Raw genomic sequence first — 57,671 nt, 5'->3', positions numbered from 1 at the left:
TTGTACGCATAAAGCGAAAAGCGTCAAAACAATAAAAAAAGGTTATTTAAAAGAAAATATTAGTCTGGTGGAATTATCTAACCCTGCTCACTATAAACGCTATTATTATCGCTGTCGAAATTTCGAAACAGGTTCAAATTCGTTGTTATACGCTTATTTTCCATTATCTCGAGAAAGCCGAATGAAAGAAAATTTTGGCATTTATTTCCAGCTTGATGGTGGTAAGGCGGAACCTTTTGATCATATTGAAAATCGCACTCTTAATGCTCGTGGTAGTCGATTTGAGGTGGTTTACCGCTCATATAATCCCATTCAGGGCAGTTATATTGATTTGATTGCTCGTCAAAATAGTTCTGTGTATTACAAAAATCACCAAGGGAAACGCACGCGTTGGTTGGAATGTCGTGAAGCATAATGACAGCATTACCTTGTGATAATAAAAAACCTTTTCCAATCAGGCATACTTCGGTATCATACAGCATATTTTTCTTCTCAATTTATAAATAGGTAAAACGTGAATATTCAACAACTTTTATCAGATAAAATTCAACAGGCAATGGTAGCAGCAGGCGCAGAGCAAGGTGTCGAAGCTGCTGTTCGTCAATCAGGTAAACCACAATTTGGTGATTATCAAGCTAACGGCATTATGGGCGCGGCGAAAAAATTAGGCTTAAACCCTCGTGAATTCGCGCAGAAAGTGCTAGATAAAGTGGATTTGCATGGCGTAGCGGAAAAATTAGAAATTGCCGGTCCCGGCTTTATTAATATTTTCTTAGACAAAAATTGGTTGGCACAAAATGCAAATCAGCAATTAAGTGCGGTCAATTTAGGCATTAAAACTGAAAAACCACAAACTATTGTGGTCGATTATTCCTCCCCAAATGTAGCGAAAGAAATGCATGTAGGACATTTACGTTCAACCATTATTGGTGATGCGGTTGTTCGCACGTTGGAATTTTTGGGTAACAAAGTTATCCGTGCTAATCACGTGGGGGATTGGGGTACGCAATTTGGCATGCTCATTGCTTATTTGGAAAAAATGGAAAATGAAAATGCCACTGCAATGGAATTAAGCGATTTGGAAGCATTCTATCGTGCAGCAAAAGAACATTATGATTCAGATGAAATTTTTGCGGAAAAAGCCCGTAATTATGTGGTGAGACTACAAAGTGGCGATGAATATTGCCGTACGATGTGGAAAAAGTTGGTGGATATTACTATGCACCATAACCAAGAAAACTATAACCGTTTAAATGTCACCCTCACTGAAAACGATGTGATGGGTGAAAGTTTGTACAATCCTATGTTGCCTGAAATCGTTGCTGATTTAAAAGCCAAAGAATTAGCCGTTGAAGATGACGGCGCACTCGTTGTGTTCTTGGATGAATTTAAAAATAAAGACGGTGATCCAATGGGCGTAATCGTTCAGAAAAAAGATGGTGGTTTCCTTTATACCACCACAGATATTGCTGCGGCAAAATACCGTTATGAAACATTAAAAGCGGATCGCGTGCTCGTTTTTTCTGATAGCCGTCAATCACAGCATATGCAACAAGCCTGGTTGATTACGCGTAAAGCAGGCTATGTACCAGATAGTTTCTCTCTTGAACATCCATTCTTTGGTATGATGTTAGGTAAAGATGGCAAACCGTTTAAAACGCGTTCTGGCGGCACGGTAAAATTAAAAGATCTCTTAGATGAAGCGGTAGAGCGTGCGGACAAATTAATTGCTGAACGTAGCACTGAACTCAGCGCGGATGAAAAATCAGCTGTGGTAGAAGCCGTAGCAATTGGTTCAGTAAAATATTCTGATTTAAGTAAAAACCGCACCACAGATTACGTGTTCGATTGGGATAATATGTTAACCTTTGAAGGTAACACTGCACCTTATATGCAATACGCTTACACACGTATTCGTTCAATCTTCGCTCGCGCCGGCATTAATGCGGATCAATTAACAGGCGATATTCTTTTGGCTGAAGACAAAGAACGTGCTCTTGCAATCAAATTATTACAATTTGAAGAGGCATTAAACGGTGTAGCAAAAGAAGGGATGCCACATATTCTGTGCCAATATCTCTATGAACTTGCAGGTGCATTCTCTGGTTTCTATGAAGCCTGCCCAATATTGAATGCGGAAGAAAATATCAAAAATAGCCGTTTAAAATTAGCCTATTTAACCGCAAAAACCTTAAAACAAGGTTTAGATTTGCTTGGTATTAAAACGGTTGAAAAAATGTAATCAATCCCCTTGAGTGACGGCTCAAGGGATTTTTTTTGGAGCTCAATTATGAAAAAATCCCTACTCGCGATACTAATTTCCTCTATTGTTTTGCTTACAGCTTGTGATGACAAAGAAAATCAGGCTAAATGGCAACAAGCAGAACAAAAGATTTCACAATTACAAACGGAATTAAAAAACACTCAAGATGAACTGGCAAAAGTGCGGTCAGAAATTCCGGTGATTTTTGCCAAAGCCGTGACGCTATTTGACAAAACCGAAGAATTTCAAAATCCCAACAAAGAAGATGAATATATAACAGAAAGCGTGTCATCTATGCAGATCACTGCGGTAGAAACTAACGAACCTTGGCTTAATGATTTGCTTTATAATCAAATGCTTGATAGTGATTTTAGTCTTGATGATAAAACTAAAGAACAAGAAATTAAGCAAATTCAAGACCCTAAGGCTCGCTTGCAAGCGCGTTTGGCTTATTTATATGACGAAGCTCGAAAATCCTCACAAGCCTTTGAAACCCGAACGAATGTCTTTCGTGAAACCCTTCGTTATGTTGGACAGCGTCAAAATATCTTAACATTTACACAAGATCTGTATACGGATGGCGGTGGCGCACATCCTTTAAGCTGGCGAAACTATATCAACATCGATATGACTAAAAAAGAAAATATTAGCTTAGAAATGGCATTTGGTCATGAGAATTTAAGTAAACTCAATGAGTTATTATGGCAAGAATATGCTGCTTATAATGCGGAAGTGAATGATAACACCGATGAAAATGCCTTTTTTGTAAAAAAAGCAGACTTTGAAATCACTAAGAATTTCTATTTCCACAGCGATGGCATAACCTTTGTGTATCCACCTTATCTAATTGGCCCTTACGCTGCAGGAGAAATTCAGCTTTCTCTTTCTTGGGATAGCATTCGTGATTTATTAAAACCAGAATACCGTTGGTAATGCTAGTTGGTGAGTCTGTCGAACTATCAACTAACGTTTCGACAGGCTCTATACTGCCATATATGACTTCTTCAACACTGCCCATATCGATTATTTTTGCTCCTCATAACGATGTAACAAAAGCTCAAATATGAAGTTTTTAAAGTAGGTATAGGGGATAAAATAACAAAGCATAGTGATTTATCTTCAACCATAGAGCAACATTCCAATGTAGGGAAAAAATTTAATCCTAGTGTATCTAATGTGGATAACGTAACTTGGTACGACGTTGCCGTAATTGCAAACGGGAATTTAGCCTGACTTCCGACACACCGTTTGCCCCCTTGAAATTTGTTTTTACTCCCCCATTTTCTGTTTCACAATGATGTTGCAATGTGCTTTTTTGAAAATTTCAAAAATTTTTTTAAAAAGGCCCTTGAAAAAGAAATTGCAATCCACATTTTATAATCACGTAAGACGAGACGATAACAATCTCGTCAAAAGTAAAACAGATTTCTAACTAGGAGAAAACATATTATGGGTAAAATTATTGGTATTGACTTAGGTACAACAAACTCTTGTGTTGCTGTAATGGACGGTGACAAACCGCGCGTAATTGAAAACGCTGAAGGTGATCGTACTACTCCGTCAATTATCGCTTATACAAACGATAACGAGACATTAGTTGGTCAACCTGCGAAACGCCAAGCGGTAACAAACCCGAAAAATACATTATTTGCAATCAAACGTTTAATCGGTCGTCGTTTTGAAGACAGCGAAGTACAACGTGATGTGAACATTATGCCATTCAGCATTGTGAAAGCTGACAACGGCGATGCTTGGGTAGATGTAAAAGGCGATAAATTAGCTCCGCCACAAATCTCTGCTGAAGTATTGAAAAAAATGAAAAAAACCGCAGAAGATTTCTTGGGCGAACCGGTTACTGAAGCAGTAATTACTGTTCCGGCATACTTTAACGATGCACAACGTCAAGCGACGAAAGATGCGGGCCGTATCGCTGGTCTTGATGTTAAACGTATTATCAACGAACCAACAGCCGCGGCGTTGGCTTATGGTTTAGACAAAGGTAAAGGCAACCAAACTATTGCGGTTTACGACTTAGGTGGTGGTACATTTGACTTGTCAATCATTGAGATTGATGAAGTAGGTGGTGAAAAAACTTTCGAAGTATTAGCAACTAACGGTGATACACACTTAGGGGGTGAAGACTTTGATAACCGCGTCATTAACTACTTAGTTGATGAGTTCAAAAAAGAGCAAGGCGTAGATTTACGTAATGACCCACTTGCAATGCAACGTTTAAAAGAAGCAGGCGAAAAAGCGAAAATTGAACTTTCTTCTGCACAACAAACAGATGTGAACTTACCATACATCACTGCAGACGCAACAGGCCCTAAACATTTGAACATCAAATTAACTCGCGCGAAATTAGAAGCGTTAGTTGAAGATTTAGTCGCACGTTCAATGGAACCTGTGAAAGTAGCGTTAAATGACGCTGGCTTAAGCGTAGGTCAAATTGATGATGTGATCTTGGTGGGTGGTCAAACCCGTATGCCATTAGTTCAACAAAAAGTGGCTGAATTCTTTGGCAAAGAGCCACGTAAAGACGTGAACCCTGACGAAGCGGTTGCTGTAGGTGCGGCGGTACAAGGTGGTGTGTTATCAGGCAACGTAACTGACGTGTTATTATTAGACGTGACACCATTATCATTAGGTATCGAAACCATGGGTGGCGTGATGACCACTTTAATTGAGAAAAACACGACTATTCCAACGAAAAAATCGCAAGTGTTCTCAACAGCGGAAGATAACCAAAGTGCGGTAACTATTCACGTACTTCAAGGTGAACGTAAACAAGCGAGTGCAAATAAATCTTTAGGCCAATTTAACTTAGAAGGTATTAATCCGGCACCACGCGGCATGCCACAAATTGAAGTGACTTTCGATATTGACGCAGATGGTATTATCCACGTTTCAGCGAAAGATAAAGGCACAGGTAAAGAACAACAAATTACCATCAAAGCTTCTTCTGGCTTAAGCGATGAAGAAATTCAACAAATGGTTCGTGATGCAGAAGCAAATGCAGAAGCAGACCGTAAATTTGAAGAGTTAGTGCAAGCACGTAACCAAGCGGATCATTTGGTTCACTCTACTCGTAAACAATTAAGCGAAGTGGGTGATAAATTATCTGCTGACGACAAAGCACCAATCGAAAAAGCGGTTAGTGAACTTGAAGAAGCGGCGAAAGGTGAAGACAAAGCGGCGATTGATGCAAAAGTACAAGCATTAATCCAAGTGTCTGAAAAACTTATCCAAGCCGGTCAAGCGCAAGCACAAGCGGATGCGACTGCTCAACCGCAAGGTGGCAAAGGCAACGATGATGTGGTTGATGCTGAATTTGAAGAAGTGAAAGATAAATAATCTTTATCTGAACACTGAACCCAAGGGCGTAGCAATACGCCCTTTTGGTGTATATCTAAGAGAATAATTTAATGGCAAAAAGAGATTACTACGAAGTTCTAGGTATTCAAAAAGGGGCGGATGAAAAAGAAATCAAACGTGCCTATAAACGCCTAGCAATGAAATATCACCCCGACAGAACCAAAGGGGATAAAGAAAGCGAAGAAAAATTCAAAGAAATCAACGAAGCCTATGAAATCTTAAGCGACAAAGAGAAAAAAGCCGCTTACGATCAATATGGTCATGCAGCCTTTGAACAAGGCGGTTTTGGCGGTGCCGGTGGCGGATTTGGTGGCTTTGGCGGTTTCGGTGGATTTGAAGATATTTTCAGCGAAATGTTCGGCGGTGGCTCTAGCCGTCAACGTGTTGTCCGCGGTGAAGATTTACGCTATGACATCGAAATCACGTTAGAAGAAGCGGTTCGTGGCGTCACCAAAGATATTCAAATTGCGACCCTTGCTCATTGTGATGAATGTAATGGTACTGGTGCAGAAAAAGGCTCAAAAGTCGAAACCTGTCCAACCTGTCATGGTCATGGCCGCGTACGCCGTCAGCAAGGCTTCTTTATGACGGAGCAAATGTGTCCAACTTGTCATGGCACAGGCAAAAAAATTGAAAAACCTTGTAAAAAATGTCACGGTGACGGACGCGTTCATAAAAACGAAAGCCTTTCTGTTAAAATCCCCGCTGGCGTGGATACAGGTAACCAATTACGTTTAGCCGGAAAAGGAGCCGCCGGTGAAAATGGCGCACCTGCCGGAGATTTATATGTGGTTATTCACGTTCGTGAACACCATATTTTTGAACGTGACGGCAGCAATTTATATTGCGAAGTCCCAGTTAGCTTCACGATGGCGGCATTAGGTGGTGAAATTGAAGTCCCTACCCTTGATGGTCGTGCCAAACTCAAAATTCCTGAAGGCACACAAACAGGTAAAATGTTCCGTATGCGTGGTAAAGGGATTACCGCAATGCGTTCGGGCTATGCCGGTGATTTAATTTGTAAAATCATTATTGAAACACCGGTTTCACTCAATGAAGAACAAAAAGAACTACTACGCAAGCTAGAAACTAGCCTTGAAGGACAAGAAAAACAACGTCCAAAATCATCGAGTTTCTTTGATGGAGTGAAGAAATTTTTTGATAATTTAGGGAAATAATCTCTCGAAAAGAGCATAAAGTGCGGTCATTTTTAATGATAATGCCAATAATTGAGAAAAGGGTGTTTACTCTGCATTTAATTTTGTTATAGCTCCCTTTCTCATTTCGCAGTGCTACAATAGTTTTAGTCGGTTGGGCGAATACTTTTGCGTTGTAGCTCCCTTTCTCATTTCGCAGTGCTACAATCAACAGCGCAACATATACCACACCAAGCACGTTGTAGCTCCCTTTCTCATTTCGCAGTGCTACAATTTACGCGCCTTTGGATCGCCTACTATACACGTTGTAGCTCCCTTTCTCATTTCGCAGTGCTACAATCTAGCCAAAAGGGGGGTCGGTTTTGGAATAGTTGTAGCTCCCTTTCTCATTTCGCAGTGCTACAATTTGTTACCATTGCAACCGCATTGATAGAAAGTTGTAGCTCCCTTTCTCATTTCGCAGTGCTACAATGATCGGCTTTAATTTGTCTATTCTTCCGCTGTTGTAGCTCCCTTTCTCATTTCGCAGTGCTACAATAAGTGCCATCTCGGGGATAGCGGTTGATGAGTTGTAGCTCCCTTTCTCATTTCGCAGTGCTACAATAAGCGCGCGCGCGAATGCATCCAGATATTAGTTGTAGCTCCCTTTCTCATTTCGCAGTGCTACAATTTACGCGCCTTTGGATCGCCTACTATACACGTTGTAGCTCCCTTTCTCATTTCGCAGTGCTACAATAAAGTTATTTCAATTAGTCGGGAATTTCGAGTTGTAGCTCCCTTTCTCATTTCGCAGTGCTACAATAAATAAGGAAATTCTATTACCTACTTTTCGGTTGTAGCTCCCTTTCTCATTTCGCAGTGCTACAATATACTTTCCTTGAATTCATTAAAGCTCGTTGTTGTAGCTCCCTTTCTCATTTCGCAGTGCTACAATATAAGGCGTTGTTTGTTTAAAAGCTCGTATGTTGTAGCTCCCTTTCTCATTTCGCAGTGCTACAATCGGCGTTTTAACGTTACCATTCATTGAACCGTTGTAGCTCCCTTTCTCATTTCGCAGTGCTACAATATGTTCGCCTAGCAAATCTTTACGGCGTTTGTTGTAGCTCCCTTTCTCATTTCGCAGTGCTACAATCCCGATGCACCAAGGCCTTATTCAATAAGGCTTTAGTGCATTTTTGTTTGTAAAAAAATCAATAAAATATTCTCTGTACGCTAGCTATTTGATGAAATTTTTTTAGAAAAAGTGCGGTGAAAATTATTCATAATTTGTGCAAAAATGATTTTTTGCCGTAAATTTAGAAAAAATACTGTCTGCAAAATAAGCAATCAAACAGTCTTTTTGATTAAAAAAACAGCACTTGAACTGTTGCGTGATTTTTAGTATTTCAGTGTTTTTTTATTAAAAAAGTAGCATTTGGTTTGCATTCACTTTTTTCTCTTGAACTTTCAACTCACCTAACAAAATCTGCATACTGGCAAACTGTTTTTCGGTAACTTCTAAACAACGAATTGAGCCTTCTTCAGGCAGATGTTCACAAAGCCTTTTATGGTGCTTATCTAACGCATCTCGTCCTCGAACAATGCGGGCATACACTGAAAGCTGTAACATTTGATAGCCATCTTTTAATAAAAATTGGCGAAACTGATTGGCGACTTTGCGTTTCGCCGCCGTGGTGACAGGTAAGTCAAAAAAGACGATCATTCGCATAAATTTTGCCTCACTCATAACGATGTTCCTCAAGCGGTAAGATTTCGGGAAGTTTTAACAACTCCGCATTTTTACTCATTAACGCATTTTGAAAGGATGCAACAGCTCGATCTATGGTAGCCAATACGCTAAAAGTCTGTTGATTAATGCTCATTTGATAGTGCAATAAGCGAATAAGCTGTTGTTTAGTTGCTGGGGTTAAGCCGTTATCAAGCTTATTTTCTTGCCACAGTTGCCACACCATTAAATCGACCAAAGGGCGAAATGGTTCAATAAAATCATCCGCGAGATTAAAGGGATTTTGTTCATTATGATGAAACAATCCTAACGCTGGTAGCCAACCATATTGTACTAATGCTCTTGCCACTGCGGATCGTAATATCGTGTAAGCATAGTTCAGATGTGCATTAATGTGATTTTCTTGCCAACGGCGAAAATCCTTCCCAAATGCCGTTTGAAAATAGAGTTGTGCTGCTTGTGCCTCTATATTTTCTTTATCGCCCGATTTCACTTGTGTCGCCATTGCATACAATCTTTTCGCCTCTTTAGGGTGATGGGATTGGGTAAGCACAAAGGCTTGGTTGCGGATTTTTTGTTGCACAATCTTTTGCCAAAGTTGCTTTTTCTGTGGTTGGCTTGCTTCAAGTTGTAATTTAAGTGTTTTTAATTGGCGATGATATTGAGCGAACGGTAGCCATTGCCCACAAGGTAAAAATTGCTCATCACAACTCAATAGTGTGATACCTTGTTGAGCAAAGGCTGAAAGTAGCGGAATTGTGATTACCGTTTCCCGACTTTCCACCACGACAATAGCAATATCTTCAAGGGGAACGGTAAATTCCTGCTCTTCTTGTTGGATTAACATCTGTTTACGTTTTAAGGATAATTTTCCCCCATTACTGATTAAAATACTTCGCCAGCTCATAGCATCTCCTTGAATTGAAAAAATCCCTGCTTTCATTAAAAACAGGGATTTAAAATTAACGAACAGGTGGACGTTTTTTCATTGGACGACAAGGTCGGATATTTTTACCGAGTTCATCGACTTGGTATTTTTCAATAGATAATGCTAACTTCACACCTATTCCCAAATAAATACCGTTAGGTGCTTTGGAATTATCTAAATCGTGTTCTTTTATATTAATCGCACCAGTCAACCTATTAAATCCGTTGTAGTAACCAAAAAATTGAGCTTTTTTAGTTACCACCTTTATTAAATCATTTGGATAAAGTGCAAACTGGAAGATTGCATTTTCATCCATTTCCTCCCATTTATCTTCTGGTGTATATGCAACCACAGCCCTATTCGGCAAAATTCCTTTTGCTACTTGCCAAGTGTAAATCGGAACAAGGAAATATTTTCCGCCTTTAATAAAGACATCTACTCGCACCATTGAGGCATTATCGGCAACGCCATTATTTTGGCGAACTAACACACCGGATTTTTGAACCTGTTCTACACGCACTGCTTTCACTTGTTGCCCACCTTTTTTATAAAAGGGTTCAGCGAAGGCTTTTGCCGGATCATTATTAAATTTTTCTAAACGTGCTTTTAAAGCCTCATAAAGTGCTTTTTCACGTTCTCGATTAACCATATTTTCCAGATCTTTTAATTTCAGTTGAGTGAGTGGCACTCGAGAAACACTTAATCCTTCGGCTAAACGTTTGGCGGATTTGATGGTTTCCATATGCCCTTGCCCCGTCATTTTGCGTGTTGGGGCGCGTGAAACAAAGAGCGGTTGAATAAATTCGTGATTTGCTTGCGGTCGATCCGGCAAGGCGATAACGACATCTTCTGCTGGGGTTTCACTAAACACGCGAATTTCCACTTCTTGACGGAAGAATTTCCAAGGTTCAGGGAAATGGAATTTAATAATTTCCCCTGTTTCTTGATCAATTTTTTCCCCCGTAAACACATTCATCTCTTTATAACGCACATAATCGGTAATTTTCTTTTGTAATGCACGAGTAGAACAAGCGACAACTACTGCATCAACGGCGTGATGGCGGTCATTATCTTCACGCACTTTTTGAATTCCCCAACTTCTGCGAAGTAAGGCAGTAATTTGACCGTTTGAGGCAAATACTCGTTTTTTTCCCTGCCCAACTAATTGCATATTGTCTTCAATAAAATTGCACAGAAAACGTGCCACATAGCGAGTATCATTTAAGTTACGCTCTCTAAACCCTTCTTCATCAAGGTATTTCGTTAAAATCCGTTGTTTTTTGCTATAAGGGAAACGGCTACCATTAACTAAGGCTTGAAAGAGTTTCCAACGCTCTGAGTTTTCTTTGCCATTTAACCACTCGTAAGGCGTATGATTACCTTTGTTCTGATTTTCATTGGCAAGCACTAACACTTTATTATTAAAACTGTCGTCCCAAGTACGAGAGAATGGCAATGCGTGATCGATTTCTACATAGCCTTTTTCAAGCAAACGGTTTAAATCTAACTCTTTGCCTGAATATAAGCATTTGCCGTGCTGTTGTTCATAAAGACGCATTTTAAGAATATCTTTCGCTTTTGGCTCGCCCACAAAATGAGGGAAAAATTCTTTAAATTTTTCAACCGCTCTTTGTCGCTCATTGCGATTTTCTTCCTGACGTTTAGTAATATCTCGGCGTTCGCTATAGGATTTACCGACTTCTCGCCCGGTTTCAATATGAATACGAGCAGGCGAACCATATAAACGAACCACACCGTTAATCACTTTTCTGGCTTGAGATAAGGTTCGTAACACCACAGGATTACGAATGTCTTCCACAGGAATTTTTGGCAAGAAACGTAGCTCAAGTTGTTCTTTTTTACCATAGTGATCGCCATAAACCTGTTTACACGCCTCATCGTAACGCAAACCATGTTCCATAAGCGGTAGGATTTTGGCTAAACTTTGCAAAGAAAGTTGAATAAATTTATCAAAATTAAGATTTTCTAATAGGGCATTTAATACCGCAGGTGATAACTCGCCATTCAGATATTGGCTAATATCCTCATCGGTTTTATAAATCGAAAAAGCCGTACCGATTTTATCTAACAATTCTGGTTTGGTTTTTAATCCCTCCCATTCGGTTTTCAAGCTATTACTTTCTAAGGCTTTACGAATGGCATGCCAAGCCTTCATTTCCATTAAGGTTGCACTTTCTGCATTATCTTTACCGTAACGAACCCCTTTAAAAATCGCTAAATCTGATAATTCCAACAATTTCCGTGCTTGAGCATAAGTGAATTTTGCTTTCTCAAAAGGTTGATTTATCAATAATTGGCGTTCTTCCGCCGTTAGCCCACGATCTGCACCATTTTCTAAAATGCGTAAGTTATTGAGCTTAGTCAGCCACACAAAATATTCCGCACTATAACTGTTTTTCGGGGCTTTATATTCGGTGGGTTCGAAGGTGCATTTCCCTAACATTTTTAAAATAGCCTCGCCGGATAATGCAGGTTTTTGCCACATTAACAATTCTGCGATGGCTTGCTCAAGAGATTGAGATGTATAAGGATTGTTGAATTCACGTTGTTTTTGGAATAGTAAACGAAGTTCTGCCAGTAAGTCGTTACGATCAAAGGTGTGGCTGTAAGCCCCACGTTGATTGCGGATATGCCCTTCTTCCTGTTGGAACTTTTTAATCGCAATTTCAGCCGGAGTAGAAAATGCCTGAGCTTGCAATAATTGACGGTTTTCACTAACCCCTTTTAACAATGCACCCAGTTCTTTATTGTCAGTTTTACTTTCATTTTTACGTTGTGATAAATAGCCACGATGTTTTAACAAATGTAATAATACCGCCGCCCATTCTTTACGATCTAATAAGTGATTCAATCCCTTAACACGCAATTCCCAAGGGTTATTCGGCAATGGCTTAACATCATCTACTTGCAAAATCCCTTCTTGTTTTAATAAACGCTTAGCTTTAAGTAAACGAACGGCTCTACGTCTGACCAACCGTCTGCTACTTCTTGCCAAACGGCGAGCAAGGGCAAGAGAATCCCCTGTTTTCGGCACTTCTGCTCGTTCAAAGGTTCTTACGCCAACATCAATTAAACGAATCGGGAGTTCATCTTGATCAATTTCAACCACTGCCCAACCCACAGAAGCGATACCTAAATCTAAACCGAGAATGTAATTGAGCTCTTTCATTTGAATATCCTTTTTAACGAAAATAACAGACCTTATTATTTTTACCACAAATCGATCAAAAGATTGACAATTTTTATTCAAATTTGTAGAATTGTTCACATATTGTTGCACTGCGAAATGAGAAACGTTGCTACAATAAGGCTTTTCTGAAAAGAATTGACCGCAATGCTCTGCCCCTTGTAATTTCGGTTACAAGGGGCATCATTTTTTGTATTATTTTCGCTATAGCTCGGTACAAATTACTTTCAAGTGAGTGATTATAGTGATGAAATTGATATAAGCATTGCGGTTTTACCTGATTTTGATGGTTATAACCGTGAGGGCGATGAATGCATGGTTTTCGATTTTTGGGCATTAGCAGATAATTTAAATAAGGATATAAGCTATTACCCCATTACTTGTGAATGTGGGATGCCTGATGATGCAGCTATTGATGCACCGCTTAATCAAAAAGTATCCGATAAGGAAATTATTTGGGATATTCCCATTAAGGATTATCGCTGGACCATCGTTCCACAATACAAAGAATTAGATGGCACATTGCGTATTATTTTTGATAAGCAAGACTTTGAGCAAACCGTTTTGCGAATGAACAACGAGCTACGTTCACTTCTTAAAAATGGCATTGAAATTACAACTATCAAGCCCGAACAGTTTATTGATCTTTATGGCGGTGCATTCTCCTTGGAAATAGCTATAACCAATCAACCACACATTACTTACGCACAAATTAGTTCAATTTATCCTTACGGTGGATGTGATAACGCTAGATGTTGGTTGCTTAGCCAATAATTTAGTAGCATGGTGGTTTTGCCTACAGTAATAGAGCCTCTCCCAAAACGAGATAATTACTTCTCGCTTTTTTTCACTATAAGTGTTGCATTTATTTTATGAATTTAGGTATCCGTTTTATAAAAATAATACCCAGATAGAGGAATCCCCCCTATCTGGCAAACGACTAATGTAAAACTTCAGATAACTCAACCCGACGTTTTTCCCTTACAGAAAGCGTACAAGCGTCTGCAGTTGCAATTGCAGCTCTTGCGGCTTCACCTGTGAGTAGTTTTATAAACTCTTCACTTGGTTGCATACCGTGCAAAATATCATTCAGATATTTCATCTCTTTTTTCATAATAGAACTTAGCCACATTGGGGTGCGTTTTCCTGGTTTACCATATTGGATTGCACCGTCCATTTCGGTACTGGTATAAATACGCGTTCTGTCGTCGTCTTCCTCTTGGCTTTCGTGGACTAAGAAATAACTCTCTTTGCCATCAAGTCGTAATATACCTTTACAATGATACATATCTAGTTTGATTGCCCCTTTTGTGCCTTGAATTAACACATAATGTTCACCCCAACGGAATGCAGATCCCCATTCCAATACAGCAAAGCGGTTATCATCAAATTCCAAATTGACAAATAACATATCGTCTTCGTCACCAAACTCAGGGGTATTGTGGGCTACGTTTGCTGCATTCATATAAACTGATTTCGGCATTCCACCCATTAAGAATTGAACGCAATCTAGCTCGTGGATATGGTGATATAAATGTCCGCCCGATTTTTCACGAATTTTTTTCCAAGAAATACTTGGTTGTACGTCTTCCCAGCCATTGCGAGCAGTATGACAATATAGCACTTTACCTATCACACCTTGATTAATCAGCTCTTTAGCGTGATGAACACCGTTGAAGAAATTCATAACGTGTCCAGCCATAAAAGTAACGCCATTTTCTTCGCAGGCTTTAACCATCTCATCACAGTCTTGATAACTTAATGCGATAGGTTTTTCACAGAAAACGTGTTTTTTATGTTTTGCCGCCAAAATAACAGGTTCTTTATGTAAATAGTTTGGCGTTGCAACAATGACACAATCTACATCATCACGCATTACCAATTCTTCCAAACTGTTTGCTGCATCACATTTCAATTCTTCTGCGATGGTTTTTCCATTTTCTGGGTCGTAAACCACCGTAATTTGTGCATTATCAAATTCATTCATAAAGCGTGCGAGATCTGCACCAAAATAGCCCACGCCAACAACACCATATCTAATCATTTTTTTGTCTCCTAAATTAATTAAAATACAGAATTTACCTTTATCGATAGCGATGAAACTTTATTTAACCGAGCCTTCAGATAATCCTCCTGCGATTTTATTTTGAATAAAACAAAAGAATAATACTGATGGAATGACCACAATAACCGAAGCCGCCATCATATCGCCCCAATCTAGAATCTCTGCACCATTTAGAGATCGTAATGCCACGGCAACTGTCATTTTGCTGGTATCATTGACGAGAATAAGGGCGTATAAGAACTCATTCCACGCATTGATAAAGGTGTAAATGGCAGTTGCTACAATACCTGGGGCAACAAGTGGTAAGACTATTTTGAAGAAAATAGTGAATTTACCTGCTCCGTCAATTTTGGCGGCTTCTTCAATTTCAATCGGTACCGTCTGGAAAAATCCGACTAGCAACCAAACTGCATAAGGGACGCTAAAAGAAAGATAGACGATAATCAGACCACTTGTTGTATTGGTTAGCCCTACTTTTGCCATTGCAATAGAGTATGGAATGGCAAGTAAAATCGGTGGGAAAATATAGGTTGTGACCAATAGTCTTGACATAATTGAACCTAATTTCGGGAAGAAACGAACAATACCGTATGCTGCCATTGCCGAAATGGTGATAGCGATAATGGTCGTAACTAGCGAGATAAATAGGCTGTTTTTAATATTTACAATGAAATTGAGATCGTTAATAACGTGTTCAAAGTAATCTAGTGTGAATATCTTTGGCCAGAACCGAGTTGGCTCACTGGTGAGTTCCCCTTTACTTTTTACGGACGAAATGAATATCCATACCAAAGGAAAGATAGCAATGACGGTTGAAGTTGCTAAGAAAAGATGGGAAACGATGTCGCCAAATAATGAAGATTTCTTTTTCATTTTATTTACTCTCCTTTTCCCAACGGTTAATAATTTTGAAGTAGATGAAACAAACTGATAGTAAGAAGATAAAGAGCAATACAGTCACTGCAGAAGAACGCCCTAATAATTTACTTCCCCAACCCATATCATAGGCATAGATTGGTAATGTCATCGTTGCATCAGCAGGACCGCCACCTGTAATAAGATAAATAATATCGAAGTTATTAAATACCCAGATGGTACGCAATACGACTAATAATCCAACAACGACTTTAATATGCGGTAGGGTGATATAACGGAACACTTGCCACATATTTGCTCCATCAATTTTGGCTGCTTCATATTGGTCTGACGGAATAGTCTGTAATGCGGACAGAATATTGACCATTATCAAAGGGGCTCCAAACCAAATGTTGATAAAGACAAGACATACGAACGCCCAAGTCCTATCAGCAAGAAAATTAGGGGCAATATCCATCAGCCCTAACTGCACCAACATATTAGGTAAATAGCCATAAACACCGTTTAAAATCCATTGCCAAGAGAATGCGATAACAATCGTCGGGAATGCCCAAGGCACAATTAATAGGATTTTATAAAGCCATTTAAAACGTTCTACCCGATTTAAAGCCAATGCAAGTAAGAAACCGACTAATACCTGACCTATCAGTGATAAAACTGTCCACATTAATGAATGCCCAAATGACATCCAAAAGCGAGGATCTAACAACACTGCTTTATAGTTGGCTAATCCTACAAAGCTATATGTCGGCATAATCAAGTTTTTATTGGTAAAACTATAAAAGATACTTGAGAGAAACGGATATACAAAGAGTACCGAAACGATCAACAACGCAGGTAATACGAATATCCATCTAGTATAGTTATTGCGACGGTAATACATAAGGAAAGCTCCTTATCAGTTTTTTCAGACAAAACTTCCCTAATACTTCGTCATAAAGTATGTGGTGTAAGTGATTAGAGAAGTGATGAAGTTATTGGGCTACAATGGCTTCAAACAGAGCATTGAGTTCTTTTTCTGCTTTTTGTGCGGCAACCATTGGATCTGTTCCATTTACAACAATATCTTGGAACATTTTCTCAATAACGTGTTGGTTAGTTAAAATCCCCGCTTGTACACTCGGCCCGTGTTCATAACCAATAGCAATTCCTTTTTCAAGTGCATCAGAAATGACTTTTTCGGCGTGACTAAATTGCTGAACCACAGGATCTTCTTTGTATGCAGTTTCGTCAGAGATACCTTTAATTGCAGGCAACATACCAACTGGAACTGACTTCAAGAATTGAATATATTTGTCTTTGTCGTAAAGTGTTTTCATAAAGGCTTTAGCGATATCTGGGTGTTTAGAGGCTTTCCAAACAACCATTGGAATATTTGAACGCTCAATCCCCACTTCAGGATCATCTGCTTTCATTCTTGGTAACGGATAAGCATCAATTTGTTCTAAAAGATGCGGTGAGTTAGCTTTTACTCCACCAATTTGGAAACCAGAGTTGAAGTCAAAAGCTGTTTTACCTTGATAATATAAGGTGGCTTGTTGTAATACATTGTAGTTCACCGCATCTTTTGGTGAGGTTTCTTTGTACATTTTCACCCAATATTTAATGCCTTCTTGAGCAATAGGGCTGGTTAAGTTCACTTTAAGATCTTTAGTTAATAAACTTTCCCCTGCACTTCTCACATAAAGATTTAAAAAGCGAGTTGCCATCAAATCATGACTACCCATTGGAACAGAAAGTCCATACACCCCATCTTTCGTCAATGCTTTTGCGGTATGGTAAAGTTCGTCCCACGTTTTCGGCACTCTTAAATTATTTGCTGCTAACAAATCTTTACGGATCCACATTACTTGAGCGTGAGAATAAAGTGGAATAGAATAATTTTGCCCTTTAACGGTTCCTTCATTAATTGCACCTTCAGCAAACTTATCACGACCAATGCTATCAATCAGATCACCTATCGGTTGCAATGCACCGATATTAATCATTTCAATAACGTGGTTTGGTAAAGCCGTACTCATATCTGGCACATTGCCTGAAGATAAGCCTGTTGTCCATTTCGCATAAAAGTCATTCCACGAAAACGTTTCAATTTTGATTTTAACTTTCGGGTGTTTTTGTTCAAATTCTTTTGCTGCCTGCTGAATAACTTCTAAGCGAGGACCTTGTGTAAAAGAATGCCAGAATGTAATATTACCAGCCAATTCTTGCCCTTCTTTAGGCATTGTAGCATTGGTTTGAGCTGTGTTCTTATCATCACAACCAGCTAATACAGACACGCCAGCAATGATAGGAAGTAACGCTGAAAACAATCTTTTAAGTTTCATAGTGTAATCTCCTATATGTAAGTACTATAACTGTAATAATGACATTTCAGTATGTGGATCAAAGAAATGAACGTGTTTCATATCAAATGCCAGTTCAATTACTTGCCCCATCACAACATCTTGATGAGAATGAACAACAGCTTTTAACGCTTGTTCATCAATATCGGTATGCAAGATATATTCAGCACCAAGTAGTTCAGCTACATTGATTGAAGCTGAAATTTTTGAATGAAAGTACTGACCTAATAGTGTAGGATCATTTGAAATATTTTCAGGGCGAATACCTAAAATAATCTCTTTATTTTCAAAACCTTTGGCTTGAATGAGCTCATTCCATTGTTCGCTAATTAAAAGAGAATTTGTAGCTGTATGGAAATGGTGATTTGAGATAGTTCCTTTGACAAAATTCATTGTCGGAGCACCAATAAAACCAGCGACAAAGAGATTATTTGGACGGTTATAAATTTCTTTTGGTGAGCCAATTTGCTGGACAATACCACTTTTCATCACCACAATTCTATCCGCCATTGTCATTGCTTCGGTTTGATCGTGGGTAACATAAATTGTAGTGGCATTGAGATTTTTATGGATACGAATAATTTCTGCACGCATATTGCCACGCAATTTAGCGTCAAGATTTGATAACGGTTCGTCCATCAAAAAGACTTTTGGAGAACGCACAATTGTTCTACCTAATGCCACCCGTTGTCGTTGTCCACCAGATAATGCTTTAGGTTTACGATCTAATAACTGCTCAAGCCCTAAAATCTTTGCAGCTTCTTTAACTTTCTGATCGATCTCTTCTTTGGAAAAATTTCTCAGCTTCAATGCAAAAGCCATATTGTCATAGACTGTCATATGCGGATATAACGCATAAGATTGGAACACCATAGCAATATCTCGATCTTTGGCTTCTACATCATTGACCAGCAGATCATCAATATAAAATTCGCCTTCGGTAATATCATCTAAACCTGCAATCATTCGCAAAGTTGTCGATTTACCACAACCAGAAGGACCAACAAGTGCGATAAATTCTCTATCTTTCACTTCAAGATTGAAATTTTGTACCGCTTCAAAGCCATTATCATACCGCTTGCCTATGTTTTTCAGTGATAACGTTGCCATAAATTCACCTTCTTATCCCTTGAGATATTAATAATTAATGCTTTACAACCAATACATTTAGATCGAAAATTAATTTAACTTCAAATAAGACATCATATGTCTTATCTTTTAGACATATGATGTCTTACTTTAAAAAATAAAACCGTGATCTACTTCACAGAAAAGAAAGAAAAATGGAAAAATTTACAAAAAAAGCGGCTTCTCTTGAATTACAAGAGAAAATTAAAACGCTCATTCTCCAACGCAAATTAAAATCGGGTGATTTAATGCCAACGGAAAATGAGCTGATTGAACTATTTAATGTTAGCCGTTCTAGCCTAAGAGAGGCCATCAAATCCTTAGAGGCTCTACATATTTTAGATATTCGCCACGGTATAGGAACATTTGTTGGCTCATCATCTCTTACTCCGATGATCCGAGGGCTAACATTTTATGCTCAACTACATTTACAAGATAATCTCAAGAGCATAATTGATATTCTTGATATTAGAGAGATCCTACAATATGGTTTTGCCCCAATGGCTTTGCCTAAGATCAGCGAGGAAAATAGCCAACGCTTGCAACTTCTAGTAAAAACATTAGAAGAAAATGCAAGTAAACAGTGCTTTTCTATTGCAGAAGAAAAACAAATTCACCTACTGATTTACCAACCATTGCAAAACCACTTACTCAGCCAATATCTTGATGCATTTTGGGAAATCTATGAAAAACTTGAAAATGATCTCCCACCAATTCGAGTTTCACCAACTGCATTAGCATTGCAATACCGTGAATTAGTTGATGCCGTTGAAGCAAAAGATCTGGAACGAATGCAACGAGCTATCCTCTATTATTTCCAAGAAATCAGACAATGTTTATTAAAAGGATATCACAATGAACAGAATTAAAATCGCTCTAATTGGCTGTGGATTTTTCGGCAAGCAACTAGCATATAGCTTTCACAAAATGAACGGTGAATTAGTTGGTTTTACTGATCTTGACTTTAATCTTGCCAATCAGCTTGCCGAAAAGTATCAATCCGTTGCTTACCCAAACATTGATGATTTACTGATTAACACTCAACCAGACCTTGTTATAATTGCGACTTACAATTACGCTCATAAACAACCTGCAATTACAGCTCTCAATCATAATGCTCATATCTTTATTGAAACGCCTTTCACTATTGATAGCCAAGAAAGCCAAGAGATAATGCAGCTTGCACTTGAAAAAAATAAAACGGTTTTTGCAGGACATCTACTTCGAACCTTACCTGGCGTAATGAAAGCCAAACAGTTTATGCAAGAAAATGTATTAGGCAAAATTACAGTAGCCAGAGCAACCCGACAACGTTGGATTGATAGCCCAGCAAATAAAAACTGGTGGAAAAATGACGTATCCCTGACAGGTGGAAAACTATTTAACGAAATCCACGAACTTGATCTGCTTTGTTGGTTACTTGGTGATGTAAAATCAGTCTATGCTCAATCAACCAATAGAGCGCATTTGGATAACATTGATAACCACGATATTATCCAATTACTTCTCCAATTTAATAGTGGCGTATTTGCTTCTTTAGAAATGGGAACTGCTTATCGACTACACGAATGGGGTATATCCATTCACGGAGAATTAGGAGCATTAGTTATCAATTTCTTCAACTCCACAATGACCCTCACCCTTGCAAATGGACAACGTCAGCAATTTAATTTGTACGATGAATTTGAAGCCGATTTATCCTTACGCGAAAACGGTAAAGCTATCCAACGTTATAATGACTTAAATGCACTCGTACCTTTATGGCTAAGCCGAGCAACCGAAATTGAAGCATTAACAGTACTAAATTACTTAAGCCATAATGCACAATCCGTTCTGACAGAACAGCCAATTGATGCGGTAAAAGTAGCAGATGCAGCAAGGCAGTCAATGATACAAAAAGCACAGATTACCATTACTTAAGAATACAGATAAGCTATATTTCAGCTTACATTTATTCACATTTCTCTAGCTTTTTCTTAGTGAAAAAAAGTATATTAGCGAACATTTGTAAGCTGAATAAGCTGAATAAACAGGATAAAAAGATGGCTTCTCTCAACTTCCATTTTGTGAATAGATTTCGCCTGCAAGCAAAAAAATGGCCTAATCGTACCACTTTACGTTTCCGTGAACAAGCTCAATGACAGGAAATGTCGTGGCAAACTTTTCAGCAAGAAATTGACCGTTTCCCTTATGCTTTAATTGCTTAACATATTGATATTTAAGATAAAATTGATACATTCACAAATAATATGCCTCGTTGGACTATCGCTGATTTTGGGGCGATGCAGGCAAGGGCTGTTGCGGTGCCGATTTATGCGACAAACACGGCAAAACAAGCGGAATATATTGTGAATGATGCTGACATTAAAATTCTCTTTGTTGGTGATCAAGAGCAATTTGATCAGGTCTATCAAATAGCGAACAACTGTCCACAATTAATGAAAATTGTGGCAATGAAAGCGAATATGCATTTGAGGGATCTGCCAAATGCGTGTTATTGAGAAGATTTCTCAATGTTGTTCCAAATGAAGCGTAATTTGAAAAACGCCTTAATTCTAAACAGTTATCCGATCTTTTTACGCTGATTTATACGTCTGGAACAACAGGTAAACCAAAAGGCATGATGCTGGATTATGCTAACCTTGCTCATCAATTAAATGCTCACGATCTTGCTGTAAATGTGAATGAAGATGAGGTGTCGCTTTCGTTTTTTACCGCTTTCGCATATTTTTGAGCGTGCGTGGGTTGCTTATGTTTTTCATCGTGGTGCGACAAATTGCTATTTGGAAGACACCAACTACGTCCGTGATGCCTTGAGCACACTGAAACCAACGGTGATGTGTGCATTGCAAATTTCCCCTGCTCGCATTGCGGTTTCTATGGCAAATAACATTGCTGCGCCCACTCGACTTTGTATTGTCATTGGAAGAACGGCATAGTCAAAGCCTGAGAAAAATGTTAGGCGGTCAATCTCACTGTCCGTATAGCGCTGAGTTCTTGCTTTTGGCGTACTTGATTTTTATTTGGTGAAAGTAAATAAAAAAGCCACTTCTCCAAGTGGCTTTTTATTCATGATACTTACCAGTGGTGCCTAGGGTCGGACTCGAACCGACACGCTTTTAAGGGCGGCGGATTTTGAATCCGCTGCGTCTACCAATTTCGCCACCCAGGCTTCACTGGTAAGTATCACGTGTGTTGAACTGGTATGCATTATACGAAGATTAAAAAAGCTTGCAAGTATTAATTTTAGATTTGTGATTGTTCGCTTTAAAATTCACCAAATTTAACCGCGCTTATGCTATTTCATAAAGTGCGGTGATAAATTGACGTCTTTTGATTAATCACGCTTGCGACTTAATAGCCACCATGTAATTAATAAAAACATCAAACTTGGTAGTAACGCCCCGATTAATGGCGTAACACTATAAACTAAGGTCAGTGGTCCAAAAATTTCATTAACCACATAGAAAAAGAAACCAAAACAAATACCTGTGACAATTCTTGCACCGGCTGTCACGCTACGTAATGGACCGAAAATAAAAGAAAGTGCCAACATCATCATGACGCCAACAGAAATTGGCTGGAATAATTTACGCCAATAAGTGAGCTCAAATTTTTTGCTGTCTTGCCCTGTTTGTTTTAAAAATGCGATGTATTCAGACAGACCTGAAATAGAAAGCGAGGTTGGACGAACAGACACAATCCCTAATTTATCAGGTGTTAATGAGGTTTTCCATTCTTGAGCAAGGTAATTTTTTGTTTCAATTTTTTCTTTCGAAATTTCCGAAGTATTTAATTGCTTTAAAGACCAAACCTCTCCTGTATAGTTTGCATTGTTAGCATGGCTAACGCTTTTTAATTGACGAGTATCGTCAAAATGATAAATATAAATATTTTTTAAATTTGCATTATCAGTGACTTGTTGTATATAAATAAAATCATTGCCATCTTTTGCCCAAATCCCATTTTTTACTGACATCATTGAGCCACCAGACACCGCTCTTGCGCGCATATCACGTGCATATTGTTCTGTTTGTGGAATCCCCCATTCTCCAATCACCATAGTTAAGAGAACCAATGGTAAGGCTGTTTTCATAACGGCAAGACCGATTTTTAAGCGAGAAAATCCTGCCGATTGCATGACGACCAACTCGCTACGACTGGCTAAATTGCCTAAGGCGATCAATGCACCCAATAATGCCGCCATAGGGAAAAACGTCTCAATATCTTTCGGCATAGTTAATACGGTATAAGCGATAGCTTGTAGCATATCGTACGAGCCACGCCCAATACTGCGAAATTGTTCGACAAATTTTATAATGGCAGACAAACCGACTAACACGAACAGCGTAGCAAAAATTGTCCCTAAAATACTTTTACCAATATAACGTTCTAAGGTATTCATTTGTCATCCTTACGCAACTTTACGGCTAAACAGATTACGAATTTTATACATAAAAGCACTTTCCCAGCTATTTAATATCACCCCAATCATAAAGAATAAGATACTCACTAAAGGCATAAAAATGCTCGCATCAAGTTTATTGGCCCCTCCTGCTGATTTTAATGAACTTTGTGCTAGAAAATAAATGAGATATAACATCAATGCAGGTAACATCTTGGCAAAACGCCCTTGACGAGGGTTAACACGACTTAGTGGAACGGCAATTAATGCCATTAATGGGACAGCAATCACCAACACGATACGCCAATGAAACTCCGCTTTCATAGCAGGTGTTTTTCCCTTTAACAGCTCGTTGAAAGTCAAGGTTTCAGCTTCGGAACTTTCACTATTAGTCGCTTGATAGCCTAAATAAGCTTGATACTCTTCAAAATGAGTAATACGAAAATCAGGCAACGCCACCGAACCTTCCACACGCTGACTATTTTGTAGATTTAAAATTTGATCTCCATTCGGCAAAGATTTTAATTCACCTTTTTCTGCGGTAATCACAGAAGGTTTTGAGTTGGCTTTTTCTTTGGTTTGAAATAAATAGACATCTTTAATTTGATTATTTTCAATCTGGTTGATAAATAAAACAAAATCATTGTTATTGGATGTCATAAATTGCCCGGCAGAAAGTGCGGACATTTTAGGATTCGCTTTTGCATCATCAATAATCTCTGCTTGTTTTTTAATTGCCCAAGGGGAAATCCAAAAGGCATTATAAGCCGCTAATGCCCCTGTAAAAAATGAAAGCATCAATGCGACTTTCACCAAAATGCGAGAACCTACGCCACAAGCGCGCATCACTGTGATTTCACTTTCTGCATATAAACGCCCTAAAGTTAACAACAGCGCAATAAACAAACACAGCGGCAACATTAATTGTGCCATTGTTGGCATGCCCAATCCTAATAATGACATGACCAGATCAGCCGGCACATTGCCGCTTGCCGCTGAACCCAATACGCGCACAAGTTGCTGACAAAAGAAAATTAGCAATAAAATAAATAAGATAGCAACCTGTGTTTTGAAAACTTCTTTGGTTAAATACTTGGTTAAAATCACGTTATCTGTTTTTCCGCTTGCAATTTAGTTGAATTTCATTCATTTTATGACCGCACTTCATAAGTGATGAAGTTCAGTCAAATTTAGCCGCTTATAATAGCTTATTTTCATATGTAAAAATAGTAGGAAGGAATATGAAATATTCATCAAATTTAACCGCACTTAATACTGCCGATATGGTATGGGTAACCATTTTTGAAGAGGGCGTGTTGTCAAAAAACGCTCAACAATTCGATGCACAAGGCGAAATTAGCGCACTAATTCAGTGCGGTGAAATTTCGGGGAAAATTGGTGAAACCGCGCTCTTGCGCCAAGGTTCACAACGTATTTTATTAGTTGGTGCAGGTAAACCACAGGAAATAACAGAACACCAATTTAAACAAATGGTACAAAAAGCGTTCCAAGCGACCAAAACAACTGCTGCTAAAACGGTTTTTAATGGGCTCACTGATGTACAAATCAAAGATCGCGATCTCTATTGGAATATACGTTTTGCTATTGAAACGATTGAAGCAGAAAACTATGCGTTTGATCAATTCAAAAGCAAAAAAGCCGATGAATTAAGCTTAGATGAGATCTTTTTGGGGATAGAAACAGAAGAGGTTCAACGTGCTATTCAACAGGCTTGTGCCGTGGCATTAGGAGTTAAATTAGCCCGTGATGTCGCCAATTGCCCACCAAACGTATGCAACCCGAAATATTTAGCGGAACAAGCCAAAACATTGGAAAAACGTACCGCACTTATTAAAACCACCGTGCTAGGTGAAAAAGAAATGGCTGAATTAGGGATGAATGCCTACTTAGGCGTATCTCAAGGTTCTAAAAATGAAGCGCAACTTGCGATTATGGAATACCGTAATCACCCTAATCCCAATGCCAAACCGATTGTATTAGTGGGCAAGGGCTTAACCTTTGATGCCGGTGGTATTTCACTAAAACCGGCCGCAGAAATGGATGAAATGAAATACGACATGTGCGGTGCGGCATCCATTTATGGAGTAATGAATGCTTTGGTCGAATTGCAATTACCACTAAATGTTATTGGTGTGTTAGCCGGTTGTGAAAACTTACCGGATGGCAATGCCTATCGCCCGGGGGATATTTTGACCACCATGAATGGACTCACGGTTGAAGTGCTGAATACGGATGCGGAAGGACGTTTAGTTTTATGTGATACCTTAACCTATGTGGAACGCTTTGAACCAGAATGTGTGATTGATGTCGCCACCCTAACAGGGGCTTGTGTAGTCGCCTTAGGTCAACACAATAGCGGCTTGGTTGCAACCGATGATGCACTCGCTGATGCACTATTTCAGGCCTCACAACAAACCCAAGATAAAGCCTGGCGTTTGCCATTAAGCGAAGAATATCAAGAACAGCTTAAATCTCCATTTGCCGATCTTGCCAATATTGGTGGACGCTGGGGCGGTGCGATTACTGCCGGTGCATTTTTATCGAACTTCACGAAAAAATATCGCTGGGCGCATTTAGATATTGCCGGAACAGCGTGGTTGCAAGGGGCAAACAAAGGGGCAACAGGAAGACCGGTAGGCTTATTGACGCAATTCTTAATCAATCAATGTCAATAGGGCGCATACAAAAGGGCAAATCACTTTGCCCTTTTATTTTGCCTTAAACCGCGGTTAAATTTTTCAAAGTTTTGTCGGCTGCTTCCTCTAGCATTGCTTGACGTTCTGCGTCCGTAATACCATATAAGCGACCAAATAAACGATGGTCAATATTCGTAATACCACAAAAATTAAATAATCCATTCACTAAACAAATATCTAATCCTTGTGCATAACCATTTGCCTGATATTCTGCTTGAGCACTGCCCATATTAATGAATTGCTGAATTTTCTTGTCTGAAAGCAATCCCACCGATCCATTCGCATCGGTTTTGTAAGCAAACCCATGACTTAACACGCGATCCAAATAGCCTTTTAAAATTGCAGGAAACCCCATCCACCACAAAGGATAAATGAAGGTTATCAAGTCCGCATCACGAATATATTGCTGTTCCTGCAAAATGTCCGAGGGCAATTCACCTTTCATTTCAACCGCACTTAGCACGGGGTTAAAATTCATCTCATAAAGATCGCGAAGGATAACATTCGCCCCAGCTTGTTCACTTGCTGCAATCACGCGATCAACCATCGCTCGGGTAAAGCTGTTTTGATTGGGGTGAGCAAAAATAATTAAATGATTCTTCATAAAGTTTTCCTAAAAGGCACTTAATGAGATACGCATTGAACAAACGCAATACGCATCTCATAACGCAAGCATTTCCAATGCATTAAAACTTCTCTACCGTTAATGTAATGCCTTGAACGCTTTTTACTGTTACACGATCTCCAACCTGCAAATCTTCACCTTGAATACGCCAAGTCGTATCACCAAAGCGTCCACGCCCGATACCATTTGCCGCCATATCTTCAACGACACCTTTAGCACCAATTAAAGCGTGATCTCGTTGATTTAGGACAGATTGTTGATCATCTTCTTTATCTCGGCTATGTTGATATTTCCACCAAATCACACTTAAAATTGTCGCTAAAATCGCGTAAAGAATACCAACCGTAGTCAACGATATAGACGGAATTAATGCCACTAACGCCGCCATAACAATCGCCGCCAAGCCCCACCAAAGAAGAAAAATGCCCGGAACCACAATTTCAGCGATAAGCAATACGAAACCTAAAATCAGCCAATGCCATTCTGTCCATGTGGAAAACCATTGTGCAGAAAACATGTCCATAAACAATCCTTATTTTTTATCGCCTTTTAACAGCTCTGCAATACCCGCCACTGAACCTATGAGATTCCCGGCTTCAAGCGGCATTAACACGACTTTGCTATTATCCGATCCACCAATTTCTTTCAACGCTTCCGTATATTTTTGTGCAATAAAATAATTAATTGCTTTGGTATCACCGTTTGCAATCGCATCAGAAACCATTTGTGTCGCTTTCGCTTCTGCTTCCGCCGCGCGTTCACGGGCTTCTGCCTGCAAAATAGCTTCTTGTTTTTCCCCTTCAGCTTTTAAAATACGCGATTGTTTTTCCCCTTCAGCGCGTAAAATCTGTGCTTGGCGCACCCCTTCCGCTTCCAAGATTTCTGCACGTTTATTACGTTCTGCTTTCATTTGCGCATTCATCGCTTCACTTAATTCACGCGGCGGACGCACGTCACGGATTTCAATACGTGTTACTTTAATGCCCCAAGGATTAGTGGCTTCATCCACAATGGAAAGCAAACGACCGTTAATACTATCCCGTTGTGATAGCATTTCGTCTAATTCCATTCCCCCTAATACCGTACGAATATTCGTCATCACCAAATTAATAATAGCTTGTTCAAGGTGATTGACTTCATAAGCCGCACTGCGAGCATCTATCACTTGCACGAAACATACTGCATCAATGGACACATTCGCGTTATCTTTAGAAATCACTTCTTGCGATGGAATATCTAACACCTGTTCCATCATATTAATTTTGCGCCCAACGCGATCCACAAAAGGCACCACAAAATTTAATCCCGGTGTTAAGGTTTTTGTATAACGCCCAAAACGTTCAATGGTCCAATGATAACCCTGTGGCACAGCTTTTACTGTGGAATAAAGCACAAAGACCACAAGCACAATAAAGACTAACGTTGCAATTGGAAGCTCTTCCATGTCAAACTCCTTGTTGAATTGTTAAATTGACGTAAAAACTATAACAAATTACACCGCACTTTGCACATACTTATAGCCATCCTTTTCGGGGACAAATTCAAATACATGAGTAATACAACTTGGCGCATCCTGATCTTGGTGAGAAACAAAGAGCAACTGTGTTTCACTATTGGTCACAAGTTGATCGATAAAACTTTTCACCAGTTTACGATTTACCCCATCCAATCCTTGCAACGGTTCATCCAAAATTAACACAGGGGGATGTTTTACCATCGCACGCGTAATCAACAACAACCGTTGCTGCCCCCAAGATAAGGAACGAAAAGGCTTTTTCGCGAGTTCGGTTAAATTAAGACGAGAAAGCCATTGCATAGCTTTTATACGTAACGCATCAGGTATTTGCTGATAAACCCCAATACTGTCAAAAAAGCCAGATAGGATCACATCTAATGCTGAACTATTCACACGATAATCCATATGCAATTGACTGCTGACATAACCTATCTTCGATTTTATATCCCAAATGGTTTCACCACTTCCACGCTGTTGACCAAACAAGATGACGTGATTACTAAAGGCTTGTGGATGATCACCGGTAATCAATGACAATAAGGTAGATTTTCCTGCGCCATTAGGGCCTTTAATCCACCAATGTTGCTTCGGTTCCACGCGCCAAGAAAGGTTATTAAGAATACGTTTATCACCGCATTGAATATTGACATTTTGTAGCTCAAAGTGCGGTTGATTTTCTGGTAGTTTTATTTTCGGAATAGCACTTTCAGGCAACGCCACATCTAATGCCGTTTCCGCATATTGTAATTGCCGAAAAATACTCTGTTGTTCAATCTGTTGACGTTCACCTTGCAAAATTAATTCGAGATTATCCAAAATAGCAATCTTTTCCGCCGCACTTGGAATATCGCCAAAGCGATTAACAATCAACACCAATGCCATTTTTTCTCGGAGTTGATGAAGCAAGGCTGTCCAATCCTGTACAGATTGATGATCTAACCCTTCAAAAGGTTCATCTAAAATCAGCAAATCAGGATCGCTCACTAAAGCTTGAGCCAATAACACTTTTCTACTCTCTCCTGTAGAAAGTTGCATAAATGGACGATCTAGTAACGACGAAATATGTAAATACTCCGCATATTTATGACAAAGTACATGATTTTCTGACCCATTTAAGATCATTTGGCGAGCAGTTTTACCAAAATCATCAGGGCTGACCATATCATTATTACGCGCTTTAAAGGTTTGTTCTAAAAGGCGTTGTTGCTGTTCAAAGGAAAGCAAACTGATACGACAAAACTGATTTTGATATTCGCCTGAATAAACAGGAAGATCGCCTTTTAATGCTAAAGAAAAAGCGGTTTTACCACTACCATTACTGCCAATTACAACCCAGTAATCTTTTGGCTGAATGATAAAGTGCGGTAAATTTAAGAAACGATTTTGATGTAATTTAAATTGTGCATTTTCAATATGTAACATAAGTGTATCCTGCTGATATTCAGAATTTAAGGGATAAAAAAAGCGACCACAGTCATCACTGAAGCCGCTTTTCAAAACCAATCAATTAGGCGTTATTTTTACGCTCTTCTGCCATACAAACCGCCGCCGTAAATAATACGTCTGTTGATGAGTTCAAGGCGGTTTCAGTTGAATCTTGTAATACACCAATCACAAAACCCACAGCAATCACTTGTGCGGCTACATCTCCACTAATACCAAATAAGCTACAAGCTAATGGAATTAATAGCAATGAACCACCGGCCACACCTGACGCACCGCAAGCACAAACGGCGGAAACAACGCTTAATAAAATGGCTGTAGGGATCGATACCGGAATACCTAAAGTTTGCACCGCGGCTAAGGTTAATACGGTAATCGTAATCGCCGCCCCAGCCATATTAATGGTTGCCCCTAATGGAATAGAAACAGAATAAGTTTCTTCATCCAAACCTAATTCTTCTGCTAAATCGATATTAACCGGAATATTTGCCGCTGAACTACGAGTAAAGAAAGCCGTTAAGCCACTCACACTAATACATTTCCACACTAATGGATATGGATTACGGCGAATTTTCCAATAAACAATAATTGGGTTAACAACAAAGGCTACAAAGAACATTGCGCCTAATAAAACAAGTAATAAATGACCATAATCTAAAAGTGCGCTTAAGCCTTTATCTGCTAAAGTTGAAGCTACTAAACCGAAAATACCAAATGGAGCAAGACTGATCACGAGGTGAACAATTTTTGATACAGCTTCAGCAAAATCATTAAACGCATTTTTAGTCGTATCTGCCGCGTGGCGTAGAGCAAGACCTAAAGCAATTGCCCAAGCTAAAATACCAATGAAGTTACTCGTTGCAATAGCTTCAATCGGATTAGCAAAAATATTAGAAATCACAACAGCAAAAACCTCTGTCACGCTTCCCGGCGGAGAGAGAGAGTCTGCCGCGGTAGATAATGGAATATACATTGGAAATAAGAAGCTAGCGAGTACGGCAATAACCGAAGCACCGAATGTACCAATGACATAAAGAACAACAATATCTTTCATATTGCTTTTTGAGCCAACTTTTTTATTCGCAATCGCTGCAATAACAAGGACAAAGATTAAAATAGGTGCAACAGCACGTAATCCTTTGACAAATAACGCACCAAGAAGCCCCACTTTCTCAGCTAAATTAAAACCAAAAACAGGCTCTAAATTTGGGCTGATTAATGCAGTAAGAATACCAAGAATAAGCCCCACGAGAATGCGTTTGACCAAACTGCCGTGGAAAAAGAGAGAAATAAAACGTGAACTAGCCATAATTAAATCACATAGGTTACGCAAGCGTTTGCTTGTCTGTTGAACACAAGGATCATAAGATCCAACGGAAACTTAAAGATAGCTCAAATTTCATATAAAAGAAACTGAAAATTGCAAATTTATTGCAATGACAAGAAAATATCTAAAAAAGATCAAAAAAATTATTGACGAACTATTTTTAAATACAGTATTATACAGCTGTTTAAATAAACAAGCTGATTTAATAAATAGTTATTTGACGGTATTTATACAGAAATGAATAGGAGCTAATTATGCACTATACAAAAACTAACTCTATGATTGCTAATGATTTCTCATATAACCCACTGCCATTTTTTGATGATATGGTGGAAAGTGAGAATTCATTAATGACCTATAGTCGTAAATTAGACCTCAATTTATACTGTATTAAACATCCACAGCAAACCTGTTTTATTCGTGTCACTAATCCCGATATGATTGCTTGGGGTATTGAACAAGGCGATATGCTTGTTGTTGAAAAACATAATGAATTGCATGAAGGTGATTTAATTGTTATTGAACAACATCATAGAATGGAAATTTATGAATTTGTTGTGCACAGTAATGGAGAATTTGTTCTTTTTGCACTCAGCTCTAAAGCAACGAATATCAAGACGGATGATATTGCCAAATTAAATATTATTGGAACCGTCACCAATACGATCCATCAAATCAAACCGCGCGCTCATCATCTGATGAAATTCGCTGCTTAGCCATATTATATTGAACCCATCCACATAATATCGAAAAAGGACTAAGTTCCACAAAACACAGAACTTAGTCCTCAAACTAAAAAATACTAATCTTTAAAAAATCAAAATTTTCTTTCAAGATTATTTTTTATCAGTCTCACCATATTTTTTAGCTAATGCTTGATCAAGTTCAGTAAGGGCTTGTGAAGAAGCTTGTAATTCACTTACTTTAGCTTGAAGCTCTGCTTTTTCTTCGTCAGTTAACGGTTTTTCAAGTGATTTTACTGATTTACGAGTTACCTCAATAGAAAGATTTAATACAGCTTTGCTTTTCTCTTTGAGTTCTTTGATTTCTTTGCTTTTAACATCAACTTTATCTAAAGAGTCCACAATAGCTTTTGTGCCATCTTCATATTTTTTCAAGATTGGCTCTACTTCTTCAGGTGATTTCAGCTGAGATAATGAAGTTTGAAACTCTTGTAACACTTGTTGTTGGGTAGCTTGTTGCTGCTGACTCCATTCAGTGATTTTCTTGTATTCTGCTTTTGGATCATCGCCACAAGCTGTGATACCTAAAGCCAAAATTAACGTTGCTGTAAATTTAATAAATTTGTTCATGATTTTTCCTTATTTGAAAGATTAAATTGCCCAACCAAAAGCATAGAATGCAACCAATGCAATTGCAATTAACACTGTGCCAAGGTTTAAGTTTTTCACATCACCTGAAACAATACGACCAATCACAAGTGCCGCAAAGCCAAGCATAATGCCTGTTACGATATTTGCTGTCAATACAATAAATACCGCACAAACTAAACCACTCATTGCTCCAACAAAGTCAGTAAAATCTAATTTGCTCACATTACTTAACATGAGTAAACCGACATACATTAATGCAGGCGCAGTGGCATAATTAGGTACTAAAGTCGCAATAGGTTGGAAAAATAGCATCAATAAGAAACCAATCCCTACCACAATAGCTGTAATACCTGTCTTACCACCTGCAGCTGTACCTGCAGCAGACTCAATATAAACAGCCGCCGGCGCCGTACCAAATACACCGGACATTAAGCTCCCCACAGAGTCAGATGTTAAGGCTTTACCACCATTAATAATTTGTCCATCTTTATCTAATAAGTTTGCTTGTCCGGCGACCGCACGGATCGTACCTGTTGCATCAAATACCGCGGTCATAACAAGTGCGAATACCACAGGTAAAATCGCAGGTTGTAATGCGCCTTGAATATCTAATGCTAAGAAAAGTGATTGCTCGCCAAAGGTTGGCATTTTGAAAATTTCACCATCAAATTTTACAGCCGGATCAAAAATCAAACCAACAATAGTAATTGCAATAATCACCCATAAAATTGCACCTTTTACTTGCAATTTTTCTAAGCCAATAATTGCCGCCAATCCCAGTAATGACATCATCACAGGGAATGAAGTAAATTCACCGAATTTAACAGGGAGCCCCTCTTGGTTACCAACAACCGCGCCGACACCATTTGCTGCAATTAAAAGCAAAAACAAACCAATCCCAATACCTGCACCATGCGCAATACTCGAGGGAAGATTACGTAAAATCCAAGAACGAATACCTGTTGCAGAAATGACGGTAAAGACGAGCCCCATTAAAAATACGGCACCCAATGCAACAGGAATACTCACTTGTTGACCGTGTACTAAGCTAAATGCGGTAAATGCTGTTAATGAAATGGCACAACCAATTGCCATTGGAGCATTCGCCCATAAACCGATTAAAATCGACCCTAAACTGGAAACCAAACAAGTCGCAATAAATACGCTCTCAGCTGGAAAACCTACCCTACTAAGCATATTAGGCACAACAATCACAGAATAAACCATTGCTAAAAATGTGGTTAAACCTGCAATAATTTCTTGTCGAACAGTCGAGCCACGTGCCGAAAGTTCGAAGGTTTTTTCTAAAGACATAAGTCATCCTTTTGTTAAGAGTAAAATCGCGCGTATTGTACCGAAAAGCTGTAGATTGTGAAAGCAAAACCACTGTAAAAGTGCGGTTAAAAATCAACGAATTTTTCATAAATCTACTTTTTCTTGTGGATTAAAGGATCTATACTTAGCACTTCTTTGTTAAGTTAGAAGGAATCACTTATGGCAATTTTAGTTACCGGCGGAGCCGGATATATTGGCTCACACACTTTAGTCGAATTATTAAACAACAATCGTGATGTAGTCGTATTGGATAACCTTTGTAACTCCTCGCCAAAATCACTTGAACGAGTAAAAGAAATCACAGGCAAATCCGTTAAATTCTATGAAGGCGATATTCTGGACAGCGCATTATTACAACGTATTTTTGCCGAAAATAGTATTGATGCAGTGATTCACTTTGCCGGTTTAAAAGCGGTAGGTGAAAGCGTTCAAAAACCGATTGAATACTATCGCAATAACGTAACCGGTTCACTCAATCTTATCCAAGAAATGCGCAAAGCGGGGGTATGGAATTTTATTTTTAGTTCCTCTTCAACCGTTTATGGCGATCCTGAACGCATTCCCGTGACAGAAGATTGTAAAGTTGGCGGAACAACCAACCCATATGGCACATCAAAATTAATGGTAGAACAAATTTTAATGGACATTGCTAAAGCCGTACCTGAATTTAGCATTACCCTACTTCGCTATTTTAACCCTGTTGGTGCGCACGAAAGTGGTTTAATTGGTGAAGACCCAAATGGTATCCCAAATAACTTAATGCCTTATATTAGTCAAGTGGCTATCGGCAAACTCAAAGAATTATCTATTTTCGGTAATGATTACGACACCAAAGACGGCACAGGCGTTCGTGATTATATTCACGTTGTTGATTTAGCCGTAGGCCACGTAAAAGCCTTAAATCGCCATGAAAATGACCGCGGTTTGCATATTTATAACCTAGGTACCGGCGTAGGTTATTCGGTTTTAGATATGGTTAACGCATTCAATACTGCCAATGGCATTGAAATTCCTTATAAATTTGCACCACGCCGTGCCGGGGATATTGCCGTAAATTATGCTGATGCCGGTCGAGCTGCCAAAGAATTAGGTTGGAAAGCAGAACGAGATCTTGAACAAATGATGAAAGATACTTGGAATTGGCAAAAAAACAACCCGAAAGGCTATAAAGATTAATCAAATTCCAGTTTGATTACTACCTAGCACGAGCCGTGCTAGGTTCGGTAAACCCAGCCCCGCTGGGGCTGAATAGAAGAGCCGCAGAGCAGCTCAGATTAAATAACCCTATACGGCTCGTATAGGGTTTATCAATATTTGGCAGGACGACATATTCGCTCCTTTTTATTATGCAAAAACAACCTTCTATCATCACTCAAATTTTTAGCCGTAATATGCTCATTTGCATCTTCACAGGCTTTAGCTCAGGATTACCCCTGTATATTATCACGTCCCTATTACCCATTTGGTTACGCTCAGAACAAGTGGATTTAGAATCTCTCGGTTACTTCACCGCCGTCACCTTACCCTTTACGTGGAAATTTCTTTGGTCCCCCCTATTAGATCGCTATGTTCCACCATTTTTAGGTCGCCGCCGCGGTTGGATATTCATATCCCAAGTGTTATTACTTATATCTTTAGGGTTATTCGGCTTTTTAGATCCCACAACACACTTTGGGCTCACACTCATTGCAGGATTAGCCACCCTCTGCTCATTTTTCTCTGCAAGCCAAGATATTGTATTAGATGCTTTTCGCCGTGAAATTTTATCAGATGCAGATCTCGGTTTAGGAAACAGTATTCACGTCAATGCCTATCGCATTTCAGGCTTAATTCCAGGCTCATTATCCCTAATTTTATCCGATCACCTCCCTTGGCAAACAGTCTTTATTATTACAGCCCTTTTTATGTTACCGGGGATTTTCATGACGCTATTTTTAAGCCGTGAACCACAAATTGAACTAAAAACAAACCGCACTTTAAAAGAAAATGTCGTAGAACCCTTCAAAGAATTCTTTACACGTAAAGGATTATGGGGCGCGCTAGGTATTCTGGCTTTTATATTCCTCTATAAACTGGGTGATAGCATGGCTACTGCGCTCATTTCCCCTTTTTATTACGACATGGGATTTTCAAAAACGCAAATTGGCATTGTGGCTAAAAATGCATCCCTTTGGCCTATGGTGGTTGCAAGCATTGTCGGCGGAGTGATTATGCTCAAAATAGGGATCAATAAAGCACTCTGGTTATTTGGACTTGTGCAAATTGTAACCATTCTAGGCTTTGCTTGGCTCGCCGGTCACGGACGCTTTGAGCAAATCGGCACATACGAACTTACTGCATTAAGCCTTGTGATTGCCGCTGAATTTATTGGCGTAGGGCTGGGCACTTCCGCGTTTGTCGCTTTTATGGCGCGCGAAACCAACCCGCTTTACACCGCGACCCAATTAGCTTTATTCACCAGCCTATCCGCCTTACCCAGAGCAACCATCAACACACAAGCCGGAGCATTAATCGAATATTTAGGCTACTACCATTATTTTTGGTTCTGTTTTTTCTTAGCGATTCCGGGAATGATTTGCTTGATTTGGGTGGCTCCATGGCGTGAGAAAATTAAGATTGGATAACGCAAAGAAAATCATTATAATAAAGAACGTTCAGGACTAGCGAACCCTGAACGCCCTAAGGTTTATTCTGCTATAAGCCAGTTCCAGTGCTACTACGTAGCAATAGGCATAACAGAATAACAATGATTAAACGAAGAATTCGTTTCATATCATGCTCCTTGTGAAAATAAATCACAAGATCTGCTACAGCCCCGCTAGCTGCGAACTGGCGGGACTGCTAGCAGACCCACCTACGCCATTTCAAGCGCGCCATAATTATACACAAATACTATACTTTTGAACAGTTATTATCTTGTTATTCATTTGCTTTTTCCCTAAATTCACGTTAAAGTAACCGCACTTTTTATTCAGGAGAACAATCATGAAAATTATCCTTTTAGGCGCACCTGGTGCAGGTAAAGGCACTCAAGCACAATTTATTATGAATAAATTTGGCATCCCACAAATTTCAACCGGTGATATGCTTCGTGCCGCAATCAAAGCCGGAACAGAATTAGGTAAACAAGCTAAAACCTTAATGGATGCCGGTCAACTTGTTCCAGATGATCTTATCATCGCACTGGTACAAGACCGTGTTGCACAACCTGACTGTGCAAAAGGTTTCTTATTAGATGGCTTCCCACGCACCATCCCACAAGCGGATGCATTAAAAGCCGTGGGCGTAAGCATTGACTACGTTTTAGAATTCGATGTCCCGGACGAAGTTATCGTTGAACGTATGAGCGGTCGCCGCGTCCACCCTGCCTCAGGTCGTTCATACCACGTTGTTTACAACCCACCAAAAGTGGAAGGCAAAGATGATGTCACTGGCGAAGATTTAATTATCCGTGCAGATGACAAACCGGAAACGGTGTTAGATCGCTTAAAAGTCTATCACACCACAACTAAACCACTCGTTGACTACTATCAAGCGGAAGCAAAAGCAGGCAACACAAAATACTTCCGTTTAGACGGTACACAAAAAGTGGAAGATGTTAGCGCAGAATTAGACAAAATCTTAGCATAAACATCACAACAACAAGATAAACAAAAACCCCTATACAGCTCATGTTGTATAGGGGTTAATTATAAGTGCGGTCAATAAGATACCGTTTTTAACGCTTATTTTTTACCCAATTGTGGTAATACTGAATCTTTACCTGCAACTAATAAGCCTGCTTGAGAGTACACACCTAATTTATTGCGAGTATCCACGATGTCTAAGTTACGCATAGTTAATTGACCAATACGATCAACCGGATCAAATGGCGCATCTTCTACTTTTTCCATACTTAAACGTTCAGCCACGTAAGTTAAGTTTGGTGAAACCGTATCTAAGATTGAATAGTCGTTACCGCGGCGTAATTCAAGAGTCACTTCACCAGTAATCGCACGTGCCACCCAACGTTGTGCTGTTTCGCGAAGCATTAATGCTTGTGGGTCAAACCAACGACCTTGGTATAATAAACGACCTAAACGTAAGCCGTTAATACGGTATTGCTCGATAGTATCTTCGTTATGAATACCTGTCACTAAACGCTCATAAGCAATATGTAATAATGCCATTCCCGGGGCTTCATAAATACCACGAGATTTCGCTTCAATGATACGGTTTTCGATTTGGTCAGACATTCCTAAACCATGGCGACCACCAATACGGTTTGCTTCTAAGAATAATTCAACAGCATCAGAGAATGTTTTACCATTTAATGCAACAGGCACACCTTCTTCAAAACGAACCGTGACAGTTTCCGCTTTCACTTCAACATTTTCATCCCAGAATGCCACACCCATAATCGGTTTTACGATTTTGATACCAGTACTTAATAATTCTAAGTCTTTCGCTTCGTGAGTGGCACCAAGCATATTTGAATCTGTTGAATAGGCTTTTTCTACTGACATTTTGTAGTTAAAGCCATTTGCAATTAAGAATTCAGACATTTCGTGGCGACCGCCCAATTCATCAATAAATTGTTGGTCTAACCAAGGTTTATAAATTCTTAAATTTGGGTTTGTCAATAAACCATAACGATAGAAACGTTCAATATCATTACCTTTAAAAGTCGAGCCATCGCCCCAAATATTGACGTCATCTTCTTTCATTGCCGCCACAAGCATCGTCCCGGTGACCGCACGACCTAATGGTGTTGTGTTAAAATACGTAATGCCACCGGTTGAAACATGGAATGCTCCCGATTGAATTGCCGCAATACCTTCATGAGCCAGTTGTGTACGACAGTCAATTAAACGTGCGTTTTCTGCCCCATATTCCATCGCTTTACGTGGAATCGCATTATAATCATCTTCATCCGGTTGCCCTAAATTTGCAGTATAAGCATAAGGCACAGCACCCTTTTGGCGCATCCATAATAATGCAGCAGAGGTATCTAAACCACCAGAAAAAGCGATCCCTACTTTTTCACCTTTTGGAAGACTTTGTAAAATTGTGTTTGACATGTTTATTTTCCTACTAGTTAAGTGTTTGCAAGTCGGCATATTATGCGTGCAAATCGCTTTTTTTTCAATAAATTTGACCGCACTTTAACACTTAATTTTCCATGATGATTTTAGGGAATTAAACGCAATACAAACAAAACTACATCGATTTTGCAACATAATCTTCCAATACCTGATTCATCCGGCTTTGCCAACCTTTTCCTGTTGCCTTAAAAGCCTCAATCACTTTGCTCGAATAACGAATAGTTACGCTCACTTTTTTCTCTTCCACAGGCGGACGACCGCGTTTACGTTCGCGAGACCATTCGATTAATTCTTTAATTTCGGGTGGATAATTTTTGCTAAACTCAATGGCTGCTTTAAAATCTTCATCTGTCCATTCAGGGCTTTCATCATCGATAAACTGATCCGCATCATCATAATAAGGATCAGCTAATTGTTCTTCTAAAGTTCTCATATTTTCTTTGCTCCCTTGCGTTGGCTTTTCTAAAACTAATAATTCTTAAGGCATAGTCTCGATAACAAAAAACAAGCATGTGTAATCGTTCTCCAATATACCCTAAAGCCTGAAATCTCTCTTCGCCATAATTCTTTCTTAAATCAGGCTGAATAAATGCTGTCTCAAAATCAAATTCGACAGCATCGGAAAACGATAAATCACGTTCATATTCATTCTTCTGACTTTTCTGTTCATCATATTCTATTAACATTAAACACCCCTTTTTAAAAACTGTCAATATTTGTAGTTACAAATATTATTAAGCGTTTGATGAGAGTTTAAAAAAATAAGAAAAAATTTGGTAGGATAAGGCATTAGAATTGGAATAAAGATCACAAAAATAGGATATTATGCCACAGTGACACAATGCCTTGAGTTTCGTAGAGTGAACATCTTTACTCGCCAATACAAATTAACCTAGACAAGAATATTTACCCTATGTATTGTCATTTAATTTCATCGACGCAAAAATAAAAAAACCCGATCCAAAGATCGGGTTTAAAATGTTAGCTAATCAACTGATTAGAAGTATACGCGAACACCCACACCGTAACGATGATCTTTCGCTTTTTCTGTGCCATCAGCGTATGCAGTTACGCCAGCACCACCAATTGAAGCTTTGGTATTAGCTTTAACGTGTGAATAAGCATATTCAGCATAAGTCACGACATTTTGAGTAAACTTATAGTCTGTACCAAGAATAAATACGTTCTCAGTTAATTTACCGCCGTTATTTACTTCTAAGCCACCTGCAACCGAACGTAAGAAGTTTGCCTTACCTTTAGCAAATCCAAAATCATCTGTATAACCTTTATATACATTGTGTTCCCACGCTGTATATACAGAAGCAGTATCTTTTAAGTACTCATATTTTGCTGCCACTTCTAAGAATTTACCTTTACCTTGGTTTTCATGAGCTTTAGTGTCAACAAATTTAGTTTCGCCGTATTCTACGCCAAACTCAGTTGTACCATAAGTAAATTGAGAAGCAACACGCCATGCTTTTTCTTGGCGACCTGTTACGTTAGTAACTGAATCATCATCATATTTAGCTGTGGTATAACCTGCATTTAATTTTGCTTTTAAATCACCGAAATCAGCTTGGTAGAATGCTACCGCATTGTAACCATATTTCAGTTCTTCGTCTGTTTGATTACCATCTTTTGTTGATTGACCAAATACATAGTCAGCACCAAAGCCTAATTTGTGACCTTCTGCGATTTGGAAATCAGCAGAACGGAAAGAAGCAACTTTGTCACCGCCATCTAATACGTTGTTGTTGCCACCAAAGATATAAGCATTATCATTGATTTGGATCGCATCACCATTGGTATCTTGTTTACCGAATGTTAAACGACCGATATTTTCCGCTTCCAAACCTAACCATAATTTGTTTGTTTGGATGTTATTGAATGAGCTTTGAGTATCCCAACGGTCACCACCCTCGTTAAAACGTAAACGAGTGAATGCTAATGCTTTTAAGCCGTTACCTAAATCGTGTTGTGCTTTGAATTCGATACGAGATTCGTTGTTACGTAAATCTGCACGTTCGTTATCGTTGAATTTACCTAAAACAACGTCGAAACGACCGCCTACATCAACTGTAGTGCCTTCGTTATTGTAAACTGTTGCTGCGCTTGCAGACGCTGCTGCTGCAGCTACGACTAATGCTACTAATGTCTTTTTCATAATTTAATTCCTTATCAGAATTTATTTTTATAACAATTTCCATTTGAACTTTTAGCAAAACCAAAAGTCAAACATCGCTTAAATCCTTAAGCGGTCAAAATATTGCCAAAGAAAAATAACAACGTCAATAAAAGTTCCCGAGAATTTCTCAAAAATCTGATCAAGATCACATTTTTTAGGCAAACGGTTGCTAGTTTGATTATTTTCTGAACACTCTTACATTGGTAAAGCCATTTTCTTTTAAATACAAGGCTTGTAACTTGCTCATTACGCCACGTTCACAATACAACACATAATTTTTGCTTTGGTCAAGGGAGCCAAATTGCGATGACAATTTATAGAATGGCATTAATTTCACTTCATGACCATCCAATTCAAAAGGATTGTCATCCGTTTCTTCAGGACTGCGAATATCTAAAATAATATCGTTGTCGTTTAATACTGAAACCGCATCCACTTCCACCACTTCGCGCTCAGTTTGTTCAGCAATTTCACGAATATCCAAATATTGCGCATTTTCCACCGCACTTTGCAGCACATCAAAGTTGAAGTTTTGTTCTTCCGCTAAGATTTTTTCACGAATCGCTTTTACTGTTGGATTTTTAGAAATCACCCCACAGAATTCAGGCATAGATTTCGCAATATCATCCGTGCCAATTTCACGTGCCATCGCAATAATTTGTTCTTTGTCGTGGGTAATTAAAGGACGCAACACCAAGGCATCAGCGGCTTCATCAATTAAACGCAAATTAGTTAAAGTTTGGCTAGACACCTGCCCAAGGGCTTCGCCTGTGACAATGGCTTCAATTTTAAAACGATCTGCGACTTTGCTCGCTGCACGTACCATCATGCGTTTTAACACCACGCCCATTTGTCCATTGTCGATTTTCTCGAGAATTTCGCCTACCACATCTTCAAAATTAATGGCAATAAAACGGACTTTGTGCGAAGTGCTATAACGGCTCCAAATATGATACGCCATTTGTTTTACCCCAATTTCATGCGCCGCACCGCCCAAATTAAAGAAACAATAATGCACTCGTGAACCGCGGCGAATTAACATATAACTCGACACGCCAGAATCGAAACCACCGGAAATTAAAGATAACACATCTTCCTGCGTACCAATCGGATAGCCGCCAATCCCTGCATGGCGCGCGTTAATAAATAATAATTTATCGTCTTCCACTTCAAGGCGAACGGTAACATCAGGATTTTTCAGCTTCACTTTTGCGCTTTCAATATGTTGGTTCAAACCACCGCCCACATAACGTTCAATTTCCAATGAGCTAAAACTATGCTTGCCACGACGTTTCGCACGCACACAGAAAGTTTTGCCTTCTAATTCCTCACACATACGCGCCAAAGTTTGCTCAAAAATATTGTGTAAATCCGTAAAAGGCTGTTCTTCCACTTCTAAAAAATGGTGAATTCCCGGAATACGTTGCAAAGCTGCAATAATTTCGCTTTTTAGTTCTTCTTGTTGTGAACGAACCTCAATAAAATCCCAATGGCGCACCACGGCAACCTCAAAATCACGGGTTAACACATTGCGGATATTGCTGGTTAAAATTTTGATAAAACGCTTACGAACACTGTCGCTTTTAATCATAATTTCGGGAAAAAGTTTAACGATAAATTTCATGGTCATCTCGCTGATAAAAAATTTCGGTGATTATACCGATTTATGCCTAAAATAAAAACCGTTGCGGGGGCAACGGTTTAAATAGGTTTGAAATATTATGGTCGTAGCAGTCGTAGGATGGGCTTTAGCCCATCATCCTTGATAATAAATTATTCTGTTGATGGGCTAAAGCTCATCCTACATAAATCTAACGTTTGTCGTTTGGGGCTAATGTAATTAGCCCCTACGGGATCATCCGGTTATTTATATCGAATATCGCCCAATTTAAACAACCTCAATCACAACCCCATCATCACGCAATGGCAATAATTCCCCCACTGCAAACAATCGCGAACCGGCTTTTTCCGCGGCGGCTTTTACTTGTTCAATGGCATTTGGGCGGACGGCGATCAGTAAACCGCCTGAAGTTTGCGGATCGCATAATATGGCTTTTTGTTCGGCGGTCATTGGGCTGATTTTATCACCATAACTGTCGAAATTACGCTGCGTGCCACCGGGTACGCAACCTTTTTCAATATATTCCACCACGCCATCCAACGTTTGAATTTGATCAAAATTCACCACCGCACTGACGCCGGAACCTTCGCAAAGTTCGCGCAAATGCCCCAGCAAACCAAAACCGGTAACATCCGTCATCGCCGTTACGCCATCAATTTCAGCAAATGCCGAACCCACAAGATTCATTTCACACATCGTTTTTGCCGCCAGTCCTTGGTGTTCAGCTTTGAGCTTGCCTTTTTTCTCTGCCGTGGTCAGTACGCCAATCCCCAATGGTTTAGTTAAAAATAGCTGATTACCTACTTCTGCAGAAGCATTTTTCTTCACTTTATCGGTGCTAATAATGCCTGTCACTGCCAACCCAAAAATCGGTTCGGGCGCGTCAATAGAATGTCCGCCAGCCAATGCAATTCCTGCTTTTTGGCAAGCAAAACGCCCACCGTCCACAATGCGTTGCGCCACTTCAGGGGGAAGCAATTTAATCGGGAACCCCAGAATTGCCACCGCCATAATCGGTTTCCCGCCCATGGCAAAAATATCACTGATAGCATTGGTTGCCGCAATTTGCCCAAACTCAAAAGGATCATCCACAATGGGCATAAAGAAATCCGTGGTGCTAATAATCCCAATGCCATTGCCAATATCATATACCGCCGCATCGTCTGCGGTGTCATTGCCCACTAACAAATTCGGGTCAACAAAGCTATTCAGTTGCGTTTGCAAAATTGTCCCTAATACCTTAGGAGATATCTTACAGCCACAACCTGCGCCGTGGCTATATTGGGTTAAACGAATGGTATTCGCCACCGTATCATTCAACGCCCCTTGAAGTGCGGTCAAATCTTCTTCCATTTTTGCTGTCCTTTTCTAATGAAGTTGTTGGGATTATACGCCTTTTACAAAACCCCTGCCAACTCGAAAAATGCGCGGTAGGCGGCAGCTTTTTTCTCTAAGCTTAAAGGATAAGCGCGGGATGTGGAAGGCACGCGATATAATTTCAACTCGCGCCCTGCAAAAGGAAAATCAATAAATTCATTGGTTTTCGGTTCTTTTAATTTTTCAGGCACAAGGCTAAACAAGGCTTCCGTGGCTTTGCCGCCCGTGGTAAAAATCCATTGACAATGGGGAATTTGTTTAAGAATATCCGCCAACGGCACAGGTTCCACAATCTTTAAAAATTTATCGGAAGCATTGCCTTGTTCCCGAATGGCTTTCCACACCGTTGGGCAAGAGGCGATACCGCGCTCCATTAAAAATGCCTTAATCCGTTCAGCGTCAAATCGCTTCTCGCCTTTGACTTGAAAATATGCCTTATCATTAAAAAAGATCAAGCCATAAATCCGCCACATATCGTTTTGGAAATTGGGGTAATGAAATTCCATACAACGCTTCTCGGCAGTGGGTGGAAAAGTTCCCATCATCATTACCGTAGCTTGGGGCGGTAATACAGGTGGAAACGGATGGGTTTCAATTTGTGGTTCTAACATAAAATTCTCGCTTTTTTCACCGCGCTTTTGGCAAAAGTATCAACCCTATACGAGCCGTATAGGGTTACTTAATCTGAGCCGCTCTGCGGCTCTTTCTTTCAGCCCCAGCTGGGCTGGGCTTAACGAACCTAGCACGGCTCGTGCTAGGTGATTTCTCAAAAATAAACTTTGTCATCAATCTGGTGCATTTTGCAAAATCATCCTTATTAACTATGCAAAGTCTCAAAAATAGTTTCCGCTAAGGATTTTGAAATCCCCGGCACGGACGCAATTTCATCCAAAGTGGCGTTTTTCACGCCTTGCATGCCACCCAAATATTTCAGCAATGCCTGACGGCGTTTTGCGCCTACGCCTTCAATGGTTTCTAACCCGCTTTGAGTAAAGGCTTTTTGCCGTTTTTTACGGTGTCCTGTAATGGCATGATGATGACTTTCATCGCGAATATGTTGGATCAAATGCAAGGCTAAACTATCAGGATCTAAATTCACTTCACGCCCTTCCTTGCTCAAAATCAGCGTTTCCTGCCCGGCTCGGCGATCAACGCCTTTTGCCACCCCAATTAAGTGCGGTCGGTTTTTATCCCATTTTACATTCAATTCGCGAAATACTTGCAAGGCGCGATTAAGTTGCCCTTTGCCGCCGTCAATAAAAATAATATCCGGGATTTTTTCAGTCTCTAAATCACGGTCGTAGCGTTTTTTCAAGGCTTGCTCCATGGCAGCATAATCGTCTCCCCCCGTAATCCCTTCGATATTAAAACGGCGGTAATCGGATTTAAGTGGCCCGGCATCGTTAAAGACTACACAAGAAGCAATGGTTTGTTCTCCCATGGTATGACTAATATCAAAACATTCCATTCGCTTGATTTTTTCAATGCCCAGCAACGCTTGCAAGGCTTGATAACGTTCGCTAATTAAGGTGGTTTCTTTTAATTTTAACGCCAAGGCGGCATTGGCGTTCATTTGTGCCAATTGCAAATATTTCGACTTCGTCCCTTTGGTGTTGTCTTGAATACTGACTTTACGCCCTACTTGTTCCGTTAACAGGGTTTCGATTTCTTCTTTTGCCTCTAATTTGTGATCCACAATAATGCTATTTGGTACGGTGCGCCCTTGGTGGGCTTGCAAATAAAATTGCCCCACAAAGGTCGCGGTCAATTCCGATAAATCCGTATTGGCCGGCACTTTCGGGAAATACGAACGATTGCCCAACACTTTGCCTTGACGAATAAATAACACCTGCACACAAGCCACGCCATGTTGATAAGCAATGGATAAAATATCCATATCGTCCAAGCGTTCGTTGCTCACAAATTGTTTTTCTGTTACTGCGCGCACCGCCTGAATTTGATCGCGATAACGCGCGGCATTTTCAAAATTCAGCGCTTGGCTGGCTTGTTCCATTTTGCCAATTAAATGATCTAACACTTGCTGATCTTTGCCTTGCAAGAACAAGCGCGCATAATCCACTTGTGCGTTATAGTCTTCATCGCTCACAAGCCCTTCCACACAAGGCGCGGCGCAACGCCCGATTTGATATTGCAAACAAGGGCGCGAACGGTTTTTATACACGGAATTTTCACATTGACGAATCGGAAACAACTTTTGCGATAACGACAAGGTTTCACGCACCGCGCCGGCGTGGGGATAAGGCCCGAAATATTCCCCGATGACTTTTTTGGATCCCCGATAAGCAGTAATCCGCGGATGGCGTTCTTTGGTCAGCAAAATATAAGGATAGGATTTATCATCACGCAATAAGACGTTATAGCGCGGTTGGTAGGTTTTAATGTAATTATGTTCAAGCAGCAACGCTTCCGTTTCCGATGTGGTAATGGTGGTTTCAATACGCGCAATCGCCGCCACTAAGGCTTCAGTTTTTTTGCTACTTAAATTGGTACGAAAATAGCTAGATAGACGTTTTTTAAGATCCTTGGCTTTCCCCACATAAATCACCGTATCATTTTTATCAAACATACGATATACACCGGGATCCTGAGTGACATTTTTTAGAAAGGTTTTATGGTCGAACATCATTGTTAATTCAAGCAATTAGATACAATAAAACCCTTGCAAAATAAACAAGGGTTTACATTATTTTCATATTGATGCGGCAAATTATGCCGAATTCAAACTCAAATGGCAACTAATGATATTGTTTACCAATATTAAAGGTTAAAGTAGCATAATGTTTTGCTTTTTGGCATTGTTCTTGATCTTTATACGGCACTTCATGGGTAATTTGGGCTTTCCAAAAGCCTTGACGAAGCGGAATAATATCGACCGTACCATCATCGCCCGTCACATCGGAGAAAGCTTGAGCTTCGACTTTATGGGTTTTGCTGTTGTCGGCAGTATCAAAGCCATCAAAGGTTGCCGTTAAGGTCGCGCCTGCTAAAGGTTCGCCACGGAATAATACTTTAACTTTAAAACGATCACTCACATTAATATTGGCTGGATTATCCATCGGCACAATTTCCAATTCATGACCGATTTGTTTAGTAATGACATCAATGCCCGCACTTTCATGCCCAACGTTGACAATATTTTTGCCATACATTGATGTTAATTCGCAATAAGTTGCTTTGGGTGTGGCTTTCATATCGGCTTGTTTCCAACCCTCGGCATTTTTTGACCAAAAAGTAGGTTTATATTCCGCCGCAACAATGTAACTGCCTTCTTGAACCGGTTTTTCCGTTTCAAAATGGTAGTTATGTTCGCCTTTTTGCACTAATTTTTGTTTTCCCTCTTGAGTAAACAAGGTCACACCACGATCAAAAAAACTTAAACGTTTTTCAGGTATGGTTTCTAAGGTAGGAAATTCGCCATAACCTAAATCTGCTTTTAAAATTTCATCACCGTGCGTGTGATCGGTTTGCATCCAAACTCGGTGCGCTTGCGCTGAAAATGCGCTTGCGACAAGGGTTAAAAATAAAACTGTTTTTTTCATGACATGACCATCCCTATTTATAAATGATAAAAGGAAAATAAGCATAACGGCAAAATTCGCTCTTGTAAATAGGAATAATTATCAAATAGAAAGATAAATTTAAACCTATCGCACAAGAATGACGTTTCAATAAGCTCAACGAACCTCTTGTGCGAATATCATGACAGAAACTACCCCAAAATTCTCCGCACTTTTTCCAAGTCTTCCGGCGTATCTACGCCCACTGCAGGCGTTTCTTTGGCCAATTCCACATGAATACGTTCGCCATTCCACAAAACACGTAATTGTTCCAAACATTCAATTTGTTCTAAGTCTGTCGGTTGCCATTGGACATATTGTTTAATAAACCCTGCTCGGTAAGCATAAATGCCGATATGACGTAAATAATGAGCACCCAATTTTAGCTCTTCGATAGATTTTGTTTTTGCTACTACTGGCGCAAATTCATCCCGATTCCAAGGAATAACCGCACGAGAGAAATACAACACATAGCCGTCTTTATCCGTTAGCACTTTCACCGCATTCGGGTTAAAGAGCTCTTCCGGCTCTTGAATTTTAACCGCCAAACTTGCCATTTTTACCTTGAATTTGGCGAGATTTTCCGCTACTTGTGCCACAATCACAGGAGGAATTAACGGCTCATCCCCTTGGATATTCACGATAATTTCATCTTCCGCAATACCCAATTTTTCCACCACTTCCGCTAAGCGTTCCGTGCCGGAATTGTGTTTTTCTGAAGTCATGCAAACTTCGCCGCCAAACTGTTCTACGGCGTTTTTCACCTTTTCGTTATCCGTTGCCACCACAACGCGGCTTGCTCCTGATTGTTGCGCTTTTTCCCAAACGTGTTGGATCATGGGTTTGCCTGCAATATCCGCTAAGGGTTTTCCCGGTAAACGGCTGGAAGCAAAACGTGCCGGAATAATTACAGTAAATTTTGTCATGTTAGTTTCCTTTTGAAATTTGTTCGATTTTGTCTAAAAGTGCGGTGGCTTTTTGCCCTGAAATTTCTGCGTCAACAGGCACATACCACCAATTTTGTTGCGCAAATTGACCGCACTTTACGGCGTCTTTTTCGGTCATCAACAGCGGTTCATTGTCATTAAATTGGCTCAATTGTTGTGCACTAAACTGTTGATGATCTTGGAAAGCTTGTGCCTGCGTTAATTGAATACCCAAGCCTTGCAACATATCAAAAAAGCGTTGTGGGTTGCCAATGCCCGCTAAGGCGGAAGCCTGTTTAAAATCTTTTAATAAACACTTCTTATGGCTCACTAAATTGATAGCATAATTCGGCACCAGAGTCATAACGGCATCAGTATATTGGTTTTCACCGCCATTGGTAATCACCAAATCCACGCTGGCCAATCGCGCCGCGGTTTCTCGTAACGGCCCGGCAGGCAAGACAAAACCATTGCCTAAGGCGCGTTTGGCGTCCATTACCACAATTTCAATATCACGTTGCAGTTTGTAATGTTGTAAACCGTCATCGCTAATAATCACATCACAATGCTGTTGCTTTAATAACAATTCAATGGCGTCTTGGCGATTCGCCGAAATACAAACCGGCACGCCGGTTCGTTTGGCAATTAAAACCGGTTCATCGCCCCCTTGAATAGAATCGGTTTCTGCGCTCACCAATAAGGGATAAACCTTAGATTGGCTACCATAACCGCGCGAAATCACACCGCACTTTAAACCGCGCGCTTGTAATTGTTGCACCAACCAAACCACTACAGGGGTTTTGCCGTTTCCACCGACAGAAAGATTGCCCACCACAACAACGGGAACAGGCGCGCGATAGGCGCGTGAAATACCGAATTTAAAGAGAAAATAACGAACACGGCTGATAAGCCAAAATAAAAACGAGAATGGCAGGAGAAAATAGGCAATGACGGAATTTGAATACCAAAATTTCATTGTTTGTCCTAAATACGAAAAATGGGCGAATGTTATTCGCCCCTATAAATTAATGACTAAATTGCATCGCGTGCAATTGTTTGTATGCTCCATTTTGAGCTAAAAGTGCGGTGTGATTTCCGCGCTCTTTGATTTCACCATTTTCAATCACCACAATTTCATCGGCATTTTCAATGGTAGATAAACGGTGGGCAATGACCACCACAGTACGATCTTTTTGCAAGGTTTCAAGGGCTAATTGAATTGCACGTTCTGATTCCGTATCCAAGGCTGAAGTTGCTTCATCTAAAATCAGCACTGGAGAATTACGTAATAAAGCACGCGCAATAGCTAAACGTTGGCGTTGGCCGCCTGATAAACTTGCGCCGTTTTCACCAATAACCGTATCCAACCCATGCTCCATTTTTTCAATAAATTCCATTGCATGTGCGGCTTTGGCTGCTTCAATAATTTGCTCGCGGCTATATTTATCTTTTGCCGCATAAGCAATATTATTTGCCACAGTGTCATTGAATAAATGTACCTGTTGTGAGACTACTGCACATTGCTCACGTAAATTACTTAATTTATAGTCTTGAATATTCACACCATCTAACAAGACTTCGCCCTCTTTTACATCGTAAAAACGCGTTAATAAACTCGCTATGGTGGATTTTCCTGAGCCGGAGCGTCCCACTAATGCGATAGTTTTGCCTTGTGGAATAACAAGATTGATATTTTTTAAGGCTAATTCCTCTTTGCCCTCATAAGCAAAGGAAACATTTTTAAACTCCACATCGCCTTTAGCACGCGTAATCACTTGTGTCCCGGTATCTTTTTCCGTTTCTAAATCCAAGAAATCAAATAAGGTTTGGCAAGCCGCCATTCCACGTTGGAACTGCGAATTAACATTGGTTAAGGATTTTAATGGGCGCATCATTGCCATCATCGAAGAAAACACCACGGTAAATGAACCCGCCGTGAGATGGTCAATAGCTAAACCGTCAATAGTTGCAATATACAATACGGCAGAAAGTGCGAAAGAGGCAATTAATTGTACCAAGCCATCCGCTACGCCATCCGCTTTCACTATTTTTAATCCTTTACGGCGCATATCATCGCTTACTCGATCAAAACGTTGACTTTCTACATCATAACCGCCATAAGATAAAATCACTTTATGTCCTTTGATCATCTGTTCAGTCGATGTGGTTAACTCCCCCATGGCACTTTGAATATTACGGCTTAACTCACGGAAACGTTTAGATACAACGCCAATTAAACCGCCAATAATCGGGGCAAGTGCAAATAACACAAGAGATAATTGCCAACTGGTGTAAATCATCACCGTAAATAAGGAAATTAAATATACCCCTTCGCGCACAATAGTCACTAGCGCGCTAGATGAAGAATTCGCCACCATTTCGGTATCATAAGTGATGCGCGAAAGTAAACGCCCTGCGGGATTTTGATCAAAATAGCTAACCGGCATCACCATCATATGACGGAATAAACGGCGGCGAATAGTCATCACCACATTGCTTGAAACCCAAGATAAGGCATAAGCAGAAAAATAGTTTGTGATGCCTCGGAAGAAAATAAACACCACGACTAATAACGCCATTAATTTTAGAAAATCATGATCCGCATTACCAAAACCATCATCAAGCAACGGCTTAAGCAAATAAATCAATCCTGAATCAATCAACGCATTCAATATCAACATGATTGCACCACCAATCAATGCCCATTTATAAGGCTTAATGGTTGGCCATAAACGCTTAAAGGTTTTAACGGTTGAAGTGTCTTTTTCTTTGGTCATAATCGTTTTCTAAATTTATAAAATGGGCGCATTGTACCTGTTATTTCGGTTTTTCGCCAATAAATCCACGATACCAAGGGGAAAAATCCGTTCTCGCACTCCGTAATCTCATGATATTATTGTCAAATTCCACGGAAATTTGCCCCAAAACCGCGGTATTTTTCACCGCACTATCTACCGCCTCCAACCTTGCCACTACAGCCTTATTCGGAAAATGCCAAGGGTTCCAACGCCCACTCGAAATCAACGCGACTTTAGGTTGAATTTTCTGCACAAATAGCGCGCTAGTCGAGGTTTTGCTACCATGATGCCCGACTTGTAATACATCAATTCGAGGTAAATCTTTCAAAATTTGCTGTTCTACTTCGGTATCCGCATCTCCTGTTAACAACACATTAAATCGTCCATCCGAGACGAGCAGAACGCAAGAATGGGGGTTATCAGCTCGCGACACAATCTCTGTTGGTGATAACGCTTCAATGCGTAATCCTTGCCAATACCATTGTTGTCCGGCCAGGCATAAAGTGCGGTCTGTTTTGCCATAATTTTGCATAGAAGAATTGAACAAACGCACCTTAGGATAAGCTTGCAAAATATCCTTCGCACCGCCTGAATGATCATTATCATCATGACTTAAAATAAGCCAATCTAACCTAAGACCTTGTCGTTGCAAATAAGGCAAAATTTCTGTTTTTGCCATAGATCCCCCCGTCCAACTCGCGCCTGTATCATATAACAATGCGTGATGATTTTTTACAATTAACGTGGCCAATCCTTGCCCCACATCTAAGGTTTCTATCCGCCAATGGGGCGCTGTTATTTTTTGAATAACAACAATGCTTAGACACAACAACGCCACTAGTCCCCCTAAAACATTAATCCGTTGTCGTAATATGGGCGAAAGCACTGGTTTTAAGGCAAATTGCCTGAGACGTTGTTGAGGCTTTTCTCTACGCCAAATCGAGACCCAATTCATCAAACCAATAAAACTTAAGGCTAAAAATGCCGTTATAAGTAAACTGTCTTGTATGCTCAGCGTTAGCCAATTTCCCTTAAACCACCCTACCCATAAGGTAATTCTTTCGGCTAAAAAATGGCTTATTTGCCACGTATAACCTGCGCCACCTGTTAAAGCAGCGAATAAGGTTACCGGCACAAGCAAAAAGCTATAAAGCGGCACAGCCATTAAATTTGCGACAAAACCGGCAAAAGAAAATCCGCCAAAAATCAATAATTGAATCGGCGTAAATAACCAAAATAACCCTAGTTGCAAATGAATTAACCCAAAAATCCAGCGAGCTTTAGCCGGCAAGGGTTTGCCTTTCCATAAAATTAAACGCAAAGGAAATACTTGATACCATAAAATTAAACCGGCTACCGCGCCTACAGAAAGCCAAAAACTGGCGGATAAAATCATAATAGGATCACAAAGTAATAAGAGCGCAATAACCCGAAAAAAAAGTTGCCAAGGGGTATAATAGCCGCGCCCGATTCTGACCAGTAAAACTAACAACAACGCCATTGCCGCACGGAAAGTAGGAATCGCAAACCCGGCTAATTCAGCATAAATAAGTGCCAGCAACGCGCTCACGACAAAAGGGAATATGGGGGTAATGGCTGCCGTTGGGAAGAAAAATTGAACCGTTCGCGCTAACCAAAAACCAAGCAACATCGCCAGACCAATGTGTAATCCCGAGATCGCAATTAAATGCGCTGTATTCGTTTGCTGATAAATCTGCCAAGTTTCAGCTTGAAGCCAAGCGCGTTCACCAAACCCCAAGGCAAGCAATAAGCCTTGTTGTGCGAGGTGTTGTGTATCGGCTAGAGCTTGATTTAGACGTCTTTCACGCCAAGAAAAATCATCCCGAATTTTCACCGCACTTTTAGCCACAGCGGTGGCGATAATCTGTTTGGAAAAATACCATTGCTGTCGATCAAATCCACCTTGATTTAAACGTGATGAAAGCGGTCTGATACGTAAATCTGCCTGCCATATTTCACCTAACTGAGGCTTTCCCTCTGATCGCCACTGTAAATAGATACGCCGCCCCGTTGAATCGGAAACAACAAAAGTCTGATATTCTTGTTGATGTAAAATTTCATCAATGCGGATTTCTGTACGTCTATTTTCAACCTTAATTTCACCGGCTCTTTGATATAAAGTTAAGGCTTGATGTTGAAAATAAGCTATCCCAATCAAGACAAACGTAACATAACCTAAAATATGGCTTAACTTGGGGAAAAAAGAATGGAAGACCAATGCGGTTAAAAATATGGGCAAAATAAGCCATACCCAATGTTGCCACGAAAACAACAGAGAAGCCGGCGTCCAAAGTAAGGTTAATGCACTCACTATTATTATCAAAGCAAGTTTATCTAAAGTCACTGACATCATTAGAATGCCTACTATGCAATTTATTTCGTTAATAGAACAATATGTGAAGTTATACTCAAAAACGCAAAATATAATGACTAAAAATGGAATCTAGATCACAAAACTGAATTTTCGGACAGTTTTTTTTATAGTTTTAGGCTAAAATTCATTTGCTTAATTAAAAAACTTCTGCTATTTATATGCGCCGCGAAAAAAGAGTCACTTTTTTCATTATTTGGGACAACATACACATTTTATTTCCTGCTGTTCGACAGGACGTATTTGTTGATTGGAGAAACACAACATGACAGCGACAAACAAATCATCTCTTAGCCTTTTAGCTTTAGCAGGCGTAAAACCGTACCAAGAAAAAGTTGGCGAAGAATATATGAATGAAGCACAACGCCTTCATTTTAAAAAAATTCTTGAAGCATGGCGCAAACAAATTATCGAAGAAACATCTCGTACCGTAACACATATGCAAGATGAGGCGGCTAACTTTCCTGATCCAGCTGACCGCGCTACGCAAGAAGAAGAATTTGGTTTAGAATTACGCGCACGTGATCGTGAACGTAAATTAATGAAGAAAATCGAAAGCACCCTAAAAAAATTGGAAACTGAAGATTTCGGTTATTGTGATTCTTGTGGTGTAGAAATCGGTATTCGTCGATTAGAAGCGCGTCCAACAGCAGATTTATGCATTGATTGCAAAACTCTAGCAGAAGTTCGCGAAAAACAAATGGGTTATTAATTACTTAAGGAAATTTAGTGGGCATGAATATGCCCACTCTTTTTTATTTTTGGAGAAGCATTATTTTAACTTACATCAAAAATTTGCTTGTACGAAAAGGGCAAAAAAAACAAGAACGAAATGAACCGCACTTTGTATCAGAAAAATCAGCACATGCTGCGCGTTCAAGCACAAAAAGCCTAAAATCAGAAAAACAAGCGGCGCATTACAACAAACATATTATCAAAGCAACACAAGTAGGCATTAATCCGCGAATGATTAGCAAAAATGCCTTAACCGTTGTGGAAAAACTCAATCGACACGGCTACGAAGCCTATGTGGTTGGTGGGTGTTTGCGTGATTTATTGCTTGGCAAAAATCCCAAAGATTTTGACGTCGCAACCAATGCACGACCGGAACAAATTCAAGCAGTATTCCAACGTCAATGCCGCCTGGTTGGTCGCCGTTTCCGATTGGCACATGTTATTTTTGGACGTGATATTATTGAAGTGGCAACGTTCCGTGCTAATCATAGTGAAAGCAAAAATGATAATCATGCCCGTCAAAATGAAGACGGCATGTTATTACGCGACAATGTTTATGGCACCTTAGAGCAAGATGCAGAACGCCGTGATTTTACTGTCAATGCCCTTTATTACAGCCCTAAAGATAATTGTATTCACGATTATTTTAACGGTATTGAAGACCTCAAAGCAGGGAAATTACGTCTGATTGGCGATCCTGTCACGCGCTATCAAGAAGATCCTGTGCGCATGCTCCGCTCTATTCGTTTTATGGCAAAATTGGATATGTTTTTAGAAAAACCTAGTGAAAAACCTATCCGTGAATTAGCCTATTTGTTAAAAAACATTCCTCCGGCGCGCTTATTTGATGAAAGCCTAAAATTATTACAAGCCGGATTTGGGGTTAAAACATACAAATTATTGCGTGAATATGGATTGTTTGAGCAGCTTTTCCCTGCTCTCGTACCATTTTTCACGGAAAAAGGTGACAGTCTGGCAGAGCGTATGATTTTGAAAGCATTAACATCAACAGATGAACGGGTTGCCGATAAATTGCGCATCAATCCTGCTTTCTTATTTGCGGCATTTTTTTGGTATCCACTACGCGAAAAAGTGGAAATTCTAAAAAATGAAGGCGGATTAAATAACCATGATGCTTACGCTTTGGCGGGCAATGAAATTTTAGATCAATTTTGCACCGCACTTGCTGCACCACGCCGTCATACTGCGGTCATTCGGGATATTTGGTTCTTACAATTACAATTAATGAAACGCGCCGGCAAGCAACCCGAGCGCACCATGGCCCATTTAAAATTCCGTGCGGCTTATGATTTATTGGCAATGCGAGCGGAAGTGGAAGGGGGCGAAGCTATTGAGTTAGCTACTTGGTGGCACGAATATCAGTTCAGCAATATTGAGCAACGCGATGCGTTAGTACAAGAGCAAAATAAAAAAGCCCCTAAACCGAAAAAACGTTATTACCGTACACGCAAAAAACGTAAACCGAAAGCACTGGATTAAATCATGACAATTGCTTATATCGCCCTTGGGAGTAACCTTAATGAACCCGTAGCACAACTTGATGCAGCGGTTTTAGCGATTTCACAACTTAACCAAAGTCAATTACTTCATGTCAGTCCTTATTACGCTAGTAAGCCTATGGGGCCACAGGATCAACCTGATTATGTGAATGCAGTGTTAAGTATTGAAACGCAGCTTGAGCCGTTGGTGTTATTGGATGAATTACAGCGGATTGAAAATGAACAAGGACGTATTAGGTTGCGCCGTTGGGGTGAGCGTACCTTAGATTTAGATATGCTCTTGTATGGCAAGCTGGAAATGCAAAGTGAGCGATTAATACTCCCTCATTATGATCTGCAAAATCGAGAGTTTGTTGTGGTTCCTTTATTCGATATTGCACCAGAATTGGTCTTACCTAATGGAAGTGCGGTGAAAAATTTACGCGAAAATTTTAACGCCCATAACATGCTAGTGGTCAAACCAGTAAAATAAACTACACTAAACTGCACTAAACACAAGCAAATTTAGGTTATAATATCGTCACTTACGCTTCTCCCTAATAGCGTAAGTTATTATATTAATGAAAATGCGGCTCCCCCTAGGCTGCATTTTTTATTGAAACGAGTAAGCCGTTTTTATGATCGCGCTTCAACTGCCCTTTACTCAATCCCACTACGAATTTTCCCTGCAAAGGCATCATAATCCACTAAAAAAGCATCATGCCCATAATCCGAAGCAAATTCATAATATTGCAAGTTAACACCAGCCTGTTCTAATGCCGTTTTGCTTTTATGTAAATCCACTATTTTAAATAATTGATCATTCATCACGGCAACTAATGTATAGCGTGCTTTGATGCGAGATAAGGCGGCTTTCATATTTTCAAAGCCCACTGCAGGATCGTAGAGGTCTAAGGCACGCAATAAATGCAAATAACTGTTCGCATCAAAGCGATCCAAGAATTTTTTCCCCTGATAGCTGAGATAACTTTCCACTTGAAAATAATCGCCCCAAAATTGGGATTCTGCTTTGGTGGCTCGTCCGAAAGCCTTGGCAAGTTGAATATCCGTACGATAAGTCAACATGCCCAACATTCGCGCAATAGCTAATCCTTTTGTTGGCGGTTCGCTCTCATAATAATCCCCACCGTTAAAATTCGGATCGTTGATGATAGCTTGACGCATCACGTGGTTGAAACCAATCGCTTCTGCACTAAAGGTTAAAGAAGAACATAAGTTCACCACATTATCCAAAAAGTCTGGATAATAAATTGCCCATTGAGTGGCTTGCATACCGCCAAAAGATCCCCCTATGACCGCATGAAGATGAGAAATACCCAGATAATCAATCAGTGCTTTTTGCACATGAACAATATCTTGTACCACAATATGTGGAAATTGACTGCCAAAAGGTTTGCCGGTTTGAGGATTAATGGAGGCAGGCCCTGTTGTTCCTTTACAACCACCTAATACATTGGAACAAATAAAAAAGTATTGAGAAGTATCAAAAGCCAGCCCCTCTCCCATAAATTGCTGCCACCAACCATCTTGTTGGCTTTCTGCAAAATAAGGTTCGGCATCCCCCGTCAAGGCATGGCAAAGCAAAATGGCATTACTTTTATCCGAATTCAATTTACCATAGGTTTGATAAGCCACTTCAATATGCTCAAGCTGCCCACCAAAAATCAGATGCAAAGGTTGCT

47 protein-coding genes, 1 tRNA gene, 2 pseudogenes and 1 CRISPR repeat array (2 of these 51 cut by a window edge) are annotated in these 57,671 nt (G+C 39.8%); of the genes and pseudogenes, 17 read left to right on the top strand and 33 right to left on the bottom strand.

The annotated features are described in order from the left end of the window. The 5 genes from Q0O89_RS01500 to dnaJ all read left to right on the top strand — a co-directional run. A protein-coding gene (locus Q0O89_RS01500) for a hypothetical protein (protein WP_293730021.1) crosses the window boundary here: on the top strand, nt 1-415 show its 3' portion. The gene continues 53 nt to the left of window position 1, outside the view; 415 of the gene's 468 nt are visible here — the last part of the coding sequence; its start codon lies beyond the left edge, outside the window; its stop codon occupies nt 413-415. A 99-nt stretch (nt 416-514) separates the two neighbouring features. Beyond that, nucleotides 515-2,242, top strand: coding sequence for an arginine--tRNA ligase (argS, locus tag Q0O89_RS01495; RefSeq protein WP_293730019.1), 1,728 nt, complete (start codon nt 515-517; stop codon nt 2,240-2,242). A 48-nt stretch (nt 2,243-2,290) separates the two neighbouring features. Then, entirely contained in the window at nt 2,291-3,196 is a 906-nt protein-coding gene (locus tag Q0O89_RS01490) for an RsiV family protein (protein ID WP_293730018.1), read from the top strand. A gap of 516 nt (nt 3,197-3,712) precedes the next feature. Next, nucleotides 3,713-5,617: a molecular chaperone DnaK gene (gene dnaK / locus Q0O89_RS01485; protein ID WP_293730017.1), complete on the top strand. Its 1,905-nt coding sequence runs from the start codon at nt 3,713-3,715 to the stop codon at nt 5,615-5,617. Between the two features lie 71 nt (nt 5,618-5,688). After that, nucleotides 5,689-6,816: a molecular chaperone DnaJ gene (gene dnaJ / locus Q0O89_RS01480; protein WP_293730016.1), complete on the top strand. Its 1,128-nt coding sequence runs from the start codon at nt 5,689-5,691 to the stop codon at nt 6,814-6,816. Between the two features lie 85 nt (nt 6,817-6,901). Next, a CRISPR array of direct repeats spans nt 6,902-7,927; the repeat unit is 36 nt; unit sequence GTTGTAGCTCCCTTTCTCATTTCGCAGTGCTACAAT. A gap of 267 nt (nt 7,928-8,194) precedes the next feature. Here the strand turns inward: dnaJ and cas2 are convergent. Genes cas2 through cas9 form a run of 3 tightly spaced genes read right to left on the bottom strand, consistent with a single transcriptional unit; the run spans nt 8,195 to nt 12,645 of the window. Then, the gene (gene cas2 / locus Q0O89_RS01475; RefSeq protein ID WP_162856001.1) at nt 8,195-8,521 is read right to left on the bottom strand and encodes a CRISPR-associated endonuclease Cas2; all 327 of its coding nucleotides are present in this window, start codon (nt 8,519-8,521) and stop codon (nt 8,195-8,197) included. Continuing rightward, nucleotides 8,514-9,428, bottom strand: coding sequence for a type II CRISPR-associated endonuclease Cas1 (gene cas1, locus Q0O89_RS01470; protein ID WP_293730015.1), 915 nt, complete (start codon nt 9,426-9,428; stop codon nt 8,514-8,516). The genes cas2 and cas1 overlap by 8 nt, the downstream gene beginning before the upstream one ends. A gap of 55 nt (nt 9,429-9,483) precedes the next feature. Then, nucleotides 9,484-12,645, bottom strand: a complete 3,162-nt coding sequence (gene cas9, locus Q0O89_RS01465; RefSeq protein ID WP_293730046.1) for a type II CRISPR RNA-guided endonuclease Cas9 — start codon at nt 12,643-12,645, stop codon at nt 9,484-9,486. Between the two features lie 243 nt (nt 12,646-12,888). Between cas9 and Q0O89_RS01460 the strand changes: the two genes are divergently transcribed. Then, complete coding sequence (locus Q0O89_RS01460) at nt 12,889-13,431, top strand: hypothetical protein (RefSeq protein WP_293730014.1); 543 nt, start codon at nt 12,889-12,891, stop codon at nt 13,429-13,431. Between the two features lie 166 nt (nt 13,432-13,597). On the opposite strand, the gene Q0O89_RS01455 is transcribed toward Q0O89_RS01460, so the two are convergent. From Q0O89_RS01455 to ugpC, 5 genes are all read right to left on the bottom strand, one after another. Then, nucleotides 13,598-14,701 (bottom strand): Gfo/Idh/MocA family oxidoreductase, encoded by a 1,104-nt coding sequence (locus Q0O89_RS01455; RefSeq protein ID WP_293730013.1) that lies wholly within the window; start codon nt 14,699-14,701, stop codon nt 13,598-13,600. 60 nt (nt 14,702-14,761) lie between these two features. Next, nucleotides 14,762-15,595: a carbohydrate ABC transporter permease gene (locus Q0O89_RS01450; protein ID WP_035490173.1), complete on the bottom strand. Its 834-nt coding sequence runs from the start codon at nt 15,593-15,595 to the stop codon at nt 14,762-14,764. A 1-nt stretch (nt 15,596) separates the two neighbouring features. Further along, entirely contained in the window at nt 15,597-16,481 is an 885-nt protein-coding gene (locus Q0O89_RS01445; protein WP_293730012.1) for a sugar ABC transporter permease, read from the bottom strand. Between the two features lie 91 nt (nt 16,482-16,572). Next, nucleotides 16,573-17,925 carry a sugar ABC transporter substrate-binding protein gene (locus Q0O89_RS01440; RefSeq protein WP_293730011.1) on the bottom strand — a complete coding sequence of 451 codons (1,353 nt, stop codon included), beginning with the start codon at nt 17,923-17,925 and terminating at the stop codon, nt 16,573-16,575. Between the two features lie 24 nt (nt 17,926-17,949). Next, nucleotides 17,950-19,053: a sn-glycerol-3-phosphate ABC transporter ATP-binding protein UgpC gene (ugpC, locus tag Q0O89_RS01435; RefSeq protein ID WP_293730010.1), complete on the bottom strand. Its 1,104-nt coding sequence runs from the start codon at nt 19,051-19,053 to the stop codon at nt 17,950-17,952. Between the two features lie 173 nt (nt 19,054-19,226). Between ugpC and Q0O89_RS01430 the strand changes: the two genes are divergently transcribed. The 3 genes and pseudogenes from Q0O89_RS01430 to Q0O89_RS01420 all read left to right on the top strand — a co-directional run. Continuing rightward, the gene (locus Q0O89_RS01430; RefSeq protein WP_293730009.1) at nt 19,227-19,940 is read left to right on the top strand and encodes a FadR/GntR family transcriptional regulator; all 714 of its coding nucleotides are present in this window, start codon (nt 19,227-19,229) and stop codon (nt 19,938-19,940) included. After that, complete coding sequence (locus Q0O89_RS01425) at nt 19,927-20,991, top strand: Gfo/Idh/MocA family oxidoreductase (RefSeq protein ID WP_293730008.1); 1,065 nt, start codon at nt 19,927-19,929, stop codon at nt 20,989-20,991. Before Q0O89_RS01430 ends, Q0O89_RS01425 begins: the two co-directional genes overlap by 14 nt. A 227-nt stretch (nt 20,992-21,218) precedes the next feature. Continuing rightward, nucleotides 21,219-21,920 (top strand): annotated as a pseudogene (locus tag Q0O89_RS01420) (AMP-binding protein); the annotation flags it as partial. Between the two features lie 2 nt (nt 21,921-21,922). Here Q0O89_RS01420 and Q0O89_RS01415 read toward each other — a convergent pair. The 4 genes and pseudogenes from Q0O89_RS01415 to lptF form a co-directional block, all read right to left on the bottom strand. After that, a pseudogene (locus Q0O89_RS01415) lies at nt 21,923-22,081 on the bottom strand (site-specific integrase); the annotation flags it as partial. Nucleotides 22,082-22,156: 75 nt separating this feature from the next. Further along, nucleotides 22,157-22,243 (bottom strand) — tRNA-Leu (locus tag Q0O89_RS01410). A 165-nt stretch (nt 22,244-22,408) separates the two neighbouring features. After that, the gene (gene lptG, locus Q0O89_RS01405; protein ID WP_293730007.1) at nt 22,409-23,476 is read right to left on the bottom strand and encodes an LPS export ABC transporter permease LptG; all 1,068 of its coding nucleotides are present in this window, start codon (nt 23,474-23,476) and stop codon (nt 22,409-22,411) included. 9 nt (nt 23,477-23,485) lie between these two features. Next, entirely contained in the window at nt 23,486-24,583 is a 1,098-nt protein-coding gene (gene lptF / locus Q0O89_RS01400; RefSeq protein ID WP_293730006.1) for an LPS export ABC transporter permease LptF, read from the bottom strand. A 134-nt stretch (nt 24,584-24,717) separates the two neighbouring features. On the opposite strand from lptF, the gene Q0O89_RS01395 reads away from it, so the two are divergent. Next, on the top strand, nt 24,718-26,172 hold the full coding sequence (locus Q0O89_RS01395) for a leucyl aminopeptidase (RefSeq protein WP_293730005.1): 1,455 nt from the start codon (nt 24,718-24,720) through the stop codon (nt 26,170-26,172). Nucleotides 26,173-26,215: 43 nt separating this feature from the next. On the opposite strand, the gene Q0O89_RS01390 is transcribed toward Q0O89_RS01395, so the two are convergent. The 5 genes from Q0O89_RS01390 to sstT all read right to left on the bottom strand — a co-directional run bounded on the left by Q0O89_RS01390 (nt 26,216) and on the right by sstT (nt 31,086). Then, the gene (locus tag Q0O89_RS01390; protein ID WP_293730004.1) at nt 26,216-26,797 is read right to left on the bottom strand and encodes an NAD(P)H-dependent oxidoreductase; all 582 of its coding nucleotides are present in this window, start codon (nt 26,795-26,797) and stop codon (nt 26,216-26,218) included. Between the two features lie 82 nt (nt 26,798-26,879). Next, a complete protein-coding gene (locus Q0O89_RS01385; protein WP_293730003.1) occupies nt 26,880-27,341 on the bottom strand; it encodes an NfeD family protein in 462 nt (153 codons plus the stop codon). A 9-nt stretch (nt 27,342-27,350) separates the two neighbouring features. Further along, complete coding sequence (locus Q0O89_RS01380) at nt 27,351-28,262, bottom strand: SPFH domain-containing protein (protein ID WP_293730002.1); 912 nt, start codon at nt 28,260-28,262, stop codon at nt 27,351-27,353. A gap of 48 nt (nt 28,263-28,310) precedes the next feature. Further along, entirely contained in the window at nt 28,311-29,756 is a 1,446-nt protein-coding gene (modF, locus tag Q0O89_RS01375; RefSeq protein ID WP_293730001.1) for a molybdate ABC transporter ATP-binding protein ModF, read from the bottom strand. A gap of 85 nt (nt 29,757-29,841) precedes the next feature. After that, on the bottom strand, nt 29,842-31,086 hold the full coding sequence (sstT, locus tag Q0O89_RS01370) for a serine/threonine transporter SstT (protein WP_273315297.1): 1,245 nt from the start codon (nt 31,084-31,086) through the stop codon (nt 29,842-29,844). Nucleotides 31,087-31,358: 272 nt separating this feature from the next. Between sstT and Q0O89_RS01365 the strand changes: the two genes are divergently transcribed. Next, entirely contained in the window at nt 31,359-31,820 is a 462-nt protein-coding gene (locus Q0O89_RS01365) for a S24 family peptidase (protein ID WP_273315295.1), read from the top strand. Nucleotides 31,821-31,940: 120 nt separating this feature from the next. On the opposite strand, the gene Q0O89_RS01360 is transcribed toward Q0O89_RS01365, so the two are convergent. Continuing rightward, the gene (locus tag Q0O89_RS01360; RefSeq protein WP_273315294.1) at nt 31,941-32,417 is read right to left on the bottom strand and encodes a hypothetical protein; all 477 of its coding nucleotides are present in this window, start codon (nt 32,415-32,417) and stop codon (nt 31,941-31,943) included. Nucleotides 32,418-32,438: 21 nt separating this feature from the next. Then, nucleotides 32,439-33,752: an NCS2 family permease gene (locus Q0O89_RS01355; protein WP_293730000.1), complete on the bottom strand. Its 1,314-nt coding sequence runs from the start codon at nt 33,750-33,752 to the stop codon at nt 32,439-32,441. Nucleotides 33,753-33,932: 180 nt separating this feature from the next. Here Q0O89_RS01355 and galE point away from each other — a divergent pair, with 180 nt between their 5' ends. The 3 genes from galE to adk all read left to right on the top strand — a co-directional run bounded on the left by galE (nt 33,933) and on the right by adk (nt 37,403). After that, the gene (gene galE, locus Q0O89_RS01350; RefSeq protein ID WP_293729999.1) at nt 33,933-34,949 is read left to right on the top strand and encodes a UDP-glucose 4-epimerase GalE; all 1,017 of its coding nucleotides are present in this window, start codon (nt 33,933-33,935) and stop codon (nt 34,947-34,949) included. A gap of 170 nt (nt 34,950-35,119) precedes the next feature. Beyond that, nucleotides 35,120-36,397, top strand: coding sequence for an AmpG family muropeptide MFS transporter (locus Q0O89_RS01345; RefSeq protein ID WP_293729998.1), 1,278 nt, complete (start codon nt 35,120-35,122; stop codon nt 36,395-36,397). A gap of 361 nt (nt 36,398-36,758) precedes the next feature. Next, a complete protein-coding gene (gene adk / locus Q0O89_RS01340; RefSeq protein WP_293729997.1) occupies nt 36,759-37,403 on the top strand; it encodes an adenylate kinase in 645 nt (214 codons plus the stop codon). Between the two features lie 95 nt (nt 37,404-37,498). Here adk and argG read toward each other — a convergent pair whose 3' ends face one another. The 13 genes from argG to Q0O89_RS01275 form a co-directional block, all read right to left on the bottom strand. Continuing rightward, complete coding sequence (argG, locus tag Q0O89_RS01335; RefSeq protein WP_293729996.1) at nt 37,499-38,833, bottom strand: argininosuccinate synthase; 1,335 nt, start codon at nt 38,831-38,833, stop codon at nt 37,499-37,501. Between the two features lie 139 nt (nt 38,834-38,972). After that, a complete protein-coding gene (locus Q0O89_RS01330; protein WP_293729995.1) occupies nt 38,973-39,290 on the bottom strand; it encodes a BrnA antitoxin family protein in 318 nt (105 codons plus the stop codon). Then, the gene (locus Q0O89_RS01325; RefSeq protein WP_293729994.1) at nt 39,262-39,543 is read right to left on the bottom strand and encodes a BrnT family toxin; all 282 of its coding nucleotides are present in this window, start codon (nt 39,541-39,543) and stop codon (nt 39,262-39,264) included. Before Q0O89_RS01325 ends, Q0O89_RS01330 begins: the two co-directional genes overlap by 29 nt. A 311-nt stretch (nt 39,544-39,854) precedes the next feature. Further along, nucleotides 39,855-41,021 carry a porin gene (locus tag Q0O89_RS01320; protein ID WP_293729993.1) on the bottom strand — a complete coding sequence of 389 codons (1,167 nt, stop codon included), beginning with the start codon at nt 41,019-41,021 and terminating at the stop codon, nt 39,855-39,857. Nucleotides 41,022-41,220: 199 nt separating this feature from the next. Next, a complete protein-coding gene (gene thiI / locus Q0O89_RS01315; RefSeq protein WP_293729992.1) occupies nt 41,221-42,666 on the bottom strand; it encodes a tRNA uracil 4-sulfurtransferase ThiI in 1,446 nt (481 codons plus the stop codon). A 264-nt stretch (nt 42,667-42,930) separates the two neighbouring features. Continuing rightward, the gene (gene selD / locus Q0O89_RS01310) at nt 42,931-43,971 is read right to left on the bottom strand and encodes a selenide, water dikinase SelD (RefSeq protein WP_293730045.1); all 1,041 of its coding nucleotides are present in this window, start codon (nt 43,969-43,971) and stop codon (nt 42,931-42,933) included. Between the two features lie 89 nt (nt 43,972-44,060). Next, nucleotides 44,061-44,651: a DNA glycosylase gene (locus tag Q0O89_RS01305; protein ID WP_273393057.1), complete on the bottom strand. Its 591-nt coding sequence runs from the start codon at nt 44,649-44,651 to the stop codon at nt 44,061-44,063. Between the two features lie 206 nt (nt 44,652-44,857). Beyond that, on the bottom strand, nt 44,858-46,684 hold the full coding sequence (gene uvrC, locus Q0O89_RS01300; RefSeq protein WP_293730044.1) for an excinuclease ABC subunit UvrC: 1,827 nt from the start codon (nt 46,682-46,684) through the stop codon (nt 44,858-44,860). A gap of 112 nt (nt 46,685-46,796) precedes the next feature. Then, nucleotides 46,797-47,600 carry a DUF4198 domain-containing protein gene (locus Q0O89_RS01295; protein WP_293729991.1) on the bottom strand — a complete coding sequence of 268 codons (804 nt, stop codon included), beginning with the start codon at nt 47,598-47,600 and terminating at the stop codon, nt 46,797-46,799. A 170-nt stretch (nt 47,601-47,770) separates the two neighbouring features. Beyond that, a complete protein-coding gene (kdsB, locus tag Q0O89_RS01290; protein WP_293729990.1) occupies nt 47,771-48,544 on the bottom strand; it encodes a 3-deoxy-manno-octulosonate cytidylyltransferase in 774 nt (257 codons plus the stop codon). A gap of 1 nt (nt 48,545) precedes the next feature. After that, on the bottom strand, nt 48,546-49,520 hold the full coding sequence (gene lpxK / locus Q0O89_RS01285; protein ID WP_293729989.1) for a tetraacyldisaccharide 4'-kinase: 975 nt from the start codon (nt 49,518-49,520) through the stop codon (nt 48,546-48,548). Between the two features lie 49 nt (nt 49,521-49,569). Next, nucleotides 49,570-51,321, bottom strand: a complete 1,752-nt coding sequence (msbA, locus tag Q0O89_RS01280) for a lipid A ABC transporter ATP-binding protein/permease MsbA (protein ID WP_293729988.1) — start codon at nt 51,319-51,321, stop codon at nt 49,570-49,572. Nucleotides 51,322-51,361: 40 nt separating this feature from the next. Continuing rightward, entirely contained in the window at nt 51,362-53,713 is a 2,352-nt protein-coding gene (locus Q0O89_RS01275; RefSeq protein WP_293730043.1) for a DNA internalization-related competence protein ComEC/Rec2, read from the bottom strand. Nucleotides 53,714-53,999: 286 nt separating this feature from the next. On the opposite strand from Q0O89_RS01275, the gene dksA reads away from it, so the two are divergent. From dksA to folK, 3 genes are read left to right on the top strand one after another with little or no spacing between them, the layout of a single operon-like run. Then, nucleotides 54,000-54,446 carry an RNA polymerase-binding protein DksA gene (gene dksA, locus Q0O89_RS01270; protein WP_293729987.1) on the top strand — a complete coding sequence of 149 codons (447 nt, stop codon included), beginning with the start codon at nt 54,000-54,002 and terminating at the stop codon, nt 54,444-54,446. 23 nt (nt 54,447-54,469) lie between these two features. After that, the gene (gene pcnB, locus Q0O89_RS01265; protein ID WP_293729986.1) at nt 54,470-55,969 is read left to right on the top strand and encodes a polynucleotide adenylyltransferase PcnB; all 1,500 of its coding nucleotides are present in this window, start codon (nt 54,470-54,472) and stop codon (nt 55,967-55,969) included. A 3-nt stretch (nt 55,970-55,972) separates the two neighbouring features. After that, nucleotides 55,973-56,461, top strand: coding sequence for a 2-amino-4-hydroxy-6-hydroxymethyldihydropteridine diphosphokinase (gene folK, locus Q0O89_RS01260; RefSeq protein ID WP_293729985.1), 489 nt, complete (start codon nt 55,973-55,975; stop codon nt 56,459-56,461). 167 nt (nt 56,462-56,628) lie between these two features. Here folK and Q0O89_RS01255 read toward each other — a convergent pair whose 3' ends face one another. Further along, nucleotides 56,629-57,671, bottom strand: the 3' portion of a protein-coding gene (locus tag Q0O89_RS01255) for a homoserine O-acetyltransferase (RefSeq protein WP_293729984.1). The gene runs 31 nt beyond the window's last position; only the last 1,043 of its 1,074 coding nucleotides appear in the window; its start codon lies beyond the right edge, outside the window; its stop codon occupies nt 56,629-56,631.

It is taken from the genome of uncultured Actinobacillus sp., from assembly GCF_945915845.1.
Lineage (GTDB): Bacteria > Pseudomonadota > Gammaproteobacteria > Enterobacterales > Pasteurellaceae > Exercitatus.
This window is presented reverse-complemented; position numbering and strand designations above follow the sequence as displayed.

Bases quoted from the DNA above. Each gene is read 5' to 3' on its own strand.
- Q0O89_RS01275 (WP_293730043.1), bottom strand. From the start codon at position 53,713: ATGTCAGTGACTTTAGATAAACTTGCTTTGATAATAATAGTGAGTGCA.
- Q0O89_RS01345 (WP_293729998.1), top strand. From the start codon at position 35,120: ATGCAAAAACAACCTTCTATCATCACTCAAATTTTTAGCCGTAATATG.
- galE (WP_293729999.1), top strand. From the start codon at position 33,933: ATGGCAATTTTAGTTACCGGCGGAGCCGGATATATTGGCTCACACACT.
- msbA (WP_293729988.1), bottom strand. From the start codon at position 51,321: ATGACCAAAGAAAAAGACACTTCAACCGTTAAAACCTTTAAGCGTTTA.
- pcnB (WP_293729986.1), top strand. From the start codon at position 54,470: ATGAATATGCCCACTCTTTTTTATTTTTGGAGAAGCATTATTTTAACT.
- Q0O89_RS01365 (WP_273315295.1), top strand. From the start codon at position 31,359: ATGCACTATACAAAAACTAACTCTATGATTGCTAATGATTTCTCATAT.
- Q0O89_RS01430 (WP_293730009.1), top strand. From the start codon at position 19,227: ATGGAAAAATTTACAAAAAAAGCGGCTTCTCTTGAATTACAAGAGAAA.
- dksA (WP_293729987.1), top strand. From the start codon at position 54,000: ATGACAGCGACAAACAAATCATCTCTTAGCCTTTTAGCTTTAGCAGGC.
- Q0O89_RS01385 (WP_293730003.1), bottom strand. From the start codon at position 27,341: ATGGACATGTTTTCTGCACAATGGTTTTCCACATGGACAGAATGGCAT.
- adk (WP_293729997.1), top strand. From the start codon at position 36,759: ATGAAAATTATCCTTTTAGGCGCACCTGGTGCAGGTAAAGGCACTCAA.
- dnaJ (WP_293730016.1), top strand. From the start codon at position 5,689: ATGGCAAAAAGAGATTACTACGAAGTTCTAGGTATTCAAAAAGGGGCG.
- Q0O89_RS01355 (WP_293730000.1), bottom strand. From the start codon at position 33,752: ATGTCTTTAGAAAAAACCTTCGAACTTTCGGCACGTGGCTCGACTGTT.
- cas2 (WP_162856001.1), bottom strand. From the start codon at position 8,521: ATGAGTGAGGCAAAATTTATGCGAATGATCGTCTTTTTTGACTTACCT.
- Q0O89_RS01295 (WP_293729991.1), bottom strand. From the start codon at position 47,600: ATGAAAAAAACAGTTTTATTTTTAACCCTTGTCGCAAGCGCATTTTCA.
- Q0O89_RS01320 (WP_293729993.1), bottom strand. From the start codon at position 41,021: ATGAAAAAGACATTAGTAGCATTAGTCGTAGCTGCAGCAGCAGCGTCT.
- Q0O89_RS01395 (WP_293730005.1), top strand. From the start codon at position 24,718: ATGAAATATTCATCAAATTTAACCGCACTTAATACTGCCGATATGGTA.
- Q0O89_RS01455 (WP_293730013.1), bottom strand. From the start codon at position 14,701: ATGATTAGATATGGTGTTGTTGGCGTGGGCTATTTTGGTGCAGATCTC.
- Q0O89_RS01445 (WP_293730012.1), bottom strand. From the start codon at position 16,481: ATGTATTACCGTCGCAATAACTATACTAGATGGATATTCGTATTACCT.
- lptG (WP_293730007.1), bottom strand. From the start codon at position 23,476: ATGAATACCTTAGAACGTTATATTGGTAAAAGTATTTTAGGGACAATT.
- argG (WP_293729996.1), bottom strand. From the start codon at position 38,833: ATGTCAAACACAATTTTACAAAGTCTTCCAAAAGGTGAAAAAGTAGGG.
- Q0O89_RS01440 (WP_293730011.1), bottom strand. From the start codon at position 17,925: ATGAAACTTAAAAGATTGTTTTCAGCGTTACTTCCTATCATTGCTGGC.
- Q0O89_RS01380 (WP_293730002.1), bottom strand. From the start codon at position 28,262: ATGGAAGAGCTTCCAATTGCAACGTTAGTCTTTATTGTGCTTGTGGTC.
- Q0O89_RS01450 (WP_035490173.1), bottom strand. From the start codon at position 15,595: ATGAAAAAGAAATCTTCATTATTTGGCGACATCGTTTCCCATCTTTTC.
- thiI (WP_293729992.1), bottom strand. From the start codon at position 42,666: ATGAAATTTATCGTTAAACTTTTTCCCGAAATTATGATTAAAAGCGAC.
- Q0O89_RS01390 (WP_293730004.1), bottom strand. From the start codon at position 26,797: ATGAAGAATCATTTAATTATTTTTGCTCACCCCAATCAAAACAGCTTT.
- kdsB (WP_293729990.1), bottom strand. From the start codon at position 48,544: ATGACAAAATTTACTGTAATTATTCCGGCACGTTTTGCTTCCAGCCGT.
- uvrC (WP_293730044.1), bottom strand. From the start codon at position 46,684: ATGTTCGACCATAAAACCTTTCTAAAAAATGTCACTCAGGATCCCGGT.
- lpxK (WP_293729989.1), bottom strand. From the start codon at position 49,520: ATGAAATTTTGGTATTCAAATTCCGTCATTGCCTATTTTCTCCTGCCA.
- Q0O89_RS01360 (WP_273315294.1), bottom strand. From the start codon at position 32,417: ATGAACAAATTTATTAAATTTACAGCAACGTTAATTTTGGCTTTAGGT.
- Q0O89_RS01325 (WP_293729994.1), bottom strand. From the start codon at position 39,543: ATGTTAATAGAATATGATGAACAGAAAAGTCAGAAGAATGAATATGAA.
- ugpC (WP_293730010.1), bottom strand. From the start codon at position 19,053: ATGGCAACGTTATCACTGAAAAACATAGGCAAGCGGTATGATAATGGC.
- modF (WP_293730001.1), bottom strand. From the start codon at position 29,756: ATGTTACATATTGAAAATGCACAATTTAAATTACATCAAAATCGTTTC.
- folK (WP_293729985.1), top strand. From the start codon at position 55,973: ATGACAATTGCTTATATCGCCCTTGGGAGTAACCTTAATGAACCCGTA.
- Q0O89_RS01330 (WP_293729995.1), bottom strand. From the start codon at position 39,290: ATGAGAACTTTAGAAGAACAATTAGCTGATCCTTATTATGATGATGCG.
- sstT (WP_273315297.1), bottom strand. From the start codon at position 31,086: ATGGCTAGTTCACGTTTTATTTCTCTCTTTTTCCACGGCAGTTTGGTC.
- Q0O89_RS01490 (WP_293730018.1), top strand. From the start codon at position 2,291: ATGAAAAAATCCCTACTCGCGATACTAATTTCCTCTATTGTTTTGCTT.
- cas1 (WP_293730015.1), bottom strand. From the start codon at position 9,428: ATGAGCTGGCGAAGTATTTTAATCAGTAATGGGGGAAAATTATCCTTA.
- dnaK (WP_293730017.1), top strand. From the start codon at position 3,713: ATGGGTAAAATTATTGGTATTGACTTAGGTACAACAAACTCTTGTGTT.
- Q0O89_RS01305 (WP_273393057.1), bottom strand. From the start codon at position 44,651: ATGTTAGAACCACAAATTGAAACCCATCCGTTTCCACCTGTATTACCG.
- Q0O89_RS01425 (WP_293730008.1), top strand. From the start codon at position 19,927: ATGAACAGAATTAAAATCGCTCTAATTGGCTGTGGATTTTTCGGCAAG.